Raw genomic sequence first — 57671 nt, forward strand, 5'->3', positions numbered from 1 at the left:
GTGATGAACGATATCGAGAGCCTGACTGAGAAGCATAAAAAAATCCGTAATCCCTGAGAGATTACGGATTTTTGCAGAACTGCCGGATCATTCAACCGATCATTTTTGTCTTAACTGATCGGCATTACGCCACGGCGTCCCTTTTTTTATGCTCGTAAATTAAACGTTACACGCCGCCGGCAATCAACACCCGCTCTCCACTCACGTAGGCTGACTCTTCTGATGCCAGAAACAGGGCAACCTGTGCCACATCTTCTGGCAGACCAAATCGGCCTAGCGGCGTCGCGGCGATCAGTTTCGCCTTAACATCTGGATTCATCTTCTTCGCGGCCAGCAAGCCTTCAGTCAGGATAATGCCCGGTGCTAACGCATTAACGCGGATATTACGCGGCCCAAGCTCACGCGCCAGACCTTGCGTTAAGGTATCGATTGCGCCTTTGGTCGCGGCCCACAGCACTGAGCCAGGCGTGCTCTGCTTACTGTGAAGCGCACTCAGGTTAATGATCGATCCACCCCGCGCAGGGAAGTGTTTTGCCGCCTGCTGGCACACTAACACTGTACCTAACAGGTTCACATTGAGTTGCTGCTGCATTTCGCTAAGGCTGAGCTCGGCAAAGTCACCGTGATGGAAGATGCCAGCATTATTGACCACAATATCCGGTGCGCCAAACTGCTCGATGCTGCGAGCGAACAGACGCTGCACATCGGCCTCGCGTGAGATATCGGCCTGAACGGCGATGGCGTCGCTGCCCAGCTCGCAGATGTCAGTGACCACATCTGCCGCGCCCGCTTCATCCTGTCGATAGTTAACCACGACCCGAGCACCGGCCGCCGCGAAAGTCATAGCAATGGCGGCGCCAATGCCTTTCGACGCGCCCGTTACCAGCGCAATTTTGCCTTCAAGTGCTTTCATTGTGTCTCTCCACCTGAGAATTCGGGGAAGGGTAAGCATGCGCTGTCCATACAATTTTGCGGTAGCGCAATCCTGCAAGCTTTTTGCACGATCCTGCAAAAGTGTGGCTCAAGGACTAGGCGCCGCATCGGGGAAAAGCGAGAATAGATACACAGTGATTTCTCATCGCGGAGTGCGCAACGCATGATTCATCAGGAACAGTGGCAGCAGTTGGTGGCGATGATTGCGCGCCATACCCCGGAAGATGGCCGTCACTTCAGCCCCATCGATTTTCTCTCATTTGGCCGAAGCTCCAAACCCACGAGCCTGTCGCATATTGCGACCTGGGCCAGCTTTGCACTGGTGGCGCAAGGGCAAAAGGCAATGCGCATGGGTGAAGACGTGATGCATTACGGGCCGGGCGATCTGCTACTGGTGACGCTGGATATGCCGGTGCAATCCTGCGTGGTACAGGCCACGGAGGAAAAACCGAATCTGGGCGTGGGGATCACCATCAACGAAACGCGCCTGATGCACTACCTCGAACATTTCCCGTTGCAGCAGATCGGCGCAGCGGTGACCAACGAACGTGGTATCACTGTGCACAAAGTGGCCCCGCCGTTAGTCGATGCCGTGATCCGCCTGATTGAGCTGTTGGATCAGCCTCAGGATATTCCGGCGCTGGCACCGTTAATTGAGCAAGAGATTTTCTATCGACTCCTTACCGGACCGGAAGGACCCCGCATCCTCAACATGGCGTTGACGGAGCGGCCGGGCAACAAAGTGGCGCGCGCGGCACGCTGGCTACGTGAAAACTTTCATCAGCCGCTCAAGATGGATCAACTGGCCAGTAGCGTGGGCATGAGTATTTCGTCGCTGCACCATCACTTCAAATCGGTCACGGCCATGACACCAATGCAGTATCAAAAGCAGCTGCGCCTTAATGAAGCAAGGCGTTTGATGTTGATTGATAAGTTAGATGCGGGCACCGCAGGGTATCGCGTGGGGTATCAGAGCGCTTCGCAGTTTAGCCGTGAATACAGCCGTTTTTACGGGCAATCGCCGGCTCGTGATGTGCGTATGGTAGCTGTGGGGCCAGAAGGATTGACCCCACAGCAGTAAACGTTACAGCGAGCGTGCCGCTTCCATCGCCAGTGCGAAGGAACGCAGACGGGCCTGTGAATCGAAAATCTGGCCATTAACCATGATTTCATCGGCCTGCGTTTCGCGCATCAGCGCAGCCAGCCCCTGACGCACTTTATCGCTGTCACCGACAATCGACATGCTCAACGCCTGCTGCACACCATACTGCTCTGATGGTGACCAGAGGTTATCCATGTTTTCGACAGGAGCTGGCAGCGGGCCCGGTTTGCCCCGGCGCAGATTAATAAACTGCTGCTGCATCGAGGTAAACAGGAAGCGCGCATCGCGCTCGCTATCCGCCGCGACCACGTTGACGCACACCATGGCATAAGGTTTCGCCAGACGCGCAGAAGGCTTGAATTTCTCACGATAGAGATGCAAAGCCTGGAACAACAGGTCCGGTGCAAAGTGGGAAGCAAAGGCGAACGGCAAGCCGAGCTGTGCAGCCAGTTGTGCGCTGTAGAGGCTGGAACCCAATAACCAGACTGGAATATTTAAGCCTAAACCCGGTACCGGTTGTACCGGAGGATGCTCACCCTCTTCGGCATCAAACCAACGAATCAGTTCTGCTACATCTTCCGGGAAGCTGTCCGCCTGGGCGCTGGAGAGATGGCGGCGCAGTGCGAGCATGGTGCGCTGGTCAGAACCTGGCGCACGGCCCAGCCCTAAATCAATACGGCCAGGGTATAAGGATTCGAGCGTACCAAACTGTTCAGCGATCACCAGCGGTGCGTGGTTGGGCAGCATAATACCGCCAGATCCGAGGCGCAGAGTTTCGGTATTCGCGGCCAGATAGCCAATCAACACGGAGGTTGCCGCACTGGCGATACCGGTCATGTTGTGGTGCTCAGCGAGCCAGTAACGATGGAAACCAAGGGCTTCAGATTGACGCGCCAGCGCCAGCGAATTGTGGAAAGCTTCGCGCGCAGCAGAACCTTGCGGGATAGGTGCAAGATCCAGCACGGACAGGCGAACGTTTTTTTTCTCAGACATGGGCACTCCAGATAATGATGGCGCAGGTGTTATCAGACCTGCGCCAATCAGTATTACGCATCATTACCCATATTAAAACTGCTATTAACAGCAGGAATATAGCCGGAATGTGCCTTTACCGTCCGCCTTCAAGCGCCATACCCGCCAAACGACGCCAGTAACCGTTGCATTCACTGCCGCGCGCCATCATCAGCGGCGCTTCACCGGCTTCGTTCGCACGGAAGCGAGCAACCTCTGTTAGCGTGGTTTCATCCTGCGGCGAGAGGCGTACGATGTCGATCCAGTTATGCATGCCGGCCAAATCGTTACCAAGGTTATAACAGTAGCCGCTCATGGTCTGGATGCCATTCAACACAAACACCTGTTGGCCCTCCTGTGACAGCACGCGGCGACCAGTGGGATAGTGAATACAGCAAGTTTGACAGTCATCTTTGGCGCGATTTTCGGAACGGGCGGTAAAGCAGCGTGCCGACAGCGCCAGCGGCAGATGGCCATAACCCAATACCTCCACTTCGAACTTGTCGCGCAGGCCTGCGGCATCGCACTGCTGCAACAGTTGAATCAGCCAGTCGCGCGACATCTCGACCGGTAAACACCAGCGCGTCATACCCTCTTTGAGCAGCAACTGTAGCGTTTGCGCGTTGTAGACGTTAAGCGTCGGCCCGGCGACAAACGGCAGCTTACGTTCGGCTGCCATGTTAACGGTGCCGATGTCGTTGGCTTCCAGCAAAAACTCACCGTTCTCCACATAGCGCCGCAGCTCTTTGACTTCCGAAGGCGACTGCAACAGCGCCAGCGTGCTGAGCACGACCTGTTTACCGTGTTGTGCCAGGTGGCGTGCTAATTCCATCCATTGCTGGAATGAGGTTGCACGACGTTTACTGCATACCGCTTCGCCGAGGTAGATGATGTCAGCAGAGCTGACGGCAGCCTGCTGATAAAAGCGTTCCAGCGTTTCCGTTGGCCAGTACCACAGCACCGGCCCGATGGCATATTTCATAGCATCTCCTCACTGCCAGCTGCGGTGATAGGCACCGAGCGTGGTCTGGCTACCTTCAGAAAGTTCGCCCAACGCGCGCATCCAGGGTTCCTGCACCTCGAATTGCTCGGGCGAGGCCATGCAGCGATCAATCGCCTGGCGCCACACTTTTGCTACTTGCGCCACATAAGCCGGACTGCGCTGGCGGCCTTCAATTTTTACCGAAGCAATATTGGCGCGAAGCAACTCCGGCAACAGCGATAAGGTATTCAGGCTGGTGGGTTCTTCCAGCACGTGATAGCGCTGGTCATCCACTTGATAGCGCCCTTTACACAGCGTGGGATAACCGGCGCTCTCATCGGCGCTGTAACGATCAATCAGCACTTCATTCAGGCGTGATTCCATCCCCAGCGGCGTTTGCTGCCAGCGCACGAATTTTGCCGGCGAGCAGGCACCCGCACTGTTGGGTGATTCCCCCGTCAGCCAGGAGGAGAGATAGCAACGGCCTTCCGCCATAATGCACAGGCTGCCAAAGGCAAAGACTTCCAGCGGCACCGGTGTTTCACGCGCCAGCTGTTTAACCTGATGCATCGACAATACGCGCGGCAACACCACGCGGCTGAGATTGAAATGGCGATGGTAAAAGTGGATGGCCTGCAAATTTGTCGCCGAAGCTTGCACGGAAAGATGGCGTTCCACCTGCGGATAACGCTGCGCGGCATACTCCAGCGTAGCGATATCGGCGAGAATCAAGGCATCTGCGCCGTTCTGCGCCGCCACATCAATGGCCGTTTGCCAGCGATTCATCCCATCAGGATGGGCAAAGGTATTGATGGCCACGTGCAGCTTGCGGCGATGCTGGTGCAGGAAGCGCGCCGCTTCTGCCAGCTTCTTGTCAGTAAAATTAAGGCCAGCAAAGTGGCGGGCATTGGTGTCATCTTTCAAACCGACATACACTGCATCGGCGCCATGCTCCACCGCCGATTTCAGCGCAGGTAAATTCCCCGCTGGACACAGCAGTTCCATACATTTCCTCCCCCGAATTCCGAAGCGTTAAAGTGTAGGGAAGGCGACAGGCGTGAATGTTGATTTAAGGCAGTGAAAGCGTCAGTCAGCATGCAGAGTGAAGATTATTTAATCAATTCTTCCGCAATTTCCTTGATCTCAGTGGAGGCGAGGGCGTCTGGATGTGGCAATATAGGTAAAATTTTCTGAAGGGATTGTTGATGATGTTTTCGCGCTTACGCGGCCTGATGGTGAAAAAAGGCCCAGAATTCCTTGCCTTACCTATTTCATTCACCCCATTCCCTGTAAAAAAAGTGGTTTTGCAACAACTCTTAAACTGGCAATTTCGTCATGCTTTGTCTGAAGGTGAGTTAGACTTTCTGGAAGGGCGCTTTCTTGGGATTGAGATTGCAGATTTGAATCTGCGCTGGATCACCACCTTGCAGAATGGACGCCTGACCGTTTCACGCGACGCCGAGGCAGATGTCTGGTTCCGCGGTGAAGCCAACGACTTGTTGCTGGTGGCAGCACGCAAAGCAGACCCCGATATGTTGTTCTTCCAACGCCGTCTGGTGATTGAGGGCGACACGGAGCTGGGTTTGGAGGTGAAGAATTTGATGGATGCCATTGAACTGGAGGCCATGCCCACGTCTTTGCGCACGGGGTTGCAGCAGCTGGCTGCCTTTGTTGAGGCAGGAATGAAACAGGACGCGGAGGCCGCTGAGGCGCGCGCGGGGATCTCATGTTGATTCGTACTGAAATTGGTGTGGATGCGGCGGGCATCGACAGCTTATTGAAGCGTAGTTTTGCGACCTCCGCCGAGGCTGAACTGGTGCAGCAGCTGCGTGAAGATGGTTTATTAACGCTAGGTGTAGTGGCCACGGATGATGAAGGGCAGGTATTAGGTTATGCCGCCTTTAGCCCGGTGACCTTACAAGGTGAAGACCGCAATTGGGTGGCGCTGGCGCCTCTGGCGGTGGATGAATCGGTGCGCAAGCAGGGCATTGCCAAACAGCTGGTGTATGAAGGGCTCGATTCCCTGAACGAGTTCAGCTACAGCGCGGTGGTGGTCTTGGGCGATCCCGAATTCTACAACCCGTTGGGCTTCGAACCGGCGGCACGTCACGGCTTGCACTGTCGCTGGCTGGGCAGTGAAGCGGCATTTCAGGTCTATAAATTAGCGGATGATGCATTTACGGGCGCAGAAGGATTAATCGCTTTCTCCGAACCTTTTAATCGTTTCGATTAAACCACGCATTCAGGCATGAAGGCTGCTGCGATACCAGCAGCAGCTTTTGCGTGCGACTGAGCTGCTTCACCTGATATTCCAGGCGCGAAGCGGCTGCGCGATCGCCGGCATCACAGTTAAACACCAGCGTCAGCGGACCCTTGCCACGCAATGCGCGCGCACCTTTCCCGGATTGATGCTGCTGCAGGCGGCGATGAACATCTGAGGTAATGCCTGTATAAAGCATCCCGGCGGCGGTTTGCAGCATATAGAGCTGCCAGCCCTGTTGCATATGACTTTTCCTGTTCAATGGCTGTTGGGCAGTGTAGCGCGCTTAGGCTAGCCTCGCTATCTGCCACATGGAGTTGCATTGTGTCTGACCATTCTCATCTTATTCGTTTTCTTAAAAAACAGCGTGCCCTGTCATTGTGCGCCAGTCATGGCGACGATCTGTGGTGTGCCAACTGCTTTTACGTGCTGGATGAAACACGAATGGCGTTTTGGTTGATGACCGAACCCGATACGCGACACGGCACCCTTATGCAAGCTAATCCGCGCGTGGCGGGGACGGTTAACGGCCAGCCGAAAACCGTGTTGCTAATCAAAGGCGTGCAGTACAGTGGCCGTATTCAGCAGCTTACTGGAGAGCGTGAAGCGCAGGCGCGGCATGCCTACCAGAAACGTTATCCGATTGCCCGCAAGGTTCAGGCACCCTTGTGGGAGATTATGTTGGATGAGCTGAAGATGACTGACAACGCGCTGGGCTTCGGCAAAAAAATCCTTTGGCAGCGCGATAAAACCGGCGAAAGTTAATTTTCCGCGCCCGATCAAACTTACGCTAACTTTGCGTAGCAGATTCCAATAACCTGAATAACACTATGGATTAACCGCCTCACTTCCCGGTGCGGCATTCGTTATTCTGTAGAATACGGAATCTGCTATGACCCAACTTGCATCTTCTGCACCAGCGGCGCGCTTCGCATGGTGGAAACCCTTGCTGTTCCTCGCCGTCGTCGTCATTGGCCTGTGGTACGTCAAATGGCAGCCCTATTACGGCAAAGCCTTCACAGCGGCTGAAACCCATTCAATCGGCATATCCATTTTGGCGAATGCCGCGGATTCACCGTGGCGCGCGGCGCTGGATTACGCGATGGTTTACTTCCTCGCCGTCTGGAAAGCCGCAGTGCTGGGTGTGATTTTGGGATCGCTGGTACAGGTGCTGATCCCACGCAACTGGCTGCTGCGCCTGATGGGCAACTCGCGGTTTGGATCGACGCTGATCGGCACCGGTTTAGGCTTGCCGGGGATGATGTGCACCTGTTGTGCCGCGCCGGTGGCGGCGGGTTTGCGTCAGTCGCAGGTATCCAGCGGGGCGGCGATGGCCTTTTGGCTGGCCAATCCGCTATTAAATCCCGCCACGCTAATCTTTATGGGATTTGTGCTGGGTTGGCACTTCGCGGCGATTCGGCTGGTGGCGGGCGTGATCATGGTGCCAGGCATTGCATCGCTGGTGCAGCGTAGCGTGCCAGAACAAACCATTGCCGCGCCCATGGTGATGGCTGCCGACAGCGAGCAGCCGTTTCTGACTCGCTGGCTGCGCGTGATGTGGCGGCTGTTCTGGAACACCATCCCGCTGTATATCGTTGCCGTGCTGTTATTGGGTGCTGCGCGAGTCTGGCTGTTCCCGCATGCCGATGGCGCAGTGGGCAACACGCTGTTTTGGGTGATGCTGATGGCGATAGCGGGCTGTTTGTTTGTCATTCCCACCGCTGCAGAAATTCCCATTGTACAGACCATGATGCTGGCGGGCATGGGGATCGCGCCTGCGCTGGCGCTGCTGGTAACCTTACCCGCCGTGAGTGTGCCATCGCTACTGATGCTGCACCGTGCCTTCCCGGCGCGCGCGCTGTGGATCGCGCTGATTGGCGTGGCGCTGAGCGGTATGATCCTCGGTACGATCGCCCTGTGGCTGACGTAAATACCAGATCTTCTGATTGCGGCTGCCGCGCCATAGCAGCCGCGCATCTTTCTCCGCTTCCACAAACCGCCCGTCGATCAGCACATCAATTTCATCCACCACTTCACGCTGTGCCGCGCTCAGTTCCGCCATCTCATAGCCGGTCCACAGCCAGATATCTTTGTCCGGGCATTCACGCCGCACGCGTTTCACCAGACGACGGATGTGCGGCACATTGTGCGGATGCAGGGGATCGCCGCCGCTGAGCGACAACCCCTGGCGCGGAATGCGCTGATCCTTGAGATCGGCAATCAGCTGCTCTTCCATCTCCAGCGTGAAGGGACCACCGGAATCGAGGCGCCAGGTACTTTGGTTGTAGCAGCCGCGACACTGATGCTCGCACCCGGCAACAAACAGCGTGCAGCGCGTGCCCGGCCCGTTGACGATATCGACGGCGTAATAGCGATGAATACGCATCATCCTAACTGTCCGGTATCCAGATGTTTAACGCGACGCTGTACTTCTTCCTGCTTGCCGGCATTAAAGGGGCGCGCATCGGGGCTGCCCAGATAGCCACAAACACGGCGCGTGACGGAAACCCGTGCCGGCTCGTGGTTACCACAGCACGGACAGGTAAAGCCTTTGCTGGTGCAACTGAATTCACCCGTAAAGCCGCATTCGTAGCACTCATCGATGGGCGTATTGGTGCCGTAATAGGGCACGCGGTGATAGCTGTAATCCCACACATCCTCCAGCGCCTTGAGGTTGTGTTGAATATTGGGGTATTCGCCGTAACAGATGAAGCCGCCATTGGCAATGGCCGGGTAGGGCGCTTCAAAGTCGATCTTGTCGTAGGGATTCACTTTCTTTTCGACGTCGAGATGGAAGCTGTTGGTGTAGTAGCCTTTGTCGGTCACGCCCGGCACCACACCAAATTCGGCGGCATCGAGCCGGCAGAAGCGATCGCAGAGATTCTCGCTTGGCGTGCTGTACAGGCTAAAACCGTAGCCGGTCTCGTCTTTCCACGCATCCACAGCAGCACGCAGTCGCTGCACAATCGCCACACCTTTTTCCCGCAGGTGCTGCGCATCATACGGATGGACTTCATTGCCGCTCAGCGCGTTCAGCGTTTCATGCAGGCCGATGTAGCCGAGCGAGATCGAAGCACGGCCGTTGCGGAAAATCGCGCCGACTTCGTCATCAGCGTTCAAACGTACGCCACACGCGCCCTCCATGTAGAGAATCGGCGCTACGCGTGCTTTGGTTTTCTCCAGCCGGGCGATGCGCGTCATCAATGCCCGTTTAGCCAGTTCAAGCCGTTCATCCAGCAGCAGCCAGAAATGAGCTTCATTGCCTTTGGCTTCCAGTGCAATGCGCGGCAGGTTCAGGCTTATCACCCCAATATTGTTTCGCCCTTCGTGAATCTGCTTACCGTTTTCCTCATACACGCCGAGGAAGCTGCGGCAGCCCATCGGGGTTTTGAACGAACCGGTGACTTCCACCACCTTGTCGTAATTGAGAATGTCGGGATACATGCGCTTGCTGGCACACTCCAGCGCCAGCTGTTTGATGTCGTAGTTAAAATCACCGGGACGACGATTCACCCCTTCGCGGATGGCAAATACCAGTTTCGGGAACACCGCAGTTTTATGGGTTTTCCCCAACCCTGCGATGCGGTTACGCAGAATCGACTGCTGAATCAGGCGCGCGGCCCAATCGGTGCCGAGACCAAAGCCAAAGGTGACAAACGGCGTCTGCCCGTTGGCGGTGTGCAGCGTGTTGACCTCATATTCGAGAGACTGGAATGCGTCATAACACTCTTTCTCGGTGCGCACGCGCGCATAGGCTTCCGCATCCGGGATCTGCCACTGCTGTGCCACGGCGCGATGTTTCTCCAGACTAAGCGTCACAAACGGCGCCAGCACTTCATCAATGCGGTTGATGGTGGTACCACCGTAAATATGGCTGGCGACCTGCGCAATAATTTGTGCTGTCACCGCCGTCGCGGTGGCAATGGATTTCGGCGGCTCGATTTCGGCATTGCCCATCTTAAAGCCATTGTTCAACATGCCCTGAAGATCGATCAACATGCAGTTAAACATCGGGAAAAATGGCGAATAGTCGAGGTCGTGGTAATGAATCTCGCCGCGCTCATGCGCCAGAACCACATCACGCGGCAGCAGCTGCTGCTGGGCATAATGTTTGGCAACGATGCCTGCCAGCAAATCGCGCTGGGTGGGGATCACTTTGCTGTCTTTGTTGGCGTTTTCGTTGAGCAGCGCGGCATTGGTTTGTTCAACCAGGCCGCGAATGGCGTGATGCAGTTTGCCACGCTGTTCACGGGCTAAATCACGGTCATGGCGATATTCGATATACGCGCGCGCTAGCTGCGGCCAGCGTCCGGCCATCAGCGTCTCTTCCACTGCGCACTGAATGTCACGGATATCGACCTCAATGCGATCGGACAATCGCTGGCTCACTTGCTCTGCGACTTGTGTGCACCAACTCGCATCATCAATCTGAGCAGCTTGCGCCGCCGCCTGAACCGCTAGCGCAATACGCTGCGCTTCAAACGGCACTTTACAGCCGTCTCGCTTAATCACCACCGCCGCCATTTTCTCTCCGTGAAACTATATGTAGATATTTGTGCAGAGTGTAATCGCAATATGTGGTGTTTTGGCTGAAATTAATTGCGTTGTTTTTGACCTGCCGCAAAGAAGACATAACGAAGATTGAAAGCCGCACAATGGTAAAGCGGACTAAACTTCAAAAGTTTTAAGCAGACCAAACTTCGAACTTTTACAACTTGATTTGCGATGCGAAGCAGGTTTAATGATTTTTTTTTTGCCTATTTTTGGCCCGTCATTTAATTACAAGGATGCCTTACATGCCTCTGCAACGAACGCTGCTCGCCTGTTGTTTATCCCTGACTTTTTCCGCTGTTGCCGCCCCCGCCTCTGATCTGCCTTTAATGCCCTGGCCGCAAAAAGTGGTGCAGCCTGCCAGCGGCGGCGCATTGACGCTGACACCGCAATTCACGCTGCATATTACGGGCGATCATCTGGAGGGGGCTGAAGCGCGCTGGCGTGCGCGCATTTCACGTCAAACCGGTTGGCCGCTGCTGCCCGCCAGTGCGCCGAGCGGCCAGGCCACCATTCAGGTACAAATTGCCCAGGCAGTGGATCCCCTGCCACAGCCGGACAGCGATGAGAGCTATCATCTTGAGGTCAACAGCGGCGGCGTGACGCTAAAAGCCAACACGCGTTTCGGTGCGATGCGCGGCATGGAAACGCTGCTGCAGCTGATTGAGAATAATGAGACGGGAACGCAGATGCCTTACGTCACCATTGACGATAAACCACGCTTCCCGTGGCGCGGGGTGCTGATCGATTCGGCACGCCACTTCCTGCCGATTGAAACGGTGAAGCGGCAGATCGACGGTATCGCCGCAGCGCGAATGAACGTATTCCACTGGCATCTGACCGATGACCAGGGCTGGAGATTTGCCTCCAGCCACTATCCGCAGTTGCAGGAGAAGGCCTGCGACGGCCTTTACTACACGCAGCAACAGATGCGTGATGTGGTGCGTTATGCCACCCAGCGCGGCGTGCGCGTGGTGCCGGAAATTGATGTGCCGGGGCACGCCTCGGCGATCGCGGTGGCGATGCCAGAACTGCTCAGCGCGCCGGGCCCGTACCAGATGGAACGCGGCTGGGGCGTGTTTAAACCGCTGCTCGATCCCAGCAACGAAGCGGTCTTCACCTTCATCGATACGCTAATGGGCGAGGTTACGGCGATCTTCCCCGATCCTTATATCCATATCGGCGGCGATGAAGTGGATCCGACCCAATGGAATGACTCGCCGAAAATTCAGCAGTTTATGCGTGACCATGGTCTGAAAGACACGCACGCATTACAGGCGTGGTTCAATCAGCGAGTGGAGAAGATCCTGGAAGCGCATCAGCGCCGGATGATTGGCTGGGATGAGGTTTACCATCCGGACCTGCCGAACAGCATTTTGATCCAGTCCTGGCAGGGGCAGGATGCGTTAGGTGAGGTGGCGAAGCACGATTTCCGTGGCATTCTCTCAACCGGTTTCTATCTCGATCAACCGCAAACCGCAGCCTACCACTACCGCAACGAGCCCTGGCCGCAGGGACTCCAGGGTCAGGATCAGATTCAAGCCGACGAGCAAGCGCAGAGCTGGCAGTTCACCATGCCGCGTTTGAAGGGAAGCCCGGTCAAAGGCAGTTTCACTCTGGTGGAAGCTAAAAACGGCTGGCGTGGCTTTATTGATTTCAGCGGCAAAGCGCGGCGTATGGTGAGTGATATTCGCTGGCTGTCGCCCACGCAGCTGACCTTTAGCGTGGATACCTGGATGGGGCCGTTTCAGCCAATGGTCTCTCTGACGCAGGACAAACTGACCGGTTATATGCTGGTGGGCAATGTGCGCTATCCCGCTGAGGGCAGCAAGCTGGCACAGGTGCCGACCGGTATTCAGCCTTCAGTGCCAACGCCTGAGCAAATGCAAAACAACCTGATTGGCGGTGAAGCAGCGCTGTGGGCGGAAAACGTCAACAGCCGGGTAATTGATACGCGTTTATGGCCGCGTGCCTTTGTGGTGGCTGAGCGTCTGTGGTCGGCGAAGGATGTCACCGACAGCGACAACATGTACCAACGCTTAAACGCGGTGGATCGCTGGGGCACGGTGTCGGTGGGATTACAGCAGCATCAGCAGGCGGAGGTGCAGATGATCCGACTGGCCAACACCAGCGATATCACGCCGCTGCGCGTGCTGGCGGAGGTGCTGGAACCGGCGCAATATTACACGCGTCAGCACCTGAAATTCCAGGCAGGGCACTATGACTATTTCGAGCCGCTCAATCGTCTGGCGGATGTACTGCCTGCCGAAAGCGAACCGGTGCGGTTACTGGATAAACAAGTCGATGCACTGATCGCCAACCGTGAGGATCGCATGGCGGCCAACGTTATTCGTCAGCAGTTACAGCGCTGGCAGAACAACAGTGACGCGGTGATGCCGCTGATTCTGAGCAGCTATCAGCTCAAGCCGCTGCAGCAGCAGGTTCAGCAGGTGGCGCAACTGAGCCGCATGGGCATCGATTTGGTCAATGCGATGCAGCGTAATCAGGCATACGGTGCCAGCGAAGTGGCTGAGATGCGCGCCAAACTGGACGCTGCGGCAGAAGTGCAGGATGAAACGGTGCTGGCGTTGGTCAGGCCGCTGGAGAAGTTGTTGAGGTCGTCTAAATAAATGGATGCGCGACCAATCACGCCGCTACGAGGGGATGGCACATCATGGAATTACGTCGCTACGGGGGTGAAGAGCACGCCATGCATTGATGTCGCTAAGGTGATGTTCTAGCACACTCATCGCGCCGCTACAGTTGAGCACAAATTTGTAGCGGCGCAATTTATTGCGCATTGCTTTACTTAACGACGTACGGCAATGGCCTCAATCTCGATCTTCACATCTTTCGGCAGACGCGCGACTTCCACACAAGAACGTGCTGGGAAGCTGGCATCGTGCTCGGTGAAGAAGGCTTCGTAAGTGGCGTTAACGGTGGCGAAGTCATTGAGATCTTTCACGAACACGGTGGTTTTCACAATGTCGCCCACTTTCAGGCCAGCGGCTTCCACGATCGCCTTCACGTTCTCCAGTGACTGACGCGCCTGCGCAGACACATCATCTGCCACGGCACCGGTCGCCGGATCAACAGGGATCTGGCCTGAAGTGATGATCATGCTGCCGAGATCCACGCCCTGCACATAAGGGCCAATTGCTGCGGGTGCTTTTTCTGTGCTGATTTCGCGAGACATTGTTTCTCCTTAAAAGTGCGCAGCCGACCTTTGTCAGCCGCGTATTGGTTCGCCCCATTATAGGGACGATAAGCACGATTACCAGTGACCGAGCACCACGTGGCGCGCGAACTCTTTCTCGCAATATTTGCACTTCAGGTGCACATCATCGTCACGCTGTTTCACCGCGAAGCTGCTGAATACTGGCTCACTGCGGCTAATGCAGTTGCTGTTCGGGCAGGTCAGCACGCGTTCGACACGGTCCGGTAAGGTCGGAGCGATTTTCGCTACTACTTCGTATTCATCAATGCGGTTAACCGTGGCGTGAGGCGCATACACCGCCAGCTGGTTAATCTGATCATCGGTCAGGAAGGTATTCTCGATCTTAATCAAATCCTTGCGCCCCATCTCACCTGAAGGCAGATTCAGTCCAATGGTGATGCGCTGGTCGGTCTCGGTCAGGCGAAACAGCGACAGTAATTTAAAACCGACCTGCGCAGGAATATGGTCGATTACCGTGCCACGCTTGATGGCTTCAACCTGCAATTTATTATCGTGAGTCATCGGTTTCTCCTTACAGGGCCAGTTCGCTATTCAGTACCAGTGCCAGCAGAGCCTGGCGGGCGAAGATGCCGTTGCCCGCCTGCTGGAAATACCAGGCGTGCGGCGTGCTATCGACGTCAGTGGTGATCTCATCAATACGCGGCAACGGATGCAGCACTTTCATGTTGTCGCGTGCGCCGGCTAAATCGGCCGCGCGCAGGATGAACTGTGCTTTGACGTTGGCGTACTCAGACGGATCGAGACGCTCTTTCTGCACACGCGTCATATACAGGATATCGAGTTCTGGCATCACTTCTTCGATGGTGTCGTGGCGCGTCCAGACAATGTTCTGCTCATCCAGCATATCGGTGATGTAGGCCGGCATCGCCAGCGCATCCGGCGCGATAAAGTAGAAACGGTTGCCGGTGAATTTCGCCAGCGCCTGGGTCAGCGAGTGCACGGTGCGGCCATATTTCAGGTCACCGACCATCGCCACATTCAGGTTGTCGAGGCGGCTCTGGGTTTCACGGATGGTGAACAGATCCAGCAGGGTTTGCGTCGGGTGCTGGTTGGCACCGTCACCGGCATTGAGAATTGGAATGCCGCTGGAGAATTCTGTCGCCAGGCGCGCGGCGCCTTCCTGCGGATGACGCATCACAATCGCATCGACATAAGTGCTGATCACCGAAATGGTGTCGGCCAGCGTTTCGCCTTTCTTACCCAGCGAGGTATTGCTGCCGTCGGCAAAGCCCACCACTGAAGCACCCAAACGATGCATGGCGGTTTCAAACGACAGGCGGGTGCGCGTCGAGGCTTCAAAGAAGCAGCTGGCGATCACGTTGTGCTTCAGCAATTCCGGCTGGGGATGAGCCTTGAGCTGGGCAGCGGTGTGTAACACCAGCTCCAGCTCTTCGCGGTTGAGATCGTTAATGGAAATAATGTGCTTGCGATATAGCGGGTTGGCCATAGCGTTCTCCTCTGCGCTGCCGGATTGCGGACAAAAAAAAGCCCCTGCTTAAGGGGCTTTTTTTACGATCAATGGTTGACGGAAAGAAACAGCGGCATCGCCTGTGGTCAGGCGGGGTAGAGCGGCAAATTGTACGCTGCGCTGTTGCATGTTTCCTCCGGCAAATTGTGGCGCATTATACGCATTCACTGATTTGCATCAAGCAGAAATCGCCGCAAGGTAAACGTTTGCTTTATGGGTTACCCAGCGTGGCGACCATCACCGCTTTGATGGTATGCATGCGGTTTTCGGCCTGATCGAACACGATGCTGTGCGCCGATTCAAACACCTCGTTACTCACTTCCATGCCGTCTTTCAGACCATACTGTTCAGCCATCTGACGGCCCAGCGTGGTTTGATCATCATGGAAGGCGGGCAGGCAGTGCAGGAATTTCACCTGTGGATTGCCGGTCAGCGCCAGCATCGCGCTGTTTACCTGATACGGACGCAGCAGGGCGATACGCTCTTCCCATACCGATTTCGCTTCACCCATCGACACCCACACATCAGTGTAGATGAAATCCGCACCTTGTACGCCCTCGGCAATCTCTTCGGTCAGGGTGATTTTGCCACCGGTTTTCTGTGCTGCAACGCGACACTGTTCAACCAACTGCTCTTCCGGCCAGCAACCCTTCGGTGCCACCAGGCGCAGGTCCAGCCCTACCAGAGCTGCCGCTTCCAACATGCTGTTGCCCATGTTGTTACGTGCGTCACCCACATATACCAACGTCATATCGCTCAATGGTTTACCTGGCAGATGTTCTTGCATGGTGAGCAAATCTGCCAGCAACTGCGTCGGGTGGAATTCCGTGGTCAATCCGTTCCACACCGGCACACCGGCAAATTCCGCCAGCGTTTCCACCAATTCCTGGCCGAAGCCACGATACTGAATGCCATCATACATGCGGCCTAATACGCGAGCGGTGTCTTTCATCGACTCTTTATGGCCGATTTGGCTGCCGCTTGGGCCGAGATAAGTCACGTTAGCGCCCTGATCATATGCGGCAACTTCGAAAGAGCATCGGGTACGGGTCGAGTCTTTTTCGAAGATGAGCGCGATATTCTTGCCTTTCAGGTACTGCGTTTCGGTAGCATTTTTCTTAGCGTGTTTTAATTCACCTGCCAGACTTAGCAGGTCGGCGATTTCAGCGGGGGTGAAATCCAGCAATCTCAGGAAGTGTCTCGAATACAGCTGACTCATACAGCGCTCCAGATGGGGACTAATAATGAATTAAAATTCAATCTAACCGTATGAATATGCATTTTCAACCCCGGCGTTAAGAAACTTTCCGTTTTGTGTAGTGGCGCGCGAGGCAGTGTGGGAAAATAATTGCATTCACGTTGAACATTTTGAGGACACGCACATGGCATATGAAGCATTGCTGGAAGAACAGCGCGAAGAAACCCGCCTGATCATTGAAGAGTTGCTGGAAGACGGCAGCGATCCGGATGCGCTTTACACTATCGAGCATCACCTCTCTTGCAACAACTTCGACTCACTGGAGAAAGTCGCGGTTGAGGCTTTCAAACTGGGCTTTGAGGTGAGCGAGCCAGAAGAGCTGGAGCTGGAAGAGGGCGGCACGGTGATGTGTGTGGATATCCTGAGCGAAGGCGCATTGAAGCCAGAGCTGATTGATGCACAAGTTGAGCAACTGGTGAATCTGGCCGGTAAGTTCAACGTTGATTACGACGGTTGGGGCACTTACTTCGAAGACCCGGACGCGGAAGATGAAGACGACGATGGTGATTTCATCGACGACGAAGAAGACGACGGTGTGCGTCACTAAGTCTTAAACGGGCGGCGCTCGCCGCCCAGAACCACTTCCCCGCCAGATAAAGAACGCCGATGAATTACGCTCCTCTGTTAGAACCCATTTATGACTTCCTGCACTGCCGCACGCCACAAGCGTGGATTGACGAAGCGCGCAAGCCGGAAAACCTGACGCTGTTGTTGACCGATCACATGGTGTGCGAGTTAAAAGCGGCACAAACCGCGGTGTTTATCATTCGTAAGTATGTAGCCGATAAACCCAGTGGCGATGCCATTCTGGCGTGGCTCAAGCCGTACGAAGATTTCATCTACCGCGAAGAGCCAGACAGCAACTTCATTAACGCACATAAAAATCTGACCAAGAGCATCATTGTGCGTAACGAACTGCCGTGGGCGGATGATTTGGTCGAGATGATGATTCTGCTGATCAAAGAAGAGCTGCATCATTTTTATCAGGTGTGGGAAATCATGCAGTCGCGGGGTTTGCCGTATCGCAAAATCACTGCCAGCCGCTATGCCAAAGGGCTGATTCGTGAAATCCGTACGTTTGAACCTGAAGCGCTGGTGGATAAGCTGATTTGCGGAGCCTATATTGAAGCGCGATCCTGCGAGCGTTTTGCCAGCCTGGCGCCGTATCTGGATGAACAGCTGCAGAAGTTCTATATTTCGCTGCTGCGTTCTGAAGCGCGCCACTATCAGGATTATTTGAAGCTGGCGGAACAGATTTCAGCGAAGGATATTACGCCGCGCGTGCAGGCGTTTGGTGCAGCAGAAGCGAAATTAATCAGCGAGCCGGATGGTGAGTTGCGTTTCCATAGCGGTGTGCCCGCTTACTAAGTTGGGTGCGCAAATCTGCGCACCGCTTTTACATCACAGCACTTTCAACATTCGCACTTCGCAATCACCGTGCCCGGTACAGCCCATCGCGTTATCAATCAGCTCAAATCCCAGTGATTCATACAGCTTAATCGCGCGGGTTAGCGTGCCGGTGGTTTCCAGATAGCAGCGACGGAAACCCTGCTGACGCGCATACTCCATCGCCCGCAACGCCAGCGCACGCGCCAGCCCTAAACCGCGCACTTGGGGCAGGAAGTACATCTTCTGCAATTCGCAGATGTCCGGTGCGCTACACGCCAAAGGTGCCACGCCGCCGCCGCCCACAACACGTCCCTCATGCTCGACGATCCAGTAAGCGCTGTTCGCTTCGCTGTACAACTCGAACAGGCGATCCAGATTCGGATCGGACACGGTGTAACCTTTGTCGGCGGTCAGGCCAAACTCTGCGGAGACATCTCGGATCACTTGCGCAATCAGCGGATTATCGGCCGCAACAATCGGGCGCACCTGTAAATTCAGTGGCGTAGCGGTGGTCATCATTTTCTTCCGGTGTAAAAAAGCCGGGCAGTGCCCGGCTATGATTTAGCAATTGGACTGATGCGCTTACAATGCCGCAATCACGCCCTGCTGTTCAATCAGTTTTGCTTTTGATTGTTCCAGCTCAACGATGCGCTCGCGCTCTTTCGCCACCACCGCTTCCGGTGCACGTGCAACAAAGCCTTCGTTCGCCAGTTTGACCTGGATCTTCTCAATCTCGACATCCAGCTTGGTCAGCTCTTTCGCCAGACGCTCCAGCTCGGCTTCTTTGTTGACCAGATCCGCCATTGGGATCAGCAACTCAGCGCCTTCGACGATCTTGGTGACCGAGACCGGACCTTTCTCGCCCGCAGGCAGAATGGTCAGGCTTTCCAGACGCGCAAGACGTGACAGGAAGCTACGGTTCTCATCGACACGACGCTGCGCGGTTGGCGAGCAGTCACGCAGCAGCACATCCAGCGGTTTACCCGGTGCGATGTTCATTTCAGCACGGATGTTACGCACTGCCACGATCGCCTGCTTGATCCACTCAATGTCCGCTTTGGCTTCCACATCTTCTTTCGCCGCATCAAACTGCGGGAACGGCTGCAGCATGATGGTGTCGTGATCGATATTCTTCAGACCTTTCACACGCTGCCAGATGGTTTCGGTGATGTAAGGAATGATTGGGTGCGCCAGGCGTAAGACCGCTTCCAGCACGGTAACCAGCGTATTACGCGTGCCGAGCAGTTCCGCTTCGCTGCCGTTGCTCATGACTGGCTTGGTCAGCTCCAGATACCAGTCACAGAACTGGTTCCAGGTGAAGTCGTACAGGATGTTGGCAGCGATATCAAAGCGATAGCTGTCCAGCGCTTCACGATAGGCTTTCACGGTGCTGTTGAATTCGGTCAGAATCCAGCGATCCGCCAGTGACAACTTCAGTTCGCCGCCGTTCTGCCCGCAATCATGCTCTTCGGTGTTCATCAGCACGAAACGGCTGGCGTTCCACAGCTTGTTACAGAAGTTGCGATAGCCTTCGAGACGCTTCATGTCCCAGTTGATGTCACGGCCAGTTGAGGCCAGTGCCGCCAGGGTAAAGCGCAGGGCATCGGTGCCTGATGCCACAATGCCGTCCGGGAACTGCTTCTCGGTACGTTTACGGATCTTCTCAGCCAGCTGCGGCTGCATCATGTTACCGGTGCGTTTTTCCAGCAGGTCTTCCAGCGAAATGCCGTCGATCATATCCAGTGGATCGATGACGTTGCCTTTCGACTTGGACATCTTCTGGCCTTCTTCATCACGAATCAAACCGGTCATGTAGACGGTTTTGAACGGCACCTGTGGCTTGCCGTCTTCATCTTTGATGAAGTGCATGGTCAGCATGATCATGCGCGCAATCCAGAAGAAAATGATGTCGAAGCCACTCACCAGCACGCTGGTTGGGTGGAAGGTACGCAGTGCTTCGGTATTCTCTGGCCAGCCAAGGGTCGAGAAGGTCCACAGACCTGATGAGAACCAGGTATCCAGCACGTCGTCGTCCTGGCGCAGTACCACAACGTCAGCCAGGTTATTTTCCTGACGCACTTCGGCTTCAGTACGGCCGACATAGACGTTGCCGTCGTTGTCATACCAGGCCGGGATGCGATGTCCCCACCACAGCTGACGCGAGATGCACCAATCCTGAATGTCACGCATCCATGAGAAGTACATGTTTTCATACTGTTTTGGCACAAACTGGATGTCGCCGTTTTCGACCGCTTCTACCGCAACTTTCGCCAGTGGAGCCGTGCGCACATACCATTGGTCGGTCAGCATTGGCTCGATCACCACGCCGCCACGGTCGCCGTAGGGCACGGTCAGATCGTGTGGTTTGATTTCATCCAGCAGGCCGAGTTCATCAACCGCAGCCACCATGGCTTTACGCGCCGCGAAACGCTCCATTTTCTGGAACTGCGCTGGGATCTCATCGGCGCATTCGTCGCTGACTTCACCGTTGGTGTCGAACACTTCCGCACGCTCGCGGATATCGCCATCAAAGGTCAGGATGTTGATCATTGGCAGCTTGTGACGACGACCGACTTCATAGTCGTTGAAGTCATGCGCTGGGGTGATCTTCACGCAGCCGGTGCCTTTTTCCATGTCCGCGTGCTCATCGCCGACGATCGGAATGCGACGGTTCACCAGCGGCAGGATCAGTTCTTTACCGATCAGATCTTTATAGCGCGGATCTTCCGGGTTCACCGCCACGCCGGTATCGCCCAGCAGGGTTTCCGGACGAGTGGTGGCGACCACCAGATAATCTTTGCCTTCTGCGGTTTTCACGCCATCCGCCAGCGGGTAGCGGATATGCCACATTGAGCCTTTGCTCTCGCGGTTTTCCACTTCCAGGTCGGAGATAGCGGTACGCAGTTTTGGATCCCAGTTCACCAGGCGTTTGCCACGGTAAATCAGATTCTCTTTATACAGGCGCACGAAGACTTCACGCACCGCATTCGACAGGCCTTCATCCATGGTGAAGCGTTCGCGCTCCCAATCCACGGAGTTGCCAAGACGACGCATCTGACGGGTAATAGTGCCGCCAGACTCTGCTTTCCACTGCCAGATTTTGTCGATGAAAGCATCACGGCCGTAATCCTGGCGAGTTTTGCCCTCTTCAGCGGCGATCTTGCGCTCAACCACCATCTGCGTCGCGATACCGGCATGGTCAGTACCTGCCTGCCACAGGGTGTTTTTACCCTGCATACGCTGGTAACGAATCATGGTATCCATGATGGTCTGCTGGAAAGCGTGACCCATATGCAAGCTGCCGGTGACGTTCGGCGGCGGGATCATGATGCAAAAGCTTTCCTGGCTGGTGTCGCCATTCGGTTTAAAGTAGCCCTGCTGTTCCCAGTGCTCGTAGAGCGGCTGCTCGATATCTTGCGGGTTATATGTCTTTTCCATTTCTACACTGTCGTTTGCGGCGGAGGTGGCGTCGCCGTATTCAATTGGAAACCAACGCTGCGATAGGCTTTATAGCGGTCGCGCGCCAGTTGTTTTAGGGATTCTTCGTAAGGTACGAAGTCTATCACTTCATGGAAACCAGTAGCAAAATCTGCGAACTGTGGCAGCAGGCTAATCAGCAGGTCACGCGGGGAACTGCCGCGACGCTGTGGCCAGGCTAATTCCACCGGGGCGCCGTATCGCGGGCCTTCACCGGCCAGATTGTGCGGCACAAAGGCGTTGGCGGGACGCTGCCAGAGCGCTTCATCCAGACGATTAGCTTGGTCTTCATTCTCGCAGGCAATCAGAATGCGTTTGCCGTCACGCCAGCGTGTTTCGGCCAGATCGCACACCAGTGCTTCGATGGCGCTCAGGCCGTCGCTGGCGCTTTCCGACTCCATCACATAGAAAGTGGCGTTTTTCATGGCAAGCTTATTTCCATTAATGACAGTGGGGCGCATTTTGCGCCCCATGAGTTCATACGTCTATACACTTCATACTTCGAGCTGCAGATGCGTTGGCTGCTCTCGTTCACCCGAATCACTTACTTGAGTAAGCTCATCGGGACTCTCTCGTTTGCCGCCTTCCTGCACCTCGAATTATTTGTGTGTATTTTTTGCTCGGCTTTAATCGTCGCCGTTCAATCCTGCGCGGTTCAACAGGAACTGCGACAGCAGCGGAACCGGGCGGCCGGTGGCGCCTTTGGCCTTGCCAGAACGCCATGCGGTACCTGCGATGTCCAGGTGCGCCCAGTTAAACTTACGCGCAAAACGCGCCAGGAAACAGGCTGCAGTGATGGCACCGCCGGGACGGCCGCCAATGTTTGCCATATCAGCAAAATTGGATTCCAGCTGCTCCTGATACTCATCTGCCATCGGCAGACGCCACGCGCGGTCACCTGCTTGTTCTGAGGCGCTGATCAGCTCGTGCGCCAGCGGATTATGGTTCGACATCAAACCGCTGACGTGATGGCCCAGTGCAATCACGCAGGCACCGGTCAGGGTCGCGACGTCAATCACCACTTCAGGCTCGAAGCGCTCCACGTAAGTCAGCGCGTCGCACAGCACCAGACGGCCTTCCGCATCGGTATTCAGCACTTCAACAGTCTGGCCTGACATGGTGGTCAGCACATCGCCTGGACGCATCGAACGACCATCCGGCATGTTCTCACAACCCACCAGTACGCCGACGACGTTCAGCGGCAGATTGAGTTCCGCCACCATACGCATCACGCCGTACACGGACGCCGCGCCGCACATGTCGTACTTCATTTCATCCATCGAATCGGCAGGTTTGATCGAGATACCACCGGAATCGAAGGTCAGGCCTTTACCCACCAGCACAATTGGACGCGCTTCAGGATCGGTGCTGCCTTTGTACTCAATTACCGACATCAGCGATTCGTTGTGTGAGCCCGCCCCGACCGCCAGATACGCGTTCATGCCCAGCTCTTTCATCTGCTGTTCGCCGATGACACGCGTGGTGACATTTTTGCTGTAAGCATCCGCCAACTGACGCGCCTGCGACGCCAAATACGCGGCGTTACAAATATTTGGCGGCATATTGCTGAGGTCTTTGGCGGCTCTGACGCCCGCTGCCACCGCCAAACCATGCTGAATCGCACGTTCACCGCTGGTGAGTTCACGACGGGTTGGCACGTTGAACACCAGCTTGCGCAGTGGACGGCGCGGTTCAACTTTATTGCTTTTCAGCTGATCGAAGTTGTAGAGCGCTTCTTTTGAGGTTTCAACCGCCTGGCGGACTTTCCAGTAGGTGTTGCGCCCTTTAACATGCAGTTCGGTCAGGAAGCACACCGCTTCCATCGAACCGGTGTCGTTCAACGTATTGATAGTCTTCTGAATCACCTGTTTGTACTGGCGCTCATCCAGCTCGCGCTCTTTACCGCAGCCGATCAACAGGATACGTTCAGACAGGATGTTAGGCACATGGTGCAGCAGCAATGTCTGACCGACTTTGCCTTCCAGTTCACCGCGACGCAGCAGGGCGCTGATGTAGCCGTCGCTGATTTTATCCAGCTGTTCAGCAATGGGTGACAAACGGCGCGGTTCGAAAACGCCTACAACAATGCAGGCGCTACGCTGTTTTTCCGGGCTACCGCTTTTTACACTGAACTCCATGCACTCTCCTGAATCTTAAAGACAACGGCCTTAGCTGTCGTTAGAATGTAGCGCGTTCGTAACCCATTATTTTTAGCGGCGCCATGACAATTTAACGCCGACGGTCATAATGAGATGTGGTGGCAATGTGTTGTTTTTTCACCACCCTAACGCGTTCGTCATACTATTTTAGCTACGATGACGGCCATTGATGAAGAAAAATGGCTGATAAGCGTTGAAACTAGCGATTTTCCTGCAAAAAGACAAGTTATCACAGGCGTACTAAGCGTGATCATCATTAGATATCTGGTTCGGGAAACGCTCAAAAGCCAGCTGGCTATCCTGTTCATCCTGCTACTGATCTTCTTTTGCCAGAAGTTAGTCAGGATTTTGGGTGCAGCGGTGGATGGCGAGATCCCAACAAATCTGGTTCTGACATTGTTAGGACTTGGCGTGCCTGAAATGGCACAACTTATCCTGCCCCTAAGCTTGTTTCTGGCGATTTTAATGACTCTTGGGCGGCTGTACACCGAAAGTGAGATCACGGTGATGCATGCCTGCGGCCTGGGGAAAAGCGTGCTGGTCAAGGCCGCGATGATCCTGATGCTGCTGACTTCAGCGGTCGCAGCGGTCAACGTCCTTTGGTTAGGGCCATGGTCATCGCGTTACCAGGATGAAGTCACACAAAATGCCAAAGCCAACCCTGGCGCAGCGGCGCTGGCAGCGGGCCAGTTTCAGACCTCCAGCGACGGTAATACCGTGCTGTTTGTCGAGAACGTCAAAGGCAACACGTTTGGTAACGTGTTCCTGGCGCAGCTGCGTCCAAAAGGTAATGCGCGCCCATCCGTGGTGCTGGCTGACAGCGGTCATATGGAGCAGCGCAAAGACGGCTCACAAGTGGTGACGCTGGATAAAGGCACGCGCTTCGAGGGCACTGCGATGCTGCGCGATTTCCGCATCACCGACTTCACCAACTACCAGGCGCTGGTGGGCTATAAAGAAGCCACGCTCGATCCGAATGATGCCGATCAGGCGAGCATTAGCACGCTGTACCAACACAAAACGCCGCAGTTCCAGGCCGAGTTCCACTGGCGTCTAACGCTGGTGTTTGCGGTGCTGGTGATGGCGTTGATGGTGGTGCCACTCAGCGTGGTCAACCCTCGTCAGGGGCGTGTGCTGTCAATGCTGCCTGCGATGCTGCTGTATCTGATCTTCTTCCTGCTGCAGAGTTCGTTACGTTCTAACGCAGCGAAAGGCAAGTTCGATCCCGCGATCTGGATGTGGGTCGTGAACCTGGCTTATCTGGCGCTGGCAGTGATGTTAAACCTGTGGGATACGGTACCGATGCGACGCATTCGTGGTCGCTTTAGCCGTGGAGGATCGCTCTGATGTTTAAGGTCCTTGACCGCTATATCGGTAAAACCATTTTCAACACCATCATGCTGACGTTGTTCATGCTGGTGTCGCTATCGGGCATCATCAAATTTGTCGATCAGCTACGTAAAACCGGGCAGGGCGCTTACACCGCGCTCGACGCCGGTTACTACACGCTGCTCAGCGTACCGAAAGATATTGAGATCTTCTTCCCGATGGCCGCACTCTTGGGTGCATTGTTGGGCTTAGGAACGCTAGCGCAGCGCAGCGAGCTGGTGGTGATGCAGGCATCGGGTTTTACCCGTATGCAGGTGGCGCTGGCGGTGATGAAAACCGCGATTCCGCTGGTGCTGTTGACCATGGCTATCGGCGAATTTGTGGCACCGCAGGGCGAGCAGATGGCGCGTAACTACCGTGCGCAGCAGCTGTACGGTGGCTCGCTGATGTCGACGCAGAATGGGCTGTGGGCGAAAGACGGCCATGACTTTATCTACATCGAACGCATCAAAGGCGACAATGAGATTGATGGCGTCAGCATTTACACCTTCACCGACCAGCGTCGTCTGCTCAGCGTGCGTTATGTCGCCAGTGCGACCTGGAACAAGGACAAAAAGTTGTGGCAGCTGTCGCAGGTAGATGAGTCCAACCTGAGTGATGCGAAACAGATTACCGGTTCGCAAAGTCTGGGCGGGGAGTGGAAAACCAACCTGACGCCTGACAAGCTTGGCGTGGTGGCGCTGGATCCGGATGCGCTGTCCATTAGCGGTCTGTACAACTACAGCAAATACCTTAAGCAGAGTGGCCAGGTGTCAGGGCGTTATCTGCTGAACATGTGGGGTAAAATCTTCCAGCCGCTTTCCGTGGCGGTGATGATGCTGATGGCGTTGTCGTTTATCTTTGGTCCGCTGCGTAGCGTGTCGATGGGCGTGCGCGTGGTGACGGGGATTAGCTTCGGCTTCCTGTTCTACGTGCTGGATCAGATCTTCGGTCCGCTGAGTCTGGTGTATGGCATCCCGCCGATTCTGGGGGCGCTATTGCCGAGCGCCGCGTTCTTTGCCATCAGCTTGTACCTGCTGATGAAGCGCAGTTGATGGTTCAGGGATAGCCTGCTGCTATCACCAAAACTCAGAGAAGCCGCCATCACGATGGCGGCTTTTTTATTACTTCAGAGTATGAATCAGAGCCGGCAGCTGCGACAACAAGTACAATACCAACCCAATGGTGCCACCCACCAACGTCCCGTTAATGCGGATAAACTGCAGATCGCGGCCAATGTTCAACTCAATCTGTTGCGACATCTCCCGCGCATCCCAGCTCTTCACGGTATCGCTAATGTGGCGCGTCAGGAATTCGGCGAACTCTGGTGCAATGCTGCGGGCGGCATCTTCCAGATGTTGATTCATCGAGATACGCAGCGCTTCATCTGCTGCCAGCGTTTCACCGAACCATAGCGCGGCAAGACGCACGCGCTCCTGCACGCGAGAATCTTCACTGTTAAGATCGGCCTTCAGCCAGCTACGCAGATCCTGCCATAGCTCGCCGATATAGCGATTCAGCGACTCATCCTCTTTCAGCCAGTTTTTGATCACCTCGGCACGTTCGGCCATTACGGGGTCGGTTTTTAGCTTCTCAATTAACCGCTGAACTGCGCGGTCAAATCCCAGACGCAGCTCGTGCCCCTGATTGATCGCCACTTCATCGAGAATCGAGTCCACTGCATTGGCCACCAGGTCAGCACTGTGCTCGCCCAGCCATTCGGTGGGTAGCATTTTGGCTTTAATCGGATGCTCACGCTTCAGCCAGCGCACAATCTGAATTGCGATGAACTCACGCGTGCCAGGCTTGTGCAGCAGACGCAGCAACTGTTGCACTGCCGCATCCAGCAGTTCCTGATGACGATTGTTTTTGGTCAGGCTATCCAGTAACAACGCGCTGGATTGGGTGAGATCGACCTTATCCAATGCACGATGCACGGCCCGGCGCAGGAAGCGCTGGATGCGTTCATCATCCGTAAGATCAAGGAAGCCGCGCATCACCTGCAACAGATGGCGACCAATGCGATCGGCGTTGCCCGGCGTGTTGAGCCAGTGCGCCAGCATCTGCGAGGGATCGTGGCGGCGAATCAGCGCCAGCAACGAATCGGTATCGAGAAATTTCTCCTGCACAAAGCGGCCAAGATTCTCCCCGATGCGATCCTTATTGCGCGGAATAATCGCCGTGTGCCGCGAGATGAACGGCACCGGCACGCGACGAAACAGCGCGACCACCGCAAACCAGTCGGCCAGCGCACCGACCATCGCCGCTTCAGCAATGGCCTTGAGACCAAGCACCCAAAAATTGGGTGGCAGAAACAGCGTCACGACAAAAGTCGCTGCGGCAACCAGCAGCAATGCGAGCGCCAGACGCTTGCTCCGTTTGAGTTGTTGATATTTATCCATATAACGATCTTAGCAGACCACACCTTAGGGCGGCGGTGCGAATCATTGCACCTATTCAATCAGCGTCATTAATGTCGCGGCGCGCAGGTGTCACTGCAGCGTTGCTGATGCCCGCGCCATACATAGCGCTGCGGAGGAAGATAATTATTTTCAGTGTGTTATCGACGACGGCCGCCCATCAAACTTCCCAGCACGCCACGAATGATTTGGTTGGTGACCTGGCGCGCCGCGCTTTTTGCCACGCTCTGCACCACGCCATCGCGCTTGCCGCCGCGCGGTCCGGTGGTGCCAAACAGAATGTCTTTCAACCCGCCGAGAATGCCATCATCAACTTCGACATTATTGCCTTTGGCTTCCGGCGCATCGGCCTGCTGCGGCGCGGCTTGCACCCCTTTTTGCAGCATCTCAAACGCGGATTCGCGATCCACTTCGGTGTCGTATTTTCCGTACAGCGGTGAGTTATTGATCAGGCCGTTGCGCTCATCCTGCGTTATTGGCCCCATGCGCGAGCCGGGCGCAATCACCATGGCGCGCTGCACCATCGACGGGCTGCCTTTTTCATCGAGGAACGAAATCAGCGCCTCGCCAGTACCCAGCGCCTGAATGGCCTCCACGGTATTGAATGCCGGATTGGCGCGCATGGTTTCAGCGGCGCTTTTCACCGCTTTCTGATCTTTCGGCGTGAAGGCGCGCAGGGCGTGTTGCACGCGATTGCCTAGCTGACCGAGCACGTTATCAGGGATATCCGACGGATTCTGCGTGACGAAATAGACGCCGATGCCTTTGGATCGAATCAGACGGATCACCTGCTCCACTTTCTCCAGCAGCACCGGCGGCGCATCGGTAAACAGCAGATGTGCCTCATCAAAGAAGAACACCATTTTCGGTTTATCGAGGTCGCCCGCTTCGGGCAACTGCTCGTACAGCTCCGCCAGCAGCCATAGCAAGCTGGTGGCATAGAGTTTCGGCATTTGATACAGCTTCTCGGCGGAAAGGATGTTGATGAAACCTTTGCCTTCGTTGTCACAACGCATCCAGTCACGGATATCCAGCATCGGCTCGCCGAAGAAGTGTTCAGCGCCTTGCTGTTCCAGCGCCAGCAAACCGCGCTGAATCGCCCCCACCGAGGCGCTGTTGATGTTGCCGTACTGCGTCTGGAAAGATTTAGCGTTATCGCCGATGTATTGCGTCATGGCGCGCAGATCTTTGAAATCCAGCAGCAACAGCCCTTGATCGTCTGCGATGCGGAAGATGATTTGCAGCACGCCCGATTGCACCTCATTAAGGTTGAGCAAGCGCGCCAGCAACAGCGGGCCAAGGTCGGAAACGGTGGCACGCACCGGATGGCCTTTCTCGGCAAAAATATCCCACACCATCACCGGATTTTTCTGTGCCTGCCAGTCGGTCACGCCAATCTTTTCCAACCGCGCCTGTAACTTTTCCGAGCCTTCACCGGCGGTCGCCACGCCAGTGAGATCGCCTTTGACGTCGGCCATAAACACCGGCACGCCGATATTGGAGAAGGACTCGGCGATTTTTTGCAGCGTCACGGTTTTACCGGTGCCGGTGGCACCAGTGATTAAGCCGTGGCGGTTCGCCATATTGGAAAGCAGGGATAACTGGATGTCAGGCGTTTGAGCAATCAGCAACGGGGTGGTCATATTTTTTCACTCGCAGGCAACAGGTTATGCCAGAAAGAATAGCAAGCGATGCGAGGGGAAGGATGAAGATTGTACTGAAAGTGTTGATGGGGGAAGCCATCCCCCCATCAACAGGATCTATTGCTTCTGCACCACATCAAAGAACAGCAAGCTCACGCCAATCCCTTGCTGCACATGATTGACGTTGTTCCGCACCGCCACCTGCTGCGCGCCCTGCAGCATCACCACAAACGGAGAGTTCTGCTGCACGGTGTTTTGCAGGTCGGTGTAAAGCGCACGGCGTTTGGCGGCATCACTTTCGCCTGCTGCGGCACGTGTTTTGGCGCTGAGTTCCGGAATCTCCCAGCCGACACGCCACGCCAATGTTTTCGAGCCGCCCGGCACGTTGTAAGCAAAGGCGCTGGCATTGGTATTCGGGTCAACGTAATCCGCGCCCCAGTAGATAAAGATCGACTGGAAATCGCGGCCGCGCATCTTGCTCCATAGCTCGGATTCCGCCACCGGCAGCAACTCAATCTGCACGTCCGCTTTGGCAAAGCTGGCCTGCAGCGCCTGGGCAACATCAATGTACGGCGGCTGATTGATCACCGTCAGCGCAAACTTGCTGCCCGGTTTAATCCCGCCCTTGGCTAAAATCGCTTTGGCTTTTGCCACATCATAATGGAACGGTTGGTCCTCCAGCGCGCCATCAAAGCCCTGCGGCAGGAAGCTTTGATGAATGCGGTACTGACCTTTCAGCAAATCATGTGAGATGGACTGGTAATCCACCAACCAGCGCGCCGCTTCCCATAGGGCCGGATTACCCAATGCGGGCTGCGCTTTGTTCTGCGTATTGAAGCCCAGGTAATACACCAGGCTCGAAGGGAACGCCGCAATGTGCAGGTTCTTATTGCTCTTTAGCGCATCGATTTGATCGGGGCCGAGTTGATAAGCGACATCGACATCGCCTTGCTGAATCAGCAGGCGACGCGCACCCGCATCGGCGACGCCTTTCAGCAAAATACGCTTTAGGTGTGGCTGCGGATTAGCTTGCGGGTTGGCGCTCAGCACCAGCGCCTGCTGTGGCACATACTGCTGAATCGTAAACGCGCCGCTGCCTGCGGTGTTGGTGTGCAGCCAGCCATTGCCGAGATCGTTATTCACCGCATGCTGTTGCACGGTTTTGCTGTCCACCACCGAGGCTACCGGTGCGGTAAGCAGGCGCAGCGCCAAATCCTGACCTATCTGCGCGGGCCATTGAATCTCCAGCTGATGATCATTCAGCACTTTAAATTGGCTGGCGATGTTCTCGTTGGTCCAGCCAAACTCGGCGAGAATAAAAGAGGGTGCTTTGTTCAACTGCACAGCACGCGACAGTGAGAAAATCACATCCTGCGGCGTCACCGCATTGCCGCTGGAGAAGCGGGCACCTGGTTTAAGGTTAAATACCAGGCTGTGCGGCGTACTGCCACTTTGCCAGGATGTCGCCAGCAGCGGTGCCAGTTTCTGTGGCGTACCGCGGTCGGCTTGCACCAGAGTCTGGTAGATGTTGCGCTGTACGCTGTTGCTGACCGTTTCGAAGCTTTCTGCGGGGTCGAAGCTGATAATGCCATCCAGCGGTACGGCAACCACCAGAGTGTCTTTCGGCGTCGCAGCCTGCACGGCGAATGCACTACTCCATAAAGTGACCAACAAAATCAATGTACGCATTTATTGTTTTCCTGAGTGATAGATAAATTGACTCTATCGCTGCTGCCGCTCAGGCAAAATGCCGGTTTGTTCTGAGCTGTGCCGGAAATTAACAAATGATAACATTCGGCGATTATTTCACTTATTTTGTGCGCCGCCTGTCATTTCCAGGAAATAGATCGTTCATGTACTGGTCAATTAAGTAAATAAGATGTTATTAATGAGAATAATTCTCTTGTATGGAAGTATGATTTATTTTTATCGATTGAATTGAGCGATTATTTCGTTGCGCGATCAATTTTGGTCATTTGCCCATCCTGAATTGCTAAAAACACAGCAATTGTACGGTTAAAAGCCCAATTCACCCCTCGAAAGCCCTTTACCTGCCCTTAACCTAAATTCAACATCATGATGGTTTCTCATCAAAACACATCCGAACATTGATTCTTACATTCAGAAATATCTATATCCCTAAGATTGCCAGGTTATTTACCGATTTATAAAGCCATTAACAAAAATAATTATCTTTCTTAGCAAGTGAGAGTCGTCGCGCCATGCTTCTAAATAAACCGACCACCAGACGTAAGTTTTTGCTTGGGTCGTTATTGGCTTTGCCATTAAGCGACCTGGTATTTAAGGGATTAACTGCGGCGCAAGCTGCGGAAATGGCAGCACCGGAACTCGCCGATTACAAACCGATCTTTTTCAGCGCTCAGGAGTGGCAGTTTATTCTGGCCGCGACCGATCGTTTGATTCCGGCGGGTGGTAATGGCAAAGCGCCGGGTGCACTGGAAACCAACGTGCCGATCTTTATCGATCAGCAACTCCATAGCCCTGAATTCGGCGGCGAAATTTACATGCAGGGTCCGTTCGACGTGCACGCGCCATCCACCATGGGTTATCAGATCCCTTACACCCCGCAAGAGCTGTATCGCACGGGCATCAAGCTGGTGGAACAGTGGACGCAGAGCACCTACAAAAAATCCTTCCATGAACTGACGTTGGAAGAGAAAGACGCGGTGCTGACGAAGGTCAACAAAAATGACGGTATCGATTTCCCGGCAATGGGTGAACCGAACCTGAAAGCCTCGCAGTTCTTTGGTCAGTTACTGGCAGATACCAAACACGGCTACCTCGCCGATCCGATGTACGGCGGCAATAAGGGCATGAAAGCCTGGATTGCGATTGGTTTCCCAGGCGCACGCGCCAGCTTTACCGAATGGGTGAAGCAGCACAACGTGCCGTACCCGCTGGGACCGGTCAGCCTCTTGGGTGAGCGCGCATAAGCCGACACCCCCGTATTTGGTATGTGAGACAGGATTAACATGGCACAGATTACAAAGAAAGAAGTCGACGTCGTCGTTTGCGGCCTCGGCTGGGCCGGCTCGTTGATGAGTATCGAACTGGCATTGGCCGGGCTGGAAGTGCGCGCGTTAGAGCGCGGCGGCGAGCGTGACTACCCGGATTTTGCTTACCCGAAACCGGCTGATGAATACGCCTATAACGTGCGCAACAAAGTGTTCGCTACGCCGAAAGAAGTGGCGGTCACCGTGCGTTACAACATGAGCCAGACCGCACTGCCAACCCGTAAATGGGGCGCTTTCGCACCGGGTACCGGTGTCGGCGGCGCAGGTATGCACTGGACGGCGGTACTGATTCGTCCAACCCCAACTGATATCAAACTGAAAACTTACGTCGATCAGGCCTACAAGCCGGGCGTGCTGCAGGATGATATGCGCGTGATGGATTTCCCCTTCACGTGGGAAGAGATCGAGCCGTATTACTACAAGTTTGAGCTGATTTGCGGTCAGTCGGGTAACACCGGCAACCTGCGCGGTCAGATTCTGGAAGGCGGCGATCCGTTCGAAGGCCCACGTTCTGAACCCTATCCGCTGCCAGCGCTGGAAGACACGCTGAACAACGTGATGTTCAAAGAAGCGGCCACCAAGCTGGGTTATCACCCGTTCCCGAACCCATCTGCGTGCGTATCTCGCGCGTGGAAAAACCCGTACGGCAACCAGATCGCGCCTTGTAACTATTGCGGTTACTGCTCGAAATATCCGTGCCTGAACTACTCCAAAGCCTCACCGCAAACTGCTGTGATGGATGCACTGAAGCGTCTGCCGAACTTCTCTTACGAAGTGCATGCGGAAGTGTACAAAGTGGTGCTGCACGATGATGGTAAAACCGCGAAGGGCGTTCTCTACTTCGATGCAGACGGCAACGAAGTGTTCCAGCCAGCCAAAATCGTCGTGCTGTCCAGCTTCCAGCTGTACAACGTGCGTCTGATGCTGCTGTCCGGTATCGGCAAGCCGTACAACCCGATCACCGAAGAGGGTGTGGTAGGCCGTAACTACGCATTCCTGTCGAACGGCGGCGCAACTCTGTTCTTCAAAGACAAAAACTTCAACTCCTACGCCACCGCCGGAGCCACCGGTCAGATGTTCAACGACATCTCACCAGGCAACTTCGATGGCCCAGGCCTCGGCTTCCTCGGCGGCGCGAAGATCCACAGCTCGCAAGCCACCGGTACGCCAATGGCCGCTGCACTGCCAAAAGGTACGCCAGCCTGGGGCATGGGTTACAAAGAGGGTCTGGAAGAGTGGTACAACCATTCTATGAAGATCAGCATCACGACAACTTGCCAGTCGTATCGCGATATCTATCTGGATCTTGATCCGCACTACACCGACCATCGCGGTCAGCCGCTGCTGCGTATGACGTTCAACTGGAAAGAGAACGAACTTAAGCTGCAACAGCATCTGAAAGGCATCGTTGGCGATATCGCCAAAGAACTGAACCCAGACAGCATGAGCATGAGCTTCCTGCCGATGGGCGCGGACTTTGACCTTACCAAATACGTCTCCACGCACAACGTGGGCGGCGCGGTGATGGGCGATAACCCAAGAACTTCTGCGCTGAACAAGTACCTGCAGAGCTGGGATGTGCATAACGTGTTTGTACCGGGCGGTAACGCCTTCCCGCAAAACTTCCAGGCGAACCCGACCGATACCATCGGTGCGATTACCCTGATGGCGGCGCAGGCGATCAAAGAACACTATCTGAAAAACCCAGGTCCATTGGTACAGGCATAAGCACATGAAATTAAAATCATTGTTAATCGCTAACGCCGTGCTGCTGGGAAGCTTTGCGGTACAGGCTCATGCGGAAGATGAAGCCGCGCTGCTCAAGCAGGGTGAATATCTGTCTCGTCTTGGCGACTGTATGGCGTGCCATACCGTCTCGGGCAAAGCGGATTATGCGGGTGGTCTGGCGATTGAGTCGAATCTCGGCACCATCTTCTCCACCAACATCACGCCGGACAAAGAGCACGGTATCGGCAACTACAGCGAGCAGCAGTTCTCTGATGCGGTGCGCAAAGGCGTGCTGCCGGATGGTTCACGCCTTTACCCGGCCATGCCATACCCGGATTACGCCAAAATCAGTGATGAAGACATGCACGCGCTGTATGTCTACTTCATGAAAGGCGTGAAGCCGAGCAGCGAGCAGCCGGAAGAGACCAAACTGAGCTTCCCGTTCAGCCAGCGCTGGGGCATGCGCTTCTGGAACTGGGCATTCACTTCTGACAAGCCGTTCCAGCCGATTGGCGGCGCATCTGAAGAAGTGAATCGCGGTGCTTACATCGTGGAAAGCCTCGGTCACTGTGGTTCGTGCCATACGCCACGCGGCCTCGGTATGAACGAGAAAGCGCTGGACAGCGGTGACGACAAGTTCCTCGCCGGTGGTAGCCTGAACAACTGGGATGTGCCGTCGCTGCGTGGCTTACCGCGCTGGAGTGAGCAGGAGATCGTCGATTACCTGCAAACCGGTCGTAACGATAAAGCGGCGGTAGGCGGTGAGATGAAGTCAGTGATTGAGCACTCCAGCTCGCATATGACCGATGCCGACCTGAAAGCGATTGCGTCGTACCTGAAATTCATCGGTGGCAACCCGCCGCTGCAGGCGTACAACGTGCAGAAGCAGCAGGCAACGGAAGCGAAACTGACCGCAGCGAAAAATCTGTCGGAAGGTGAGCGTCTGTATATCGATAACTGCGGTGCCTGTCACTTTGTGACCGGCAAAGGCGCGCCAGGGATCTTCCCGGAGCTGGATCAGGCCACCATTGTGAATGCCAACGATCCTACCGGCTTGATCCACACCATTCTTGCCGGTGCACAGCAGCCATCGACCGAGAAGGCGCCGTCCACGCTGGCGATGCCGGGCTTTGGTAAGCGTTTGACGGATGATGAAGTGGCGCAGCTGGCGACCTTTATCCGTCAGGGCTGGAGTAACAATGCCCCAGCCGTGACCAAAGATCAGGTTGCGGATGTGCGCAAGACGTTGAAAGCAGAGTAAATCGGGTGCGGCCTTCGGGCCGCACTCTCTTCAATGGAAAGTCCGTACCACTTCTAACACGCCGTTAATCAAAAACTGCACGCCCATACACACCAGCAAGAAGCCCATCAACCGCGAAATTGCCTCAATCCCGCCTTTACCGACCAGCTTCATAATGGCGCCCGAACTGCGCAGCGAAATCCACAAAATCACAGCGACCGACAAGAAGGTCAGCACCGGCGCCACGTTCACCACCCAGTTAGGAAAATCGACACCCGCTTTTACGGTGGAAGCCGAACTGATGATCATCGCAATAGTGCCCGGGCCTGCCGTACTGGGCATCGCCAGCGGCACGAAGGCGATATTTACCGATTCACGATTCGCATCGGTGGCGTCGATTTCATCCTGTTTATGCCGGGCTTCAACGGAGTGGCCGACGGGTTTCGCCGGAAACAGCATGCGAAAACCGATAAAGGCGACGATCAATCCTCCTGCCATACGCAGACCAGGGATCGAGATGCCGAAGGTGTGCAGCACCGCATTCCCGGCGTACCACGCCACCATCATAATCAGGAACACGTAAATCGAAGCCTGCATGGCCTGGCGATTGCGTTCCTGGAAATTCATGTCTCCCGCAAGACCGAGAAACAGCGCCACCGTGGTCAGCGGGTTGGCCAGCGGCAACAGCACCACCAATCCCAGCCCGATGGCTTTAAACAGTTCCAGCATGGTTTTCCCCGAGTTTCAATGACACCGCGACACACCTTAGAGGCGCGTCGCGGCACAATTTAGCGCGCGTATGCAAAATGCATCAATGTTTTGGCGTTTCTAACGCTTCCAGCAACTCCGGGAAGAAATCTTCCAGCAGTTCGGGCGTCATTAGCTCAGGGTAGCTTATCAGGTGTTCGCGAATGCGTTCATTGACGTCGGGCAGCAAACGTTCTGCGGCTTGGTTGGCGGTGATTTTCTTCTGCTTCATCAAACGCAGTACGTCATCCGGCAGGTTGTCTTCATCTTCGACTTCATCCACGCCTTCCAGATCGTCCAGCTCATCCAGCATATCCATCAAGGCTTCGATCTGCGGAGTGCGGGACTGATATTCAGACGGGTTTTCGTTTTCCAGATAGCGCAGCAGGGCACGGACAGGCGAACCATCGGGTTCTGCGGGAGGCTCGCTGGCAAACCAGTTCAGGAGATCGTGCTGCGTCACCTGATGGACGTGATAGCCGTTATCGACCAGCTCATCGGCGAGGATGTCGGCAGTATCGTGCTCAATCAGGCAAATGTGGGTGCGATTAGGCGTGAACTGCTCCAGCCACTGGTAGATCTCTTCAATGACGCTGTCATCGTAGCTGAAGTGGTGGCTGAGATAGCTGTCATCCTGCTGATGAACGCTGATGTGAATCAGGTCGGGATCGAAGTAAATCGCAATATTGATGCCTTTCATGCGCGCTGTCCTGTGTGGTGCAAAATCTCACTATAGCGTCAGGCAGCGCAGATGAACATGACAACGCCAGCAGCACGCGCTACTGGCGGTAAAAATTAACGCAAATCAGCACGATCCAGCCCGTAAGCACTGTCCAGAGCACCCGGTGCCATCTGTGACAAAATCATCAGGCGGTTCCAGGTATTGATGGCAGCAATCTTAAAGGTCAGCTCACTGATTTCGCCTTCAGAGAAGTGTTCACGCACTTCACCGTACAGCGCTTCATCCACGCCGTGTTCACCAATGCGGGTCAGCGCTTCGGTCAGGGCAAAAGCGACTTTCTCGCGAGCGCTGAACAGTGGAGATTCACGCCAGATAGAAACGTGATGCAGACGCAGTTCACGCTCGCCATCAATTTTCGCCTGCTTCACATGCATATCGAGGCAAAAGGCACAGTGATTCAACTGCGAAGCACGGATATCAATCAAGTGTTTCAGTGACTTCTCCAGCGCGGTATTCGCTACGGTGTTAGAGAAATCAGACATGGATTTGGCCAGTGCTGGCGCGGTTTTAAAATGGTTAACGCGTGAAGTCATGATGTTTTCCTCATTCAAAATAAGCGGTCAATGGCTTGCAGAGCCTGGGGTAATGCGGTGTCGCGGCTGACGGGATCGTGCGTACCGTCCACGCGGATAAACTCCACATCGGTGATGCCGATGTATTCGAGTGCCACGCGGATGTAAGGCGTGAACTGGTCATCCTGCACAAACGGGCCGTGGGCAAACACGCTGCCGCTGGCGACCACGCTGTATACCTTCTTGCCGCTCACCAGACCGACTTTGGTGCCTTCCGGCGTAAAGGCGAAGGTGCGCCCGGCGCGGGTGATATGGTCGAACCAGGCTTTCAGCACCGACGGCAAACCGAGGTTCCACATCGGCGACGAGATAACCAGGGTGTCGCAGGCGAACAGCTGATCCACCATTTTTTCGGAAGTCTGAATGGCAGCACGCTGTGCATCGTTACGATCCTCCGGGCGGGTAAAGAACGCGCCAATGGTGAAGGCATCCAGGTGTGGCAACGGGTGCTGCGCCAGATCCAGTACTGTCTCTTCGAGATCGCTATGCTGGGCGCGAAGCTTCTCCACCAAACGCGCCGAGGCGTTACGTGAGGCCGAACCGGCCAGATCCGGGCTGACCTGAATATGCAGCAGTTTCATGAATTTTCTCCCTCAGCGAGATCGCGATAAAAGTGCAGTCCCAACGCGTGGTAACCGACACGTTGATAAAATTGTTGTGCCCGTTGATTGCTCAGCGCGGTGTCGAGCACGATGCGGCCACAGCCTTGTTCCCGTGCTTGCTGCGCCAGACCGTGCAGTAGCGCGGCTCCCAAACCCTGGCTGCGAGTGCTGGTGCAGGTCACCAAATCATCGATGTAGCAAAAACGGCCATGAATAAAGTTTTCCAGCAGTCGATAGCCTGCCAGCGCCACCGGTTTACTACCCTGTTCGATACCCGCCAGCCGATAGCCCTGTAATTGCTGACGCTGTGCCTGCGCCACAAACGCAACTTCATCCGTCAGTTTGAAACGCAGTTCGCGCATCAATGCATAGCAGCAGGCCAGCTCGGTGGGCGTTTGGTAATGAACAATCTTCATAGCAGCCTGCAAGCGGTTGTCGGGTTGATGGAAACATCTTAAACTTCTATGTCGAAGGAAAAAGGGTCAATATAGGAGAAAACAGGTAGGACATGGTTATGCTGCTGTGACGTGCGCTCATTCTTCAGGGGCGCATTCATGTGCACTTCATCGTGATGAAGGAAGACAGATGGGTTACAAAGAAATTTACGCTCGCTATCGCCAGCAGATCCTGGAAGGGCGCTTAAAGCCGGGCGATCGGGTGCCCGCGATCCGCGTGTTAGCCAGTGAGCTCCAGGTCGCGCGTAAAACCGTGGAGGCCGCCTATGAGATCCTCATTGGAGAGGGATACTTTGTCAGCCAGGGCGCGAAGGGCACACGTGTGAACCCTGCACTGAATCTCGGCGAAGCCGCCGTGGTCACCACGGCGCCATCTTCCAAACCGCTCGAACATCCGGTGATTGAAAGCAAAGGCGAGCTGCGGCTGGGTATTCCGGCACTGGATGAGTTCCCGCACAAGAAGTGGCTGCTGATCTCCGGAAAGGCGGCGCGAACGTTGCGGCCCGATGAAATGATCATGCCCGCCATCATGGGCTACCAGCCATTGCGTGAGGCGATTGCCAGCTATCTCAATATTTCGCGCGGGCTCAACTGCCAGCCGGAGCAGATTTTTATCACCACTGGTTATCGCGCCAACCTGCGCCTCATCCTGGCCGTGCTGGCCCATCCTCACGACAAAGTGCTGTTTGAAGACCCGGGCTACTTTTTTGGGCAGAAACTGTTAAAGCGCATCGCACCGAATCTGCACTATGTACCGGTGGATCGTGAAGGTCTCGACGTGGATTTCCTGCAGCGTTATCACTCAGACGCACGCTTCGCGGTCGTCACGCCAACCCATCAGAGCCCGCTTGCGGTGACGTTATCATTACCCCGCAAGCATCAATTGCTGGAGTGGGCGCAGCAGAATAGCAGCTGGATCATTGAGGATGATTACGATGGCGAGTTTCACTACACGCGCAAAGTGATCCCGGCGCTAAAAAGCCTGGATGTGCACGATCGGGTGATCTATACCGGCACTTTCAGCAAAACCATGATGCCCGCGATGCGCGTGGGTTATCTGGTGATGCCGCAGCAGACCATTGAACGCTTCCGCGAGCTGGGTGAAATCCTCGAAACCGGTTTGCCGTTGCTACCGCAGAAAATCCTCGCGCAATTCCTCAGTGATGGACACTTCTATCGCCATATCAAGAAGATGCGGATTCTCTACCAGCAGCGCCGCCGCATGATGCTGGATGCGCTACAGCACTGTTTCCCGCAGCTGTTTGACTTTGAACTCACTGATGGTGGCATGCATATCGTGGCCTTCCTGCGGCGAGGTATTCAGGATGTGGCACTGGCGGAGATTTGGCAGCGTCATCAGCTGCGGGTGTTACCGCTTTCTGGCTGGTATACACAAACCCAAAAACGCTACGGGCTGGTGATCGGTTACACCAATATTCGATCGTTTGAGCAGGCGGTGGATGTGCTGGGCAGGGTGGTAGAAGAAACTAACGGGTTGATGAGCTGATGGATTAATGGCCCTAGCGGCGCAATTTATTGCGCTCCCCATCAATAGTAAATAAGACGCGAGGGACAGCTCGCGTCTTTTCAACAGACACAACACCTAAAATCCTTCAGATGGCAGAGCGGCGACTTTTGAGAGACACCCGATGTGCTTGTATGCGAGGGAAAAAAGCCGACAGCGCACCTGCAATATGAAAGAAGATGGGAATTACATGCCGATATATTTCTTACCTTGTTTCAGCACCACGTCACAGGCCTTGGTCTTCACTTTCTCACCCATTGGCGAGTTGCTCAGACTCTGCAGATTCAGCTGCTGACCGTTGCCGGTGTTCAGCAACCCTTGCAGACCCTGCTGATAATCAGTTTTCTGCTCTTGCGCGGCAGGGCTGCTCAGGCCGAGCTTGCTCAGTACCTGATCCTTCACTGATGAAACATTGTTATCCACCACGTTGTGCTGCACGCAGTAGGACATCACGCCTGCGGCGTTGGTCATGCTGTTGGAGCTAACCGCTTTGTCACCACCATTCAGTAAACCGCTCAGCGAAGAGAGCGACAGACCGCCGTTCTGCGTGTTGCTGGTGGTAGAGCCGCTGTTTTGCTGAGATAACTGCGATGCCGCGCTGCTCAGCTGATCCTGCCAACTCGCCGCCGATGCACTGCCTGCTGTCAGTGCTGCCGCGATACCCAATCCCAAAATGATGCGTTGTGTTGCTTTGTTCATCTCAACCTCTTTGTTTTATACATCTGACGTTGTCAGTTTTGGTTAAGAGAGGCGTAAGCACGGAAAGTTCCGAAGTGGCGGGAGTTTGGGAATGTTCTGGAATCTGCACAGGAAAGCGCCGAAAGGGCACTTGTGCTGCCGTGTTTGCCCCTCGGAACCTGCGAAGTGCTGGTTTTTTCAACGCTTAGCGCAAAGCGCTGTCGATTAGTGTTGCGCACTCTGTTTGTAACGGTATAATCGCCAACGTTTTCCGCATCCTCTTCAGTGCCGAAGTGGCGAAATCGGTAGACGCAGTTGATTCAAAATCAACCGTAGAGATACATGTCGGTTCGAGTCCGACCTTCGGCACCATCGATTGATGCAAAATTAAGTCGCTTACGAGCGGCTTTTTTTGTGTCTGAAATTCACTAATACACACTCCCTCTAAACGAAAAAATCTTCAACTGTAATAGCCCCCGTTTAAAACGGACGCTTCACCAGTAAGACATAGTCATAGAGCTATGTTTAAAAAGTGTCCTGTGCAAAGAATCTAAGTGATCACTGGCGAGCAAAAGCGCCGTCGTTATACTCCCGAAGAGAAAGCCCGTTTCGTTGCGCTTTCAATGCAGCCCGGCTACACCGTCTCAGAGGTTATGCACTTCAGTAAAAAAAACAGCTTGAACAAATGCCGGGACGCAAAACGATGGAAGCTGAAATACTTCGGGACGCGCTTTAGATAGCCTAGGTAAAAAGTTGATATCGCGCATGTCATCGCTGTCACCGGACGATACCCCTCATCCGAATAGCCGAAGGGCTCTGCTTATCGCGTTCGAATCTTTATGAATGGCTGTTGAAGAAACGCCTGCACCGGTGAGCACGCTACAGCAAAGATGGTGACGCACGGCTGTTACCGCTTATCCGCCAGATATGCAGCGAGCAGGCGACAAAAGGCTATCGCCATGTGACTGCGCACCTCAATCTTGTGCTGAAGGAACAGAGCTGGCGGGTTAACCCCAAACGTATTTACCGGATAATGCAGGCGAATAACCTATTACTGGCAAAATCTGGCCATAAAAAGCCAGAGCGCTGACATACCGGCAATGTTGTGACACTTAAGCCGTATCCGCACTAATGTTCAGATAGCTTTGAAATCCGCTGCTGGTATCGGGAAGCCGAGCGGGTGGTGTTCAGCCTTGACAGCTGTGATTGGGAAGCCATCAGTTGGTCGGTACAGCAGGTGGAATAAACAGTGTTATGGTACAGGATCTGCTGATAGAGAGTGTGGAAAAGCGCTATGGAAATACGCTTTACCTGCCAGTTGCCATTGAGTGGCTGACAGATAAAGGCAGTTGCTACATCGCGGACTCAACAAGAACGTTCGCTGCATCACTCGGGTTCATCGTATGCACGTCGCCAGTACGCAGTCCGGGGAGCAATGGATGGCTGAATCGTTCGAGAAACATTTAGGCGTAACTACGTGTATTTGAATGACCTGCCGGATGGGGTGACCATAAGGGAAAAAATGACGGAATGGATGAAAGACTATAACAACTGGCATCCCCATAAAGGTCTGAAAATGCAGTCACTGAGAGATTACAGAAGTTCATTAATAGCTATAAATCAGCCGTGTCCGTTTTCGCGGGTGGCAACTCAAGAAAGTAGGTTAATGGTGCAGTTGTGGGCTGATTATTTAATGTCTAATTCCGAGGAACATATTACGCCATTCGGGTTGGCGAAATTGAATAGTTCAATAATAAACAGGGTCTAAAGACCCTGCTAAATTATTTTGTCCAAACTTTACGATAACCTGGAGAATCAGACTCGGGAGGATAAGTAGGTTGTGCTATTTGAATTGTCATTGGAATGGGAAAATCTACTCCTACAAGTGCAACCTCTCCTTGCTTTAAGCTTGGTAAAAATGAAGCAGCAGATTTATCTATTTCACCACATGCTCTCTCTACAACATCCCGATCTCTATCATTCGTTAATCTGTGTACTAATAAAGTGCCAATTTGGCTTAAAACACCTTCAGTTATATCTCTGGGTCTTTGAGTGGTTAAGCAAATATTGAGTCCATACTTTCTTCCTTCCTTTGCGATCATTTCAAATGCATCAAGCTTAACAGAATGGTCTTCTGAACCGACCCTTTTCCCTAGGAAATTATGAGCCTCATCGACTATTACTAATAGTGGTTTTTTTCTAAACTCTTCTAGCCTTGCCAGGGTTAGGAGTTTTCTCCCAATAACATTTGCTAATATTTCTCTTGCGAAAAATTCATAGCTCACATCACTCATACATAAACGAAGAACCCTTTTATTTGAGCTTAAAAAATCTTGCAGTATGTCGCCAAGTGTTGCTACGTCCTCACCGCCATGAAATACAGATTTTAATGAACTGGCATATGTCACTGCTTGTATTCTTGTCAACAAAGAGGAGCAATAGCTTAGGTCTTGAGTTGCAGCTGCGCCCCATGACTCATCTCCATTATCATAGCAACACTCTTGCACTATCTGAGGTATTAATTTAGTAACATCAAACGGTTGAGATGGATTGTCAACTAATTTTGAGTTGTCACCAGTATTCATTGAGCGACGATAATCAGTTTTAGGTTGCTTGATTTTTCTTAAAATTCCATTAGTAGCTATAGTCGAGTCAATAGATACTAATCTGAGGCTTTTAATCGCTTCTTTCAATTTCGGCCCTTGGACTTTTCCAGAAGGGTCAAACATGGCAATAAAATCCGACTCCATAAAGTCTGTTGGAGGGATTCTAAATTCTAGCGAGCCGTTAGCTTTATTAATTGGAAAACCTAAATGATAATGGGAACAATATTCTGAGTTAAATGATCTATACTCACTTGTCGCATCAAGAATTATAGTCTTTGAGTTATTGTGGGTCGCGCATTCTTCTAAAATTTTCGCGGTTGTCCAACTTTTACCACCGCCTGTAGCTCCTAGTATTGCACAGTGCCGACCAAAAAGTTTGTCTGGTTCAACGGTGACAATACTTGTTGAGCCTCCAGAAATATTACCTAAAACAATTCCTATTCTGTTTTCACCACTATCATCTATGCTTCGGTTAATTAATTCTGGTATTAATGAAATAAAGTCTAATGGCGCAGAATATACTCTATCTCCTAACCGAGGGTAAGCTTTAATTCCAGAATCAACACGGAAGCTTGACGCATCAATCGTACCAAGAAGCTGTATTGTACCTATAGCATCAACTTTTTTATTGCCCTGTGATTCTCCTGAGACTTCACCACGCTCACGTTCTGGCAATCTGACCTCAATCAACCGGCCTAAAACTATAGCTTGTTGCCCTTCGATTAATAAGATCTCACCAACTTCCCCTTTTCCATAACGATCCCCTTCAATGTAGGTGCCACTTACTTCACCAGCATAGACAAGGTTGACTCTTACCATTTGTGCAAAAATTGATGAAATAACTCCAACTTTTAAAGAGTTTCTTAAAATTCCATTATGTGAAATTGATTTATACATTTTAATTATTAACTCCTACTTGTTTGATAGCTTTTGCTAACTGTTCCGCAGGTGTCAGGGCTCTAAGATTGGGGATTAAATTTACAAAATCTTTGAATGAGGCATTGAAAAAATGTATATCATAACCTGATATTGACAACTCTTTAAGTAATGACCAATATTTACTGGAGCCGTTCTTACCATTATTATTAATATGAGTGGCACATTTAAAATCTACCACAATTAATCTCATGCTTGGATTGGATTTTATTGCTGAGTAAATAGGTTCTGAAAGATGGTCATCATTAAAGCCAAACCCTGAAATGATAAGGCAATTATTCTTTTTACGAAGGAAATCTAGAAGTCTTGAAAGTAATTCAAGGTGAGGTTGAATGAATGCTTGTTGATATTTTCCTTTTGCAGGGTATATCAGGCAAGCATTCATTGCTGATGGGGCGTTATTTTCATATATTTGACCATCTTTCCGTACCCAGCTAACAGAGCCATGTAGTTTGAATAGATTAAACACTCCTTCAATGAATTCATGTTCATTCTCATCTCTGTGAACAACGTCATAGTTGAAGTATTTACCATCGAATCTTCTGATGCCAGTATATGAAAGTCCGTCTACAACCATCATTCCTAACTCTGAGGCAGCAGTCTCAAAAGTTAAGTCATAATTAGTTGTAAATACTTTTAATCGTGGATCTCTAACCCTTCTCCTGCCCATTTTCTGGAGTAAATTTACATAAGAAGAAATATCACTTGTTCCATCTTCCAAAAATGAACGGCATTTATTTAATATGACTGTTTTAACTTTGTTTAAAAAATCTAGAACTTCATTGTCTTCGTGAAATGCTAAGAATGCCTCGCAATTTGAGAGGAAGTGCTCAATGTTAGGATATTTAATATCTGTGTATTTGACTTTTTCGCATACGCTTAACGCAATTTTTGTAAGTTTTTTTTCCTCATTTTCAATTGAATTTTCCAACATGGAACATTCCCAAAGATCCCACATGCTTGGGCCACCGACATCACCGAGAGATGTACCACTTCCTGCGAAAAATGATAGATTTGGGAATTGTAAGGACCGAAGTAAATAATCATTTATATAAGTCTGATTTTCTTTTAAAACTTTTTTTTCTATGTCAGATAATGGTAGAGCTGGCAGGGCAGGTGCGTCCGCGGCCTGTATAACATTGTTTGCTTTAATGTCACGCCAATAAATATACGATTCTTCGCTTAGAGCCTTCCAATTGTTACTGCCGGGTTTTAAATATGAAATGTATCCATCCGGAGTAGTGGTCATAGTCTGAATCCCTTGAAGATATAGTGGCTTAGTGTTCATAAATCTACTACATAGGACTGGCTAATAAAACGCCATCCTAGATATTTGTTTATGCAGCCAATGTGTGCAACGCTATCCGCGCCTGCCCGCTTTATGCATCGTTTTTCATGCATGTGCATTATGCGGTCCAGTCCTTACCCGGCATGGCATGAGCGGGGAAAGCGGTGCATGTTTTTTCATGTAAATTCATGCACGCTATCTGGCCTCAAAACATATCAGGCACATATTGACCAACCTGCCTTCCATGCGTGTGTATCACACCGTGGCTGAAAAATTTTTCACACTAGATATGATGAATAGCGCGACTGGCCTTATAGAGCCTTACAAGATATGCATCGCCTTCTACAAAGAAAAACGGTTGTTACACATGCACATTCTCTCCGCTTTTTTTGCCCGCACCGGCCCCGGTTCGTCTGGCGAGTCAATCCCAAACAAATCATTAAGCATCTTTAAAATTGTGATGGATACGGCCAAAAGTCCACGAAGTAAAACGGAACCGAAAGAGGCAAGAAATAGATTTTAAAACTGAATTTTTCTGGACTGAGAAAGTAGCGATCCCCTTACGGGGGTCTCAGCTACCTTGAGGCAGGTCAGGACACTTTACCGTCATGGACGAACCTGTTGCCAGGAAGTGGGATGCGATTTTGTTGCCAAAATCCCTGTAACCATCCGAAGTTCAAACAATACCCGGCAAGCCTTAGATTTGCAATTGCAGGGCAGATACAACAGTGTTTTGACCTCACACTTATGGATAGAGAGACCATGAGAATCTCATCCCGCCTTCTCAGATGATTTAAATGATTTTACTCAGAGAGTTAGCATCGATTTCACCGCACCCAATACCCCACGGTCACCTGATTACTCAACACCGTTACCGCTGGCGCTATCGTGCCGCGCACCGCTGAAAAATACTCAAACCACAACGGTCCGCCAGCCGGGAAGCCATGCGGCAGGGCCATCTCTCCACGCAATCCCGGCAGCTTCACGCAGCGACCGCCACCGCAGACCTGTACCTGAAACCCCATGGGTACGGGCCCATCGACGGCGATGCGCCATGCCAGATGCCTGGCCATCGCGCCCGCAGGAGGTGGCACGACAGGCTGTACCGGACGGCTTTTAAACACTTGTTTACCCTGAGTGATCACGCCGCCAAAGCTCTGGCTGCTCCATGATCCTTCCGCAGCCAGCGCCAGCGGCGAGAATAACAGCAGCCCAAACCACATCCAGCATCGCATCAGATTTTACCTCCATTGATCCAGAACCGACGCGACTCCGATTTTTTGCAATTATCACATCGCATCAGCTTTTCCCCCCAACAAGCCACGTCATACGCACGTTGCGCTGGCTGCTGATCTCCTGGCTTGAGAGCACCGCCATCTGCGGGAACATGCGGCGCAGATAGCGCGACAGCATCAGGCGCAGCGCCGGATTCACCAGCAGCACCGGCGGCGCACCTAATCCTTCCTGATGCATCAGCGCCTGCTCTGTCTGTTTCATCAGGCTCTCGGCAATGCCCGGCTCGATGGCGCTGCCGCTTTGCGTCGCCTGCACCAGCAGCTGCTCCAGTGACACATCCAGCCCAATGACCTGAATGTCCTCCTCGCCGGGGAACCACTGCTGTGTAATGGCGCGCGCCAGACGTGCTCGCACGCGGGCAGTAAGTTCATCGGCATCGCTGCTGGCCGTGGCAAACTCCGCCAGCGTATCGATAATGGTGCGCATATCGCGGATCGGCACGCGCTCTGCCAACAGGTTCTGCAACACCTTGTGCAGCAAGGTCAGGCTGATGACCGCGGGGATCAGATCCTCTACCAGTTTCGGAGCATGTTTGCTGAGCTGGTCCAGCAACTGCTGCGCTTCCTGACGGCCAAATAGCTCTTCGGTATGGGTCGAGATCAGATGATTAAGATGGGTGGCGACCACGGAACTCGGGTCGACCACGGTATAGCCCAGCGTTTGCGCCAGTTCGCGCTGCACCTCGTCGATCCACAACGCGGGCAGGCCAAAGGTGGGCTCGATGCACGGCGTGCCGGGAATCTCACCTTCGGCGCAGCCGGGATCGATCGCCATCCAGCGGTCGGGCTGGATCTCGCCGTGGCCGATCTCAACGCCTTTGAGCAAAATGCGATAGCGAGTTGGCGGCAAATCAAGGTTGTCACGGATATGCACTGCAGGGGGTAAGAAGCCCATCTGCTGGGCGAATTTTTTGCGGATACCGCGCACGCGCGTCAGCAACTGGCCTTGCTGCTCATGATCGACCATCGGGATCAGGCGATAACCGACTTCCAGTCCAAGCTCATCTTCCAGCTGAACATCAGCCCAGCTCGCTTCGTTGACCTGCGCAGCCTCGCTCTCTGCCCGCGTCACGGGCGAAGCACCGGCTGCCGGTTGATGCAGGGCGCGGCCGCGCAGCCACCAGGCTAATCCGAGCAACAGGGCGGTAAACAGCAGGAAAACGATGTTCGGCATGCCGGGAATCAACCCGAGCAAGCCAATCACCACGGCGGCCAGCGTCAGCACGCGCGGAGAGGTAAACAGCTGGCCCACCATCTGCTCGCCCACATCCTGATCGTTGACCACGCGCGTCACCACCACGCCCGCTGCGGTGGAGATCACCAGCCCTGGAATCTGTGCCACCAGGCCATCGCCAATGGTCAACAGCGTATAAGTCTCACCCGCCACGCCCATGGTCATGTCATGCTGCATTATGCCGATGATCAGGCCACCGATGATGTTGATCGCCATGATCATCAGTCCGGCAATCGCATCGCCGCGCACAAATTTACTGGCACCGTCCATTGAGCCGTAAAAGTCCGCTTCCTGCGTCACCTCTTTGCGACGGCGCTTGGCTTCGTCTTCGCCGATCAAACCGGCGTTGAGATCGGCGTCGATCGCCATCTGTTTGCCGGGCATGCCATCCAGTGTGAAACGCGCGCCGACTTCAGCGATACGTCCGGCGCCTTTGGTAATCACCATAAAGTTAATAATAATCAATATGATAAAAACGATAATGCCAATGGCGAAATTGCCGCCCACCAGGAAATGACCAAAGGCTTCCACCACCTGGCCCGCCGCATCTGAGCCGGTGTGGCCTTGCATCAGAATCACGCGCGTCGAGGCGACATTCAGCGCCAGGCGCAGCAGGGTGGAGAACAGCAGCACGGTGGGAAACGCCGAGAACTCCAGCGTCTTCTGCGTAAACATCGCCACCAGCAGGATCATGATCGACAGTACGATATTGAAGGTAAACAGCAGATCCAGCACGAAGGTCGGCAGCGGCAGGATCATCATCGCGAGGATGGTCATGATCAACACCGGCCCGGCCAGCACCTGCCACTGTGTCTCTTTCAGCGTCGGCAAACGTAATTTTGTGGCGATATTAGCCATCACTCTCACTCTCTTGGGCAAAATCCAGTTTTTCCGGGACCGGCAAATTCATCGGGCGTGACGGTGGGTTGCCGTAGCCTTTGCGCCAGCGGCGCAGGCCGTAAACCCACGCCAGCACTTCCGCCACGGCGTTATACAGTTCGGTTGGCACGGGGGCGCCGGTCTCGCAATGGCGATACAAGGCGCGTGCCAGTGGTGGAGCATCCAGCATCGGGATGCGGTTCTCAGCGGCGAGTTCGCGGATGCGCAGGGCAATCAGGCCGCTGCCTTTCGCCACCACCACCGGCGCGCCCATGCTGCCTTCCTGATATTTGAGCGCCACCGAGTAGTGCGTTGGGTTATTCACCACCACATCGGCGTCAGGCACGGCAGCCATTTGTCGTTGCTGCGCCATCTGGCGCTGCAACTGGCGAATACGGCCTTTCAGCAGCGGATCGCCTTCCTGTTTTTTGAACTCATCTTTCACGTCCTGACGGCTCATACGCAGCTTTTTCCAGTTGCTCCACAGCTGATACACCACATCGAAAATCACCATCGGGATCAGCGACAGGATGATGATCAGCATGCACAGCATCAGTAACTGACTGATATCGTTAAGCGCCATGTTGAGGGGTTCAAACATCAACGCGACCAACTGGCTTTTATTCAGCATCAGGAACAGACCGCCGCCGGTCGCCGCCAGTAAGACTTTAAGGATCGCTTTCACCATCTCGGACAGCATCTGTGAAGAGAACAGACGTTTGAGGCCCGACAGCGGGTTGAGCTTTTTGGGATTGAACTTGATCGCCTTGCCGCTGAGGTTGAGGCCACCGATGATTGCCGGCGCCGTCAGCGCGGTGAGATACAACCCGCCGACCAGCGGCAACAGCGCCAGCATAGCGATCCCCAGTAAGGATGCGGCCTGATCCAGCATATGCTGCGGATCGCGCACCAGCAGGCGATCAAACGCCAGTCCGTTGTGCATCAACTGCTGCAGCTTTCGCGCCAGCTGACTGCCACCGATCGCCATCAATCCCCAACCCACCAGCAGCATGGCCAGCGTGGTCAGTTCGCGCGATCGCGGAACCTGTCCCTCTTCCCGTGACTTTTTAATGCGTTCGGGTGTGGGATCCTCGGTCTTCTCGTTGTCGCTCTCTTCAGCCATGACGCATCAGAAACCCAGCGAGTCCAGCAGATCGTCCACCTGCTCTTGTGAAGCGGCGATCCCCTGAGCGTGGGGATCGACTTGCGGCCCGTTCTTCAACTGCACTTCGCTCGGATCCTCAGGCGCATCACGATCGCCCATGTTCTCGACTAACACGCTGATCAGCTCGCGCTCCACGGTATCGATCACCTGCATCAGGCTGTTCAGCACCTGGCCGGTGAGATCCTGAAAATCCTGCGCCATCATGATCTCGGTGAGTTCGTCATTGGTCTGTTGGGTTAAATCAGGCACCCTTTGCAGATAAGCGCGGGTGTCGTGCACCAGCTCGCGCGCCTGATCCAGCGGTTGCGGATCGGCAAACCAGCGATCCCAGCGATCGCTCAGTGCGCTGGCGTCATCGCTCAAAGCCAGCTGTAGCGGGCGCGCGGCCTCGACGCTGGTCAGGGCGCGATCGGCCGCCTGCGAGGTTTTACTCACCACGTAACGCAGGCGGTCACGCGTATTGGGAAACGCATCGGCCACCTCAAAGATGGTCTGCTCCAGACCCAGATTAGCCATGCTGTTACGCAGCAGGCGTGTGAGATGCCCGATACGTATAAACAGATCTTTCGGGTTTTCACTCGGCATATCCGTGGGTGAGTTCATGCTGATTACCCCAGTTTTTCAAAGATTTTGCCGAGCTTCTCTTCCAGCGTGGCAGCCGTGAAGGGCTTGACGATATAGCCGTTCGCGCCCGCCTGTGCGGCGGCAATAATGTTCTCGCGCTTGGCTTCGGCCGTGACCATCAGCACCGGTAGTTTGGCCATGGCGGCATCGCTGCGAATGGCCTTCAATAGTTCCAGCCCGTCGAGATTGGGCATATTCCAGTCGCTGACCACGAAATCGAACGTGGCGGCACGCAGTTTATTCAGCGCATCCTGACCATCCTCCGCCTCTTCAATATTTTGATAGCCGAGGTCCTGCAGCAGGTTACGCACGATGCGTCGCATAGTGGCAAAGTCATCTACCACCAGAAAACGCAGGTTTTTATCTGACATCTCAATGTTCTCCTGAACCGGTTAATCCATTTATTTGCGTTGTAGGTTGTTGCTGAAACCGTCGAGTAAACGCTGGCCGACCTGATCCAAATCCACCACCTCACAGGCACCGTTCAGCGCAATGGCTTCGCGCGGCATGCCGAACACCACACAACTGGCTTCGTCCTGCGCCAGCGTCCAGGCACCGGCCTGCCGCAGCGTTAGCAGGCCGCGTGCGCCATCGTTGCCCATACCGGTGAGGATGGCAGCGCTGGCGAGTTTGCCTGCCTGCTGCGCCACGGAATGGAAAAGCACATCCACCGACGGGCGATGGCGATTGACCGGCGCGTTGTCGCTGATCTGCACTTCGTAACCCCGGCTGAGGCGCACGATCTCCAGATGACGATCGCCCGGCGCAATCAGGGCATTGCCCGGCAACAGCGGTTCACCGTGTTCGGCTTCACGTACCGAAATCTGGCACAGTGAGTCCATGCGTTGGGCGAAGGAGCGGGTAAAACCGGCAGGCATATGTTGGGCGATGACGATGCCGGGACTGCTTAACGGCATCTGTGTCAGCACCCGGCGCAGCGCTTCGGTGCCGCCTGTAGACGAACCAATAGCGATAATTTGCGAGGCATCGGTCTTGATGCCAGCCAGCAGCGCACCGGGGGCAGCATTGAGCCGATAGCGATTGGGATTGGCTTTGGCGGCTCCACGAATTTTGTCTGCCAGCAGCGCGCCCCATGCCGCCAGATCGCCGGGCATCTGGTTACCGGGTTTAGGGATAAAATCCACCGCGCCCTGTTCCAATGCATTGAGCGTGGCGCTGGATCCGCGCGTGGTCATGCTGGAGATCATGATCACTGGCATGGGCCGCAGCCGCATCAGTCGGCTCAGAAACTCCAGCCCGTCCATGCGCGGCATATCAATATCCAGCGTCAGCACATCCGGGTTGAGTTGTTTAATCAGGTCACGGGCGATCAGCGGATCGGGTGCCGTAGCCACCATCTCCATATCGGCCTGCTGATTGACGATGGCGCTGAGCATATTGCGCATTAAGGTGGAATCATCCACCGCCATCACGCGTATCCGCTTCAAGGTGCAACCTCCATCCGTTCGTACACTGATTGCCCGCGCAACTGTAGAGGCAGCGTGGGCTGGGAGAAGTGTTCAGAGTGGCCAACAAACAGCAAACCGCCGGGTTTAAGCAGACGAGCGAAGCGCTCAAGCAGCCGCAGCTGGGTAGGAAAATCAAAATAGATCATCACGTTGCGACAGAAGATGGCATCAAAAGGCTGTGGCAGCGGCCAGCTGTCCGCCAGCAGATTGATCTGTTGATAATGGATGTTCGCCAACAGCGCGGGTTTCACTTTGACGTACTCGCGACTGTGACCACTGCCGCGCAGAAAATAGAGGCGTTTCTGCGTCTGATTCAGCATTTGAATGTCGCTAAAGCGATAGATTCCCGCCTGCGCTTTGGCCAGCACATCGGTATCAATATCAGACGCCCAGACGCGTAATCCGCTGCCCAAAACCTGATCCAGCGTGATGGCGATTGAACAGGGTTCTTCACCGGTCGAGGCGGCGGTACACCACACGCGATAATCTTTCGGACGCTGGCGTGCATGTTCCGCCAGAATCGGGAAATGATGCGCTTCCCGGAAAAACGACGTGAGATTGGTGGTCATGGCATTGATAAAAATCTGCCACTCCGGCTGCTCAGGGTGGGATTCGAGCAGGTCGGCATAAGCGGTAAAGGTGTTCAGTTTGAGTTCGCGCACCCGGCGTGAGAGACGGTTAAATATCATCTCTTTTTTTTGTGTATTCACCACAATGCCGGCGCGCTGATAAATCAGTTTTCCCAGACGAATTAATTCAATATCGGTTAATGACAGCGAGCCGGGTAATAAGCGCGCAGCTGTGGTGTTATTTTCATGCATTGCCATCAAGCCTTATACCGGCGTATTCATCACTTCCTGATACGCAGCAATTATTTTATTTTTAGCCTGCATGCCAAAGCTAAATGAAATTGAGGATTTCTGCATCGCCAGCATCACATCGTTAAGGCCGAGATCGCTGCTGCCTGACATCCACTGCTGCGTTTTGGTTTTGGCATCCAGCTGGGTTTTATTTATCTCATTGATACTGTGCAATAACTTATCTGAGAAGGAAGGGGTGTTATCGCGCGGAGATATCGCGCCTGTGACTTGTTGCGCCTGAGATTGAATCTGATCGAGTACGCCTCGTAATAAGCTCGCTGACATGCTTCACGCCCATTGGAATAAGAATACAGATCGGCAGATTAGCATTCGAGGCTATTCATCAGAAAATGCAATAAGACAACACAACTTCGAGCTTATTGCCCATTAATAAATCGCGCTTTCGATGAATAATGATTCTCTGAATATTCCTGATGACCTATTACTATTTTTACAGGAAGGCGGCATGAGTGCCACGTTAAAGGATTTAAATCATCACCCGTCCGCACAATTAAAATCGGTGCTGTTATCGCTGCGATCCAGCCCGAAAATCGCGCTGGCAATTGCCGCAGCGGCCACGCTTTCGGTGGTTATCGCGCTGGTGATGTGGGCCAATCAGCAGAGTTACAGCATCCTGCTCAGCAATATCAGTGATGAAGACGGCGGTGCCATCGTGGCGCAGCTCACCCAGCTGAACGTCCCGTATCGCATTGACGCATCCAGCGGCGCGATCCGGGTGCCAGAAGGGCAGGTGCATGAAGTCCGTATGAAGCTGGCGCAGCAGGGTTTACCCAAGGGCGGTGCAGTCGGCTTTGAGCTGCTGGATCAGGAAAAATTTGGAATCAGCCAGTTCAGCGAACAGGTGAACTTCCAGCGTGCGCTGGAGGGGGAGCTGTCGCGCACCATTGAGAATCTGGGGCCGATCCAGTCGGCGCGCGTGCATCTGGCGGTGCCCAAACCGTCCCTGTTTGTGCGTGAGCAGAAAGCGCCTACCGCCTCGGTGAGCGTCAATCTAATCAACGGCCGCACGCTGGATGAAGGCCAGATTGTGGCGATAACGCATCTGATCTCCAGTGCGGTAACCGGCCTGGCAGCAGAGAACGTCACGCTGGTGGATCAGCGTGGCAATTTGCTGACGCAGAGTGGCATGCGCGGTCTGCAAACCTCACAGCTGAAATACACCAACGACATTGAGTTTGATTACCAGCAGCGAATTCAACGTATGCTGGCGCCGCTGGTGGGTGAAAACAACGTGCGCGCGCAGGTCACGGCGCAGATCGATTTCACCCAGCTGGAGCAGACCCAGGAGCAATATCAGCCGAATAGCGATCCGCAAAAAATGGCGATTCGCAGCCGACAGGCCAGCCAGGCAGAGCAGGGCAACAACAGTGGCACTGGCGGTGTTCCTGGCGCACTCAGCCATCAGCCGCCCACGCCCGCCACGGCACCGATTACCCAGCCATTAGGTGTCAGCGACAGCAAGCGTCCCGCAGGCCAGCCTTTCAATAATCGCAACGACGAGACCACCAATTTTGAGCTGGACCGCACACTGATCCACAGCAAATCCAGCATCGGCCGCATTGAACGCCTTTCGGTGGCGGTGGTGATTAACCATCTGCCGCAGGGCGAAGAGGGCAGCGTGAGTGCGATGAGTGATGAGCAGCTGGCCCGCCTGAATACCCTGGTGCAGGAAGCGATTGGCTATCAAGCCACGCGGGGAGACAGCATCAATATCATGCATGCGCCGTTTAACGGCCTGGTCGATGAGCCTCCGCTGCCGCTGTGGCAGCAGGCGAGTTTCCACACGCTGTTAATGAATCTGTTTCGCTATCTGGTGGTGGCGATCATCGCCTGGATCATGTGGCGCAAACTGGTGCAACCGAGCTGGGAACGCCATCAGCAGACCACGCTGCGCCAGATGGAGCTGGAGAAAGAGGCGCGCGACGAGGCCGCTGCAGCGCAAAAACATGCGGCAGAGAACGATGTGCGCCAGCGTGCTCAGCAGCGTGCGCATACCGAAATTAGCACTCAGCAACTGCGTGAGCTGGCAGAGCAGGAGCCTCGCGTGATTGCGCTGGTGCTGCGCCAGTGGATGAACCAGGAGGGCAGGCCATGAATGCGGCAGATAAGAGTGCGGTGGTGATGCTGACGCTGGGCGACGAGCTGGCGGCAGAGGTGTTTAAGCATCTCAATGCGCATGAGGTGAAGCAGATCGGCGGTGCGATGGTCAACATGGCCGGATTTAGCCATCAGCAAATGGCGGCGGTATTGCAGCAGTTTGAACAGGATTCCAGTGAATATGCCGCGCTCAGCCTGAACACCAATGATTATCTGCGCAGCGTGCTGGTGAAGGCACTGGGCGAAGATCGTGCCAGTTCGCTGCTGGAAGATCTGCTGGACACCCAGCAGGGCAGCAACGGCATGGAAACGCTCAACTTTATGGAGCCGCAGGCGGTGTACGATCTGATTTGCGAAGAGCATCCGCAGATCATCGCCACCATTCTGGTGCACCTCAAGCGCAATCAGGCCGCTGATGTGCTGGGCAAGTTTGAAGACCGCGAGCGCAACGACATCATGCTGCGCATCGCCACCTTTGGCGGCGTCCAGCCTGCCGCGCTGCAAGAGTTGACCGAAGTGCTGAATACCTTGCTGGATGGTCAAAATCTCAAGCGCAGCAAAATGGGCGGCGTGCGACCGGCTGCCGAAATCCTTAACCTGATGAAAACTCAGCAGGAGGCTTCTGCGATTGAAGCGGTGCGCGATTTTGATCAGGAGCTGGCGCAGAAACTGATCGATGAGATGTTCCTGTTTGAGAATCTGATTGAAGTGGAAGATCGCCATATTCAACGTCTGCTGCAAGAGATTGAAAATGAAACTCTGTTGATTGCGCTAAAAGGGGCCAACGAGGCGTTGCGCACCAAGTTCCTTGCCAACATGTCGCGCCGCCAGGCGGAGCTGATCCTCGACGATCTGGCTTCGCGTGGCCCGGTGCGCTTGTCGCAGGTTGAGGCCGAGCAGAAAACCATCCTGAATATTGTGCGCAAACTGGCGGAATCCGGTGAGATTGTGATTGGAGGCAGCGACGATGCCTATGTCTGATCACGCACAATGGCGCCGCTGGCAGCCGGATAACCTGCTGCAGGAAGCGGCGGAAATCACGGTTGAAATCGACAGCACGGCCTCAGAGGCCCAGCGGCAGGCAGATCTGGCGCGCTTGCGTAAACAGGCTGAACAGCAAGGTTTCAGTCAGGGCATGAAACAGGGTGAAGAGGCGGGCCAGCAGCAGGGCTACGAAGCTGGATGGCGCGAAGGGCATGAAGCGGGTCTGGCGCAGGGCATCGAACAGGCCGCAGCACAGCAGCAGGCGCTGTTGCGTCAGGCCGAGTGCTGGCTGCAAAACTTCAGGCTGGCGCGCGAGAATCTCGACAGTGTGATCCCCGGTCGTCTGGTGCAGTTGGCGCTCACCGCCGTGCAGCAGTTGTATGGCCGCCAGGCACAGATCGATCACCCCGCGCTGCTGCAACAGATTCGCCAGTTACTTCAGCATGACGCACTGCTGCACGGTACTATCCAGCTCTACGTGCATCCCGACGATCGTGCGGTGATTGAGCAGGCACTGGCGCAGGCGTTAACTGAGACGGGCTGGCAGCTACACAGCGATGCACAGCTGGCGCCCGGCGGCTGTCGCATTACCTCCGCTGAAAGCGAGTTCGATGCCAGCCTGGAAACGCGCTGGCAGGCGCTGTGCCAGCTGGCGCGTCAGGAGATTGTGCCATGAGCCAGCAACTCAGGCAGTGGCTCGATGCGCTCGACACCATTGAGCACAACATGGCGGCGGTGCCGGGGTTTCGCCAATACGGCAAACTGACGCGCGCCACCGGGCTGGTGATGGAAGCTGTGGGGCTGATATTGCCGATAGGCGCGCTGTGTCTCGTCGAGCGGCAGACCCCGCAAGGCAAAACCGTGGTCGACACGGAAGTGGTGGGTTTCAACGGCCACACGCTGTATCTGATGCCGCTGGCGCAGGTGGAGGGCATTGTGCCTGGTGCGCGCGTGTATGCGCCTGCGCACGATAGCGGCGGCGATAAACAGTTGCCCGTTGGGCCCCAGCTGTTGGGTCGGGTGCTGGATGCGCAGGGCCATCCGCTGGATGGCGGTGCTGCACTGGGCAAACCGCTGGCGAGCCTGTTCACCGCTTCACTCAATCCGCTGCATCGCGATCCGATCAAAAGCGTGCTGGACGTTGGTGTGCAAGCGATCAATGGCCTGCTGACGGTGGGGCGTGGTCAGCGCATGGGCCTGTTTGCCGGTTCCGGTGTGGGCAAAAGTGTTCTGCTTGGCATGATGGCGCGTTTTACCACCGCCGAGGTGATCGTGGTGGGATTGATTGGCGAACGCGGCCGCGAAGTTAAAGATTTCATTGAAAATATTCTGGGTGAAGCCGGGCGTTCGCGCGCAGTGGTAATTGCCGCGCCTGCCGATGTATCGCCGCTACTGCGCATGCAGGGTGCGGTGTATGCCACGCGCATTGCAGAAGACTTTCGCGATCGCGGCATGAATGTCCTGCTAATCATGGATTCCCTGACGCGCTATGCCATGGCGCAGCGTGAAGTGGCGTTAGCCATCGGCGAGCCGCCCGCCACCAAAGGCTATCCACCTTCGGTATTTGCCAGGCTGCCCGCGCTGGTGGAGCGCGCGGGCAATGGCATGGCAGGCGGCGGATCGATCACCG

At 54.4% G+C, this 57671-nt stretch carries 52 protein-coding genes, 1 tRNA gene and 2 pseudogenes (1 of these 55 running past the window's edge); 21 read left to right on the plus strand and 34 right to left on the minus strand.

From position 1 onward, the window contains the following. Positions 1-166: 166 nt before the first annotated feature. The gene (locus FD737_RS15185) at positions 167-913 is read right to left on the minus strand and encodes an SDR family NAD(P)-dependent oxidoreductase (RefSeq protein ID WP_058959444.1); all 747 of its coding nucleotides are present in this window, start codon (positions 911-913) and stop codon (positions 167-169) included. 183 nt (positions 914-1096) lie between these two features. On the opposite strand from FD737_RS15185, the gene FD737_RS15190 reads away from it, so the two are divergent. Next, positions 1097-2014: an AraC family transcriptional regulator gene (locus FD737_RS15190; protein WP_160833908.1), complete on the plus strand. Its 918-nt coding sequence runs from the start codon at positions 1097-1099 to the stop codon at positions 2012-2014. Positions 2015-2017: 3 nt separating this feature from the next. On the opposite strand, the gene FD737_RS15195 is transcribed toward FD737_RS15190, so the two are convergent. The 3 genes from FD737_RS15195 to FD737_RS15205 all read right to left on the minus strand — a co-directional run bounded on the left by FD737_RS15195 (position 2018) and on the right by FD737_RS15205 (position 5033). Beyond that, complete coding sequence (locus FD737_RS15195) at positions 2018-3028, minus strand: luciferase-like monooxygenase (RefSeq protein ID WP_160833909.1); 1011 nt, start codon at positions 3026-3028, stop codon at positions 2018-2020. A gap of 115 nt (positions 3029-3143) precedes the next feature. Further along, the gene (locus tag FD737_RS15200) at positions 3144-4028 is read right to left on the minus strand and encodes a U32 family peptidase (RefSeq protein WP_058959442.1); all 885 of its coding nucleotides are present in this window, start codon (positions 4026-4028) and stop codon (positions 3144-3146) included. A gap of 9 nt (positions 4029-4037) precedes the next feature. Further along, positions 4038-5033, minus strand: a complete 996-nt coding sequence (locus FD737_RS15205) for a peptidase U32 family protein (RefSeq protein WP_160833910.1) — start codon at positions 5031-5033, stop codon at positions 4038-4040. 203 nt (positions 5034-5236) lie between these two features. Between FD737_RS15205 and FD737_RS15210 the strand changes: the two genes are divergently transcribed. Then, the gene (locus tag FD737_RS15210) at positions 5237-5761 is read left to right on the plus strand and encodes an SCP2 domain-containing protein (protein ID WP_160833990.1); all 525 of its coding nucleotides are present in this window, start codon (positions 5237-5239) and stop codon (positions 5759-5761) included. Continuing rightward, positions 5755-6261, plus strand: coding sequence for a GNAT family N-acetyltransferase (locus tag FD737_RS15215; RefSeq protein WP_034826492.1), 507 nt, complete (start codon positions 5755-5757; stop codon positions 6259-6261). Before FD737_RS15210 ends, FD737_RS15215 begins: the two co-directional genes overlap by 7 nt. Here FD737_RS15215 and FD737_RS15220 read toward each other — a convergent pair. Further along, positions 6245-6532, minus strand: a complete 288-nt coding sequence (locus tag FD737_RS15220; RefSeq protein ID WP_160833911.1) for a GIY-YIG nuclease family protein — start codon at positions 6530-6532, stop codon at positions 6245-6247. The two genes, FD737_RS15215 and FD737_RS15220, sit on opposite strands and share 17 nt — an antisense overlap. Positions 6533-6612: 80 nt before the next feature. On the opposite strand from FD737_RS15220, the gene FD737_RS15225 reads away from it, so the two are divergent. Both FD737_RS15225 and FD737_RS15230 read left to right on the plus strand, forming a co-directional pair. Beyond that, the gene (locus FD737_RS15225) at positions 6613-7053 is read left to right on the plus strand and encodes a YhbP family protein (RefSeq protein ID WP_058959439.1); all 441 of its coding nucleotides are present in this window, start codon (positions 6613-6615) and stop codon (positions 7051-7053) included. Between the two features lie 127 nt (positions 7054-7180). Further along, complete coding sequence (locus FD737_RS15230; RefSeq protein WP_160833912.1) at positions 7181-8218, plus strand: permease; 1038 nt, start codon at positions 7181-7183, stop codon at positions 8216-8218. Here the strand turns inward: FD737_RS15230 and nrdG are convergent. Together nrdG and nrdD are read right to left on the minus strand one after the other, a co-directional pair. After that, a pseudogene (gene nrdG, locus FD737_RS15235) lies at positions 8213-8677 on the minus strand (anaerobic ribonucleoside-triphosphate reductase-activating protein); the annotation flags it as partial. The gene FD737_RS15230 and the pseudogene nrdG overlap by 6 nt on opposite strands. Continuing rightward, positions 8674-10812, minus strand: coding sequence for an anaerobic ribonucleoside-triphosphate reductase (nrdD, locus tag FD737_RS15240; RefSeq protein WP_160833914.1), 2139 nt, complete (start codon positions 10810-10812; stop codon positions 8674-8676). The pseudogene nrdG and the gene nrdD, both read right to left, overlap by 4 nt. A 272-nt stretch (positions 10813-11084) precedes the next feature. Between nrdD and FD737_RS15245 the strand changes: the two genes are divergently transcribed. Continuing rightward, positions 11085-13469: a beta-N-acetylhexosaminidase gene (locus FD737_RS15245; RefSeq protein ID WP_160833915.1), complete on the plus strand. Its 2385-nt coding sequence runs from the start codon at positions 11085-11087 to the stop codon at positions 13467-13469. A gap of 179 nt (positions 13470-13648) precedes the next feature. Here the strand turns inward: FD737_RS15245 and ridA are convergent, their stop codons facing one another. From ridA to argF, 4 genes are all read right to left on the minus strand, one after another. Then, positions 13649-14035 (minus strand): 2-iminobutanoate/2-iminopropanoate deaminase, encoded by a 387-nt coding sequence (ridA, locus tag FD737_RS15250; protein WP_084934256.1) that lies wholly within the window; start codon positions 14033-14035, stop codon positions 13649-13651. Between the two features lie 78 nt (positions 14036-14113). Continuing rightward, positions 14114-14578, minus strand: coding sequence for an aspartate carbamoyltransferase regulatory subunit (pyrI, locus tag FD737_RS15255; protein WP_034826475.1), 465 nt, complete (start codon positions 14576-14578; stop codon positions 14114-14116). Positions 14579-14588: 10 nt separating this feature from the next. After that, positions 14589-15524, minus strand: a complete 936-nt coding sequence (gene pyrB / locus FD737_RS15260; RefSeq protein WP_034826472.1) for an aspartate carbamoyltransferase — start codon at positions 15522-15524, stop codon at positions 14589-14591. Positions 15525-15756: 232 nt separating this feature from the next. Then, on the minus strand, positions 15757-16764 hold the full coding sequence (gene argF / locus FD737_RS15265; RefSeq protein ID WP_058959434.1) for an ornithine carbamoyltransferase: 1008 nt from the start codon (positions 16762-16764) through the stop codon (positions 15757-15759). Between the two features lie 163 nt (positions 16765-16927). Here argF and rraB point away from each other — a divergent pair, with 163 nt between their 5' ends. Both rraB and FD737_RS15275 read left to right on the plus strand, forming a co-directional pair. Then, entirely contained in the window at positions 16928-17350 is a 423-nt protein-coding gene (gene rraB, locus FD737_RS15270) for a ribonuclease E inhibitor RraB (protein WP_034826466.1), read from the plus strand. A 59-nt stretch (positions 17351-17409) separates the two neighbouring features. Continuing rightward, positions 17410-18171, plus strand: a complete 762-nt coding sequence (locus FD737_RS15275; protein WP_160833916.1) for a tRNA-(ms[2]io[6]A)-hydroxylase — start codon at positions 17410-17412, stop codon at positions 18169-18171. A 33-nt stretch (positions 18172-18204) separates the two neighbouring features. Here the strand turns inward: FD737_RS15275 and FD737_RS15280 are convergent, their stop codons facing one another. The 4 genes from FD737_RS15280 to pepA all read right to left on the minus strand — a co-directional run bounded on the left by FD737_RS15280 (position 18205) and on the right by pepA (position 23807). Next, a complete protein-coding gene (locus tag FD737_RS15280; RefSeq protein ID WP_370523083.1) occupies positions 18205-18711 on the minus strand; it encodes a GNAT family N-acetyltransferase in 507 nt (168 codons plus the stop codon). 63 nt (positions 18712-18774) lie between these two features. Further along, complete coding sequence (locus FD737_RS15285; RefSeq protein WP_160833917.1) at positions 18775-21630, minus strand: valine--tRNA ligase; 2856 nt, start codon at positions 21628-21630, stop codon at positions 18775-18777. A gap of 2 nt (positions 21631-21632) precedes the next feature. Next, complete coding sequence (locus FD737_RS15290; protein WP_097118221.1) at positions 21633-22094, minus strand: DNA polymerase III subunit chi; 462 nt, start codon at positions 22092-22094, stop codon at positions 21633-21635. Positions 22095-22295: 201 nt separating this feature from the next. Further along, positions 22296-23807, minus strand: coding sequence for a leucyl aminopeptidase (pepA, locus tag FD737_RS15295; protein WP_034826455.1), 1512 nt, complete (start codon positions 23805-23807; stop codon positions 22296-22298). Positions 23808-24074: 267 nt separating this feature from the next. On the opposite strand from pepA, the gene lptF reads away from it, so the two are divergent. Further along, complete coding sequence (gene lptF / locus FD737_RS15300) at positions 24075-25175, plus strand: LPS export ABC transporter permease LptF (protein ID WP_097118222.1); 1101 nt, start codon at positions 24075-24077, stop codon at positions 25173-25175. Further along, positions 25175-26251 (plus strand): LPS export ABC transporter permease LptG, encoded by a 1077-nt coding sequence (lptG, locus tag FD737_RS15305; RefSeq protein ID WP_160833918.1) that lies wholly within the window; start codon positions 25175-25177, stop codon positions 26249-26251. Before lptF ends, lptG begins: the two co-directional genes overlap by 1 nt. Positions 26252-26320: 69 nt before the next feature. On the opposite strand, the gene FD737_RS15310 is transcribed toward lptG, so the two are convergent. From FD737_RS15310 to FD737_RS15320, 3 genes are all read right to left on the minus strand, one after another. Next, positions 26321-27598 (minus strand): DUF445 domain-containing protein, encoded by a 1278-nt coding sequence (locus tag FD737_RS15310; RefSeq protein ID WP_160833919.1) that lies wholly within the window; start codon positions 27596-27598, stop codon positions 26321-26323. Between the two features lie 158 nt (positions 27599-27756). Beyond that, positions 27757-29259, minus strand: coding sequence for a helicase HerA-like C-terminal domain-containing protein (locus tag FD737_RS15315; RefSeq protein WP_160833920.1), 1503 nt, complete (start codon positions 29257-29259; stop codon positions 27757-27759). 117 nt (positions 29260-29376) lie between these two features. Beyond that, complete coding sequence (locus tag FD737_RS15320; RefSeq protein WP_160833921.1) at positions 29377-30948, minus strand: ABC transporter substrate-binding protein; 1572 nt, start codon at positions 30946-30948, stop codon at positions 29377-29379. A gap of 533 nt (positions 30949-31481) precedes the next feature. Here FD737_RS15320 and FD737_RS15325 point away from each other — a divergent pair. Genes FD737_RS15325 through FD737_RS15335 form a run of 3 tightly spaced genes read left to right on the plus strand, consistent with a single transcriptional unit; the run spans position 31482 to position 35283 of the window. Next, on the plus strand, positions 31482-32213 hold the full coding sequence (locus FD737_RS15325) for a gluconate 2-dehydrogenase subunit 3 family protein (protein WP_160833922.1): 732 nt from the start codon (positions 31482-31484) through the stop codon (positions 32211-32213). A 39-nt stretch (positions 32214-32252) separates the two neighbouring features. Continuing rightward, positions 32253-34022 carry a GMC family oxidoreductase gene (locus FD737_RS15330; protein WP_034826431.1) on the plus strand — a complete coding sequence of 590 codons (1770 nt, stop codon included), beginning with the start codon at positions 32253-32255 and terminating at the stop codon, positions 34020-34022. Between the two features lie 4 nt (positions 34023-34026). Beyond that, positions 34027-35283, plus strand: coding sequence for a cytochrome c (locus FD737_RS15335; RefSeq protein ID WP_160833923.1), 1257 nt, complete (start codon positions 34027-34029; stop codon positions 35281-35283). Between the two features lie 30 nt (positions 35284-35313). Here the strand turns inward: FD737_RS15335 and FD737_RS15340 are convergent, their stop codons facing one another. The 5 genes from FD737_RS15340 to FD737_RS15360 form a co-directional block, all read right to left on the minus strand. Further along, positions 35314-35991 (minus strand): MarC family NAAT transporter, encoded by a 678-nt coding sequence (locus FD737_RS15340; RefSeq protein ID WP_034826427.1) that lies wholly within the window; start codon positions 35989-35991, stop codon positions 35314-35316. Between the two features lie 82 nt (positions 35992-36073). Next, complete coding sequence (locus FD737_RS15345; protein WP_034826425.1) at positions 36074-36709, minus strand: hypothetical protein; 636 nt, start codon at positions 36707-36709, stop codon at positions 36074-36076. 95 nt (positions 36710-36804) lie between these two features. Beyond that, positions 36805-37284, minus strand: coding sequence for a carboxymuconolactone decarboxylase family protein (locus FD737_RS15350; RefSeq protein ID WP_034826422.1), 480 nt, complete (start codon positions 37282-37284; stop codon positions 36805-36807). Between the two features lie 14 nt (positions 37285-37298). Beyond that, positions 37299-37904 carry an FMN-dependent NADH-azoreductase gene (locus FD737_RS15355; RefSeq protein ID WP_160833924.1) on the minus strand — a complete coding sequence of 202 codons (606 nt, stop codon included), beginning with the start codon at positions 37902-37904 and terminating at the stop codon, positions 37299-37301. Continuing rightward, complete coding sequence (locus FD737_RS15360; protein ID WP_160833925.1) at positions 37901-38341, minus strand: GNAT family N-acetyltransferase; 441 nt, start codon at positions 38339-38341, stop codon at positions 37901-37903. The genes FD737_RS15355 and FD737_RS15360 overlap by 4 nt, the downstream gene beginning before the upstream one ends. Before the next feature lie 169 nt (positions 38342-38510). Between FD737_RS15360 and FD737_RS15365 the strand changes: the two genes are divergently transcribed. Next, positions 38511-39887 (plus strand): PLP-dependent aminotransferase family protein, encoded by a 1377-nt coding sequence (locus FD737_RS15365; protein WP_160833926.1) that lies wholly within the window; start codon positions 38511-38513, stop codon positions 39885-39887. Between the two features lie 204 nt (positions 39888-40091). On the opposite strand, the gene FD737_RS15370 is transcribed toward FD737_RS15365, so the two are convergent. Further along, positions 40092-40604, minus strand: coding sequence for a DUF2501 domain-containing protein (locus FD737_RS15370; protein WP_160833927.1), 513 nt, complete (start codon positions 40602-40604; stop codon positions 40092-40094). A gap of 266 nt (positions 40605-40870) precedes the next feature. Here FD737_RS15370 and FD737_RS15375 point away from each other — a divergent pair. Next, positions 40871-40955: transfer RNA gene (locus FD737_RS15375), tRNA-Leu, on the plus strand. Positions 40956-41137: 182 nt separating this feature from the next. Continuing rightward, positions 41138-42192 (plus strand): annotated as a pseudogene (locus FD737_RS15380) (IS3 family transposase); the annotation flags it as partial. Positions 42193-42364: 172 nt separating this feature from the next. On the opposite strand, the gene FD737_RS15385 reads toward FD737_RS15380, so the two are convergent. Continuing rightward, positions 42365-44086 (minus strand): ATP-binding protein, encoded by a 1722-nt coding sequence (locus tag FD737_RS15385; protein ID WP_160833928.1) that lies wholly within the window; start codon positions 44084-44086, stop codon positions 42365-42367. Position 44087: 1 nt separating this feature from the next. Next, complete coding sequence (locus tag FD737_RS15390; protein WP_160833929.1) at positions 44088-45374, minus strand: SIR2 family protein; 1287 nt, start codon at positions 45372-45374, stop codon at positions 44088-44090. A 265-nt stretch (positions 45375-45639) separates the two neighbouring features. Here FD737_RS15390 and FD737_RS15395 point away from each other — a divergent pair, with 265 nt between their 5' ends. Next, positions 45640-45936 carry a hypothetical protein gene (locus tag FD737_RS15395; RefSeq protein WP_202404569.1) on the plus strand — a complete coding sequence of 99 codons (297 nt, stop codon included), beginning with the start codon at positions 45640-45642 and terminating at the stop codon, positions 45934-45936. Positions 45937-46240: 304 nt separating this feature from the next. On the opposite strand, the gene FD737_RS15400 is transcribed toward FD737_RS15395, so the two are convergent. The 8 genes from FD737_RS15400 to fliE form a co-directional block, all read right to left on the minus strand. Continuing rightward, on the minus strand, positions 46241-46648 hold the full coding sequence (locus FD737_RS15400; RefSeq protein WP_160833930.1) for a flagellar protein FlhE: 408 nt from the start codon (positions 46646-46648) through the stop codon (positions 46241-46243). A gap of 64 nt (positions 46649-46712) precedes the next feature. Further along, entirely contained in the window at positions 46713-48800 is a 2088-nt protein-coding gene (gene flhA / locus FD737_RS15405; protein ID WP_160833931.1) for a flagellar biosynthesis protein FlhA, read from the minus strand. Further along, positions 48793-49944, minus strand: a complete 1152-nt coding sequence (flhB, locus tag FD737_RS15410; protein ID WP_097118234.1) for a flagellar biosynthesis protein FlhB — start codon at positions 49942-49944, stop codon at positions 48793-48795. Before flhB ends, flhA begins: the two co-directional genes overlap by 8 nt. A gap of 6 nt (positions 49945-49950) precedes the next feature. Next, entirely contained in the window at positions 49951-50589 is a 639-nt protein-coding gene (gene cheZ, locus FD737_RS15415; protein WP_034826394.1) for a protein phosphatase CheZ, read from the minus strand. Between the two features lie 5 nt (positions 50590-50594). Continuing rightward, positions 50595-50981, minus strand: coding sequence for a chemotaxis response regulator CheY (cheY, locus tag FD737_RS15420; RefSeq protein ID WP_034826392.1), 387 nt, complete (start codon positions 50979-50981; stop codon positions 50595-50597). Between the two features lie 30 nt (positions 50982-51011). After that, a complete protein-coding gene (locus FD737_RS15425; RefSeq protein WP_160833932.1) occupies positions 51012-52058 on the minus strand; it encodes a chemotaxis response regulator protein-glutamate methylesterase in 1047 nt (348 codons plus the stop codon). Beyond that, positions 52055-52900, minus strand: a complete 846-nt coding sequence (locus tag FD737_RS15430; RefSeq protein ID WP_097118401.1) for a CheR family methyltransferase — start codon at positions 52898-52900, stop codon at positions 52055-52057. Before FD737_RS15430 ends, FD737_RS15425 begins: the two co-directional genes overlap by 4 nt. A gap of 12 nt (positions 52901-52912) precedes the next feature. Then, a complete protein-coding gene (gene fliE, locus FD737_RS15435) occupies positions 52913-53224 on the minus strand; it encodes a flagellar hook-basal body complex protein FliE (RefSeq protein WP_160833933.1) in 312 nt (103 codons plus the stop codon). Between the two features lie 181 nt (positions 53225-53405). On the opposite strand from fliE, the gene fliF reads away from it, so the two are divergent. The 4 genes in view from fliF to fliI are tightly spaced (each overlapping or abutting the next) and all read left to right on the plus strand, a layout consistent with a single transcriptional unit that may run on beyond the window. Beyond that, complete coding sequence (fliF, locus tag FD737_RS15440; RefSeq protein WP_097118237.1) at positions 53406-55055, plus strand: flagellar basal-body MS-ring/collar protein FliF; 1650 nt, start codon at positions 53406-53408, stop codon at positions 55053-55055. Next, positions 55052-56038, plus strand: a complete 987-nt coding sequence (gene fliG, locus FD737_RS15445) for a flagellar motor switch protein FliG (protein WP_097118238.1) — start codon at positions 55052-55054, stop codon at positions 56036-56038. Before fliF ends, fliG begins: the two co-directional genes overlap by 4 nt. Further along, a complete protein-coding gene (locus FD737_RS15450) occupies positions 56025-56717 on the plus strand; it encodes a flagellar assembly protein FliH (RefSeq protein ID WP_160833934.1) in 693 nt (230 codons plus the stop codon). Before fliG ends, FD737_RS15450 begins: the two co-directional genes overlap by 14 nt. Then, positions 56714-57671, plus strand: the 5' portion of a protein-coding gene (gene fliI / locus FD737_RS15455) for a flagellar protein export ATPase FliI (RefSeq protein ID WP_160833935.1). Its footprint extends 407 nt past the window's final position; 958 of the gene's 1365 nt are visible here — the first part of the coding sequence; the start codon lies at positions 56714-56716; the stop codon falls past the right edge of the window. Before FD737_RS15450 ends, fliI begins: the two co-directional genes overlap by 4 nt.

Source organism: Pantoea sp. Seng, assembly GCF_009829935.1.
Classification (GTDB): domain Bacteria; phylum Pseudomonadota; class Gammaproteobacteria; order Enterobacterales; family Enterobacteriaceae; genus Pantoea; species Pantoea communis.

Bases quoted from the DNA above. Each gene is read 5' to 3' on its own strand.
- FD737_RS15185 (WP_058959444.1), bottom strand. From the start codon at position 913: ATGAAAGCACTTGAAGGCAAAATTGCGCTGGTAACGGGCGCGTCGAAA.
- FD737_RS15190 (WP_160833908.1), top strand. From the start codon at position 1,097: ATGATTCATCAGGAACAGTGGCAGCAGTTGGTGGCGATGATTGCGCGC.
- FD737_RS15195 (WP_160833909.1), bottom strand. From the start codon at position 3,028: ATGTCTGAGAAAAAAAACGTTCGCCTGTCCGTGCTGGATCTTGCACCT.
- FD737_RS15200 (WP_058959442.1), bottom strand. From the start codon at position 4,028: ATGAAATATGCCATCGGGCCGGTGCTGTGGTACTGGCCAACGGAAACG.
- FD737_RS15205 (WP_160833910.1), bottom strand. From the start codon at position 5,033: ATGGAACTGCTGTGTCCAGCGGGGAATTTACCTGCGCTGAAATCGGCG.
- FD737_RS15210 (WP_160833990.1), top strand. From the start codon at position 5,237: ATGTTTTCGCGCTTACGCGGCCTGATGGTGAAAAAAGGCCCAGAATTC.
- FD737_RS15215 (WP_034826492.1), top strand. From the start codon at position 5,755: ATGTTGATTCGTACTGAAATTGGTGTGGATGCGGCGGGCATCGACAGC.
- FD737_RS15220 (WP_160833911.1), bottom strand. From the start codon at position 6,532: ATGCAACAGGGCTGGCAGCTCTATATGCTGCAAACCGCCGCCGGGATG.
- FD737_RS15230 (WP_160833912.1), top strand. From the start codon at position 7,181: ATGACCCAACTTGCATCTTCTGCACCAGCGGCGCGCTTCGCATGGTGG.
- nrdD (WP_160833914.1), bottom strand. From the start codon at position 10,812: ATGGCGGCGGTGGTGATTAAGCGAGACGGCTGTAAAGTGCCGTTTGAA.
- FD737_RS15245 (WP_160833915.1), top strand. From the start codon at position 11,085: ATGCCTCTGCAACGAACGCTGCTCGCCTGTTGTTTATCCCTGACTTTT.
- ridA (WP_084934256.1), bottom strand. From the start codon at position 14,035: ATGTCTCGCGAAATCAGCACAGAAAAAGCACCCGCAGCAATTGGCCCT.
- pyrI (WP_034826475.1), bottom strand. From the start codon at position 14,578: ATGACTCACGATAATAAATTGCAGGTTGAAGCCATCAAGCGTGGCACG.
- pyrB (WP_034826472.1), bottom strand. From the start codon at position 15,524: ATGGCCAACCCGCTATATCGCAAGCACATTATTTCCATTAACGATCTC.
- argF (WP_058959434.1), bottom strand. From the start codon at position 16,764: ATGAGTCAGCTGTATTCGAGACACTTCCTGAGATTGCTGGATTTCACC.
- rraB (WP_034826466.1), top strand. From the start codon at position 16,928: ATGGCATATGAAGCATTGCTGGAAGAACAGCGCGAAGAAACCCGCCTG.
- FD737_RS15275 (WP_160833916.1), top strand. From the start codon at position 17,410: ATGAATTACGCTCCTCTGTTAGAACCCATTTATGACTTCCTGCACTGC.
- FD737_RS15280 (WP_370523083.1), bottom strand. From the start codon at position 18,711: ATGATGACCACCGCTACGCCACTGAATTTACAGGTGCGCCCGATTGTT.
- FD737_RS15285 (WP_160833917.1), bottom strand. From the start codon at position 21,630: ATGGAAAAGACATATAACCCGCAAGATATCGAGCAGCCGCTCTACGAG.
- FD737_RS15290 (WP_097118221.1), bottom strand. From the start codon at position 22,094: ATGAAAAACGCCACTTTCTATGTGATGGAGTCGGAAAGCGCCAGCGAC.
- pepA (WP_034826455.1), bottom strand. From the start codon at position 23,807: ATGGAGTTCAGTGTAAAAAGCGGTAGCCCGGAAAAACAGCGTAGCGCC.
- lptG (WP_160833918.1), top strand. From the start codon at position 25,175: ATGTTTAAGGTCCTTGACCGCTATATCGGTAAAACCATTTTCAACACC.
- FD737_RS15310 (WP_160833919.1), bottom strand. From the start codon at position 27,598: ATGGATAAATATCAACAACTCAAACGGAGCAAGCGTCTGGCGCTCGCA.
- FD737_RS15315 (WP_160833920.1), bottom strand. From the start codon at position 29,259: ATGACCACCCCGTTGCTGATTGCTCAAACGCCTGACATCCAGTTATCC.
- FD737_RS15320 (WP_160833921.1), bottom strand. From the start codon at position 30,948: ATGCGTACATTGATTTTGTTGGTCACTTTATGGAGTAGTGCATTCGCC.
- FD737_RS15325 (WP_160833922.1), top strand. From the start codon at position 31,482: ATGCTTCTAAATAAACCGACCACCAGACGTAAGTTTTTGCTTGGGTCG.
- FD737_RS15330 (WP_034826431.1), top strand. From the start codon at position 32,253: ATGGCACAGATTACAAAGAAAGAAGTCGACGTCGTCGTTTGCGGCCTC.
- FD737_RS15335 (WP_160833923.1), top strand. From the start codon at position 34,027: ATGAAATTAAAATCATTGTTAATCGCTAACGCCGTGCTGCTGGGAAGC.
- FD737_RS15340 (WP_034826427.1), bottom strand. From the start codon at position 35,991: ATGCTGGAACTGTTTAAAGCCATCGGGCTGGGATTGGTGGTGCTGTTG.
- FD737_RS15345 (WP_034826425.1), bottom strand. From the start codon at position 36,709: ATGAAAGGCATCAATATTGCGATTTACTTCGATCCCGACCTGATTCAC.
- FD737_RS15350 (WP_034826422.1), bottom strand. From the start codon at position 37,284: ATGACTTCACGCGTTAACCATTTTAAAACCGCGCCAGCACTGGCCAAA.
- FD737_RS15355 (WP_160833924.1), bottom strand. From the start codon at position 37,904: ATGAAACTGCTGCATATTCAGGTCAGCCCGGATCTGGCCGGTTCGGCC.
- FD737_RS15360 (WP_160833925.1), bottom strand. From the start codon at position 38,341: ATGAAGATTGTTCATTACCAAACGCCCACCGAGCTGGCCTGCTGCTAT.
- FD737_RS15365 (WP_160833926.1), top strand. From the start codon at position 38,511: ATGGGTTACAAAGAAATTTACGCTCGCTATCGCCAGCAGATCCTGGAA.
- FD737_RS15370 (WP_160833927.1), bottom strand. From the start codon at position 40,604: ATGAACAAAGCAACACAACGCATCATTTTGGGATTGGGTATCGCGGCA.
- FD737_RS15385 (WP_160833928.1), bottom strand. From the start codon at position 44,086: ATGTATAAATCAATTTCACATAATGGAATTTTAAGAAACTCTTTAAAA.
- FD737_RS15390 (WP_160833929.1), bottom strand. From the start codon at position 45,374: ATGACCACTACTCCGGATGGATACATTTCATATTTAAAACCCGGCAGT.
- FD737_RS15400 (WP_160833930.1), bottom strand. From the start codon at position 46,648: ATGCGATGCTGGATGTGGTTTGGGCTGCTGTTATTCTCGCCGCTGGCG.
- flhA (WP_160833931.1), bottom strand. From the start codon at position 48,800: ATGGCTAATATCGCCACAAAATTACGTTTGCCGACGCTGAAAGAGACA.
- flhB (WP_097118234.1), bottom strand. From the start codon at position 49,944: ATGGCTGAAGAGAGCGACAACGAGAAGACCGAGGATCCCACACCCGAA.
- cheZ (WP_034826394.1), bottom strand. From the start codon at position 50,589: ATGAACTCACCCACGGATATGCCGAGTGAAAACCCGAAAGATCTGTTT.
- cheY (WP_034826392.1), bottom strand. From the start codon at position 50,981: ATGTCAGATAAAAACCTGCGTTTTCTGGTGGTAGATGACTTTGCCACT.
- FD737_RS15430 (WP_097118401.1), bottom strand. From the start codon at position 52,900: ATGCATGAAAATAACACCACAGCTGCGCGCTTATTACCCGGCTCGCTG.
- fliE (WP_160833933.1), bottom strand. From the start codon at position 53,224: ATGTCAGCGAGCTTATTACGAGGCGTACTCGATCAGATTCAATCTCAG.
- fliF (WP_097118237.1), top strand. From the start codon at position 53,406: ATGAGTGCCACGTTAAAGGATTTAAATCATCACCCGTCCGCACAATTA.
- fliG (WP_097118238.1), top strand. From the start codon at position 55,052: ATGAATGCGGCAGATAAGAGTGCGGTGGTGATGCTGACGCTGGGCGAC.
- FD737_RS15450 (WP_160833934.1), top strand. From the start codon at position 56,025: ATGCCTATGTCTGATCACGCACAATGGCGCCGCTGGCAGCCGGATAAC.